The following is a 53,061-nucleotide window of genomic DNA, read 5'->3' as shown; positions in this document are numbered from 1 at the left end:
TCCGGCGATCATCGACCCGAACAGGGGGACGCCCGAGGTGAAATTCTTTGTGCCGTCGATAGGGTCGATCAGGAAGGCGATATCGGCGTGTCCGAGTTTCGCGATGGCATCGGGATCGTTCCCCGAGGTTTCTTCGCCGACCAGCAGCGCGCCGGGAAACATAGCGGCAAGCTCTTTGCAAATCAGGTGTTCCGCTGCCTGATCCGCGTCACTGACGACATCGAACGAGGAGGTTTTCTCGACGACCCGGTTCGGTATCTGCGACTGAAAGCGGGGCAACAATTCGATTTCGCCCGTGCGCCGCAGCAAGTTGCAGATTTGACCGATGCGGTCAGAATTGAAGATCACTGTAGCCTCCGGCCGCCGGTGTGGTTCTGTATGGTTTCGTCGTCACGATACCGTCTGGACGATGCGATTGAAAGCCGGCGCGGATGGCCGCCGTTTCCGTTTTGCGCAGCGACTGGCGGGCGTTGGGGGATGGGAACACCATCCGTTCCGACAGCAAAGAAGGTTGCGTCCGCCGCGCGCCGGGCGTTGAACTGTCCGGCGTGTTCTGCTTGAAATCGTGGCATACCGTGAGTGTTTTCGATTGTGCCGCCCTGGCCGGAGGAGTCCGTCATGACAGATATTCGCAACCTGCGCGGCGTGGTGCCTTATTTACCGACGCCGCTGACATCCGATGGCGCGGTGGACGAGGGCGCGTTGCGGCGGCTGGTGGATCATCTGATCGGCGAAGGCGTGCACGGGCTGACGCCGCTGGGATCGACGGGCGAGTTCGCCTATCTGGATTTCGCCGCGAAGGAGCGGGTGGTGAGCGTGACGGTCGAGGCGGCGGCGGGCCGGGTGCCTGTTATCGCCGGTGTCGCCGCGACGACGACATGGGATGCGATCCGGCAGGCGCGGCGTTGGGCTGAACTGGGGGCGGATGGCATTCTGGCGGTGATGGAGGCTTATTTCCCGGTGAATGAGGACGGCGTGGTGGCGTATTTCACCGCCGTCGCGGATGCCACCGACCTGCCGGTGACATTGTATACCAACCCGAATTTCCAGCGCTCGGACCTGTCGCTCGATGCCATCGACCGGCTGTCGCATCATCCCAATATCGTGTTCGTCAAGGATGCCTCTACCAATACGGGGCGCTTGTTGTCGATGCTGAACCGGACGGAGGGGCGGATCGGGGTGTTTGCCGCCTCGTCGCATATCACCGCCGCCGTGATGCTGATCGGCGGGCGGGGGTGGCTGGCCGGGCCGTCCTGCCTGATCCCGCGCCAGAGCGTGCGCCTGTTCGAGCTGTGCGAGGCCCGGCAATGGGATGCGGCGATGGAATTGCAGCGTGAATTATGGGCGGTCAATCAGGCCTTTGCGCGGTTCAACCTGGCCGGGGCGGTGAAGGCGGGGCTGAAACTGCAGGGGTTCGATTGCGGCGATCCCGCGCCACCGCAACGGGCGCTCGGCCCCGACGAGGTTGCCGCTGTGCGGCGCGTGCTGGAGCGGGTCGGGGCGCTGTAGGCGAGTTTCCTAGCCGCGCCCGTGGGCTGCGGTGAGGTCAAGAACCGGGCCGGTGGGGATGATCCGGTGCGGGTTGATCGTGTCGTGGCTGTAGTAATAGTGCCGCGTGATGTGATCGAAATTTACCGTATCGGCCACACCGGGCCATTGATAAAGCTCGCGCAGATAGCCCCAGAGGTCGGGATAATCCACGATCCGCGCCCGGTTGCATTTGAAATGCGTGTGATAGACCTCATCGAAGCGGATCAGCGTGGTGAACAGCCGCCAGTCGGCCTCGGTCAGGCGGTCGCCCATCAGGTAGCGGTTTTGCGACAGGCGTTCGTTCAGCCAGTCGAGCGTGTCGAAGAGCGGGCCGATGGCCGCGTCATAGGCGCTTTGGCTGGTGGCGAACCCGGCCTTGTAGACGCCGTTGTTGAGCGTGTCGTAGATGCGGGCGTTCACGGTTTCGATCTCGTCGCGCAGGGGGGCGGGCCAGTAATCGTCGCTATTGCCGGTGATCGAATCGAAGGCCGCGTTGAACATGCGGATGATTTCCGAGGATTCGTTTGACACGATGGTTTCGCGGGTTTTGTCCCACAGGATTGGAACCGTCACGCGGCCCGACACCGTGGGGTTGGCCTTGATATAGAGGTCTCGGGCGAAGGGCAGGCCATAGAGCGTGTCGCCCGTGGCGCCGGGGTAGTCGGTGCGCAATTCCCAGCCTTCGCTCAGCATGTCGGGATGCACGACGGACACCCCGATATGATCCGTCAGACCCTTGAGGGCGCGAAAGATTAGCGTGCGATGCGCCCAGGGGCAGGCCAGCGACACATAGAGGTGATAGCGCCCGGATTCGGCGCGGAACCCGCTTTCGCCCGAGGGGCCAGCGCTGCCGTCGGCGGTGATCCAGTTGCGGAACTTCGCCGTGTCGCGCACGAATTTGCCACCCGTCTTTGCGGTGTCGTACCATTCGTCGTGCCATTGGCCGTCAACCAGATGTCCCATGCGGTGTCCCCCTGTGTCCGGTCCAGACCTAATCCCGCGCGGGCCCGTCGGGTAGGGCCATCGCCGCGCATGTCCCGTGCACGCCCGCACATGTCGCACCCGCATCGCGCAGCGGCGTTTCTTTGTTTGCGCGGGGGGTGCGCGCGGCCTATACGGGAGGGGACGATGCCCGTGCCGGGCCGGAAAGGTGTGCAGACGGGGCCGACCCATTCCGGGGGCCTGCGGTCTTGCGATCGTCAGCCGCGCGGTGGCGCGGCCTTGCCCCTTTCCGGGTCGTTCGCACGCGGGCCGACCACGGATTGCAAACGGGGGAGTATACCCATGAGATATGCAGGTTTCATCGCCGCCCTTCTGGCCGCGGGCAGGGCGCAGGCCCATCCCGGCCATCTGTCCGAGGTGGCAGGGCATGGTCACTGGCTGGGCGCGGCGGCCCTAGGCGCGGCGATCGCCATCGGGTTGTGGGCCGGGCTGAAGGGCCGCAAGGAGGCCCAAGACGCCGAGCCCGAAGAGGCCGCCGACGAAGACACGCAGGAGGCTTGAGCATGGGCAAGACCGGTGTGTTGATCTGCGGGCATGGCTCGCGCAGCCAGTCGGCGGTGGACGAATTCGCCACCCTAGCCGAGAAACTGCCCGCCTATCTGCCCGACGAGTGGGAGATGGAATACGGCTATCTGGAATTCGCCAACCCGGTGATCCGCGACGGTCTGGACAGGCTGCGCGACAAGGGCTGCGAGCGGATTCTGGCGGTGCCGGGGATGCTGTTTGCGGCGATGCACACCAAGAACGACATTCCGACGGTGCTGAACACCTATGCCGCCAGACACGGGATCGACGTGCGCTATGGTCGCGAACTGGGTGTCGACCCGCGGATGATCGCCGCCGCCGGTGCGCGCGTGCAAGAGGCCGTGGATCGCGCCAATGACGATCTGGGCGAGGTCGCCTTGCACGATACCTGCCTTGTGGTGATCGGGCGCGGCGCGTCCGACCCGGACGCCAATGGCAACGTGTCCAAGATCGCGCGCATGCTGCAAGAGGGCATGGGGTTCGGCTGGTGCGAAGTGGGCTATTCCGGCGTGACCTTCCCGCTGGTCGAGCCTTGCCTGCAACATGTGGCACGGCTGGGCTACAAGCGCGTGATCGTGTTCCCGTATTTCCTGTTTTCGGGCATCCTGATCGACCGCATCTACGGGTTTACCGATCAGGTGGCGGGTGAATATCCGGGTATTCAGTTCGTCAAGGCGGGCTATCTGGGCGATCATCCGCAGGTGCTGGAAACCTTTGCCGAGCGCGTGCGCGAGCAGGCGGGCGCCAATCCGCCGCCCAATTGCGGCACCTGTCAGTACCGCACGCAGGAGCTGGCCCTTGACGACAGCGAGGCCCGCCGGATCACGCCTGAACAGCGGCGCGCGATGGCCGGGGATCACCCGGCGTTCAGCGACGTGCCGCCACCGACCTGCGTGCTGTGCAAATACCGCGCGGAGGTTCTGGGGTTCGAGGCCGAGGTGGGCGCGGTGCAGGAAAGCCATCACCACCATGTCGAAGGTCAGGGCGCCAGCGCGCCGGGCTCGAACGTGGCCGATTGCACCCTGTGCGACACGTTCTGCACCGGCTTGTGCCGCCTCGAAGGCGGCGGGCATCATCACCACCATGATCATGGTCACGACCATCATCATCACCACCACCACGATCACGGCCATGATCACCCCCATCATCACCACGCCGAATACCCGCATGCCGATCACCCCCTGGGGCCGGAAAGCGCGCGGAAAGGCAGGGCCTGAGCCGGGCTTTCTTCTTGCCCAAATATCCCCGCCGGAGGCATCCGACGGGGCCACCCAGCGAAAGAGTTGCAGTTGCGCCCCTACGAGAAAAACCCCTCGGCCATCTATGCCGAAAGTTTCGCCACCGTGCGCCGCGAGGCGCGGCTGGATCGCTTCGGCCCCGGCATGGAGGCGCTGGCGATCCGCCTGATCCATGCCTGCGGCATGGTCGAGGTGGCCGACAGGCTGGCCTTTTCCGAAAACGCATATGCGGCGGGTCATGCGGCCTTGCTGGCCGGTGCGCCGGTGTTGTGCGATTGCGAGATGGTGGGCGCGGGGATCATCCGCCGTTACCTGCCTGCGGGCAACGAGGTGATCGTCACGCTGAACGATCCGCGTGTGCCGGGGATCGCGGCGGGCATCGGCAACACCCGCTCGGCTGCGGCGGTCGATCTGTGGGCCGACCGGCTGGAGGGGGCCGTGGTGGCCATCGGCAATGCGCCGACGGCGCTGTTTCACCTGTTGGAACTGCTGGACGAAGGCGCGCCGAAACCTGCGGTGATCCTGGGCTTTCCGGTGGGCTTTGTCGGCGCGGCGGAAAGCAAGGCGGAACTGGCCGCGCACCCGCGCGGCTGCGAGTTCGTGGCGCTGCGCGGGCGGCGCGGCGGGTCGGCCATCGCAAGTGCCGCGGTCAATGCACTGGCGGCGGGGATCCCTGAGGAGGAGGCGCCACATGGCTGATCCGTGGTTGCATATCGTGGGCATTGGCGAGGACGGTCTGGCCGGGCTGTTGCCCGCCACCCGCGCCGTGGTGGAAGCCGCCGAGGTGATCGTCGGCGGTGAGCGTCATCACAAGCTGGCCGAAAGCGTGGGCGCCGAGCGGATCGCATGGCCCTCGCCGTTCGATGCGCTGATCGGCACGCTTAACGGATTGCGCGGGCGGCGTGTGGTGGTGTTGGCCACCGGCGATCCGCTGTGGTTTTCGGTGGGCGCGCGGATCGGGCGGGAGATCGACCCGGCGCAGATCACCTATCATCCGCAATTGTCGGCGTTCCAGTTGGCGGCGGCGCGCATGGGCTGGTCGCTGGCCGATGTGGAAACCCTGACGGTGCATGGCCGTCCGGTGGAGCAGATGATCGCCTTTATCCAGCCCGATGCGCGGCTTTTGATCCTGACCACGGGGGCCGAAACCCCGGCGCGGATCGCGGCGTTCCTGGCCGAGCGGGGATTCGGGCAGTCGAAGATGAGCGTGCTGGCCAATATGGGCGGTGCGGACGAGGCGCGCATCGATGGTGTGGCCGAAGCGTGGGATCACACGGTTCCGGAGTTCAACACGCTGGCGGTGGAGTGCATCGCCGCGCCCGATGCCGCGTTGCTGCCGCGCGTGCCGGGCCTGCCGGACGATCTGTTTCGTCATGACGGGACCATGACCAAGCAGGAGGTGCGCGCGGTGACGCTGGCCAAGCTGATGCCGATGCGCGGCGCGTTGCTGTGGGATATCGGCACCGGTTGCGGATCGGTCGCCGTGGAGTGGATGCGCGGCGCGCGTTATGCCCGCGCCATCGGGATCGAGCCGCGCGCGGACCGGCGCGAGATGGCCGCGGCGAATGCGCTTGCGCTCGGGGTGCCCCGGCTGGAACTGGTCGAGGGGCATGTGCCGCAGGCGCTGGAGGGGCTGGCCGCGCCGGATGCGGTGTTCATCGGCGGCGGGCTGAGCCGGGAAACGTTTGAGGCGGCATGGGTGGCGCTGCGCCCGTTGGGGCGGATGGTGTGCAACGCGGTGACGCTGGAAAGCGAGGCGCTGTTGGTGGCGTTGCACAAGGATTACGGCGGGCAGTTGGTGAAGCTGTCGGTCAACCGCGCCGCGCCGGTGGGGGGGTTGACCGGCTGGCGGCCCCTGATGCCCGTCACCCAGTGGAGCCTTGTGAAGCGATGAGCGGGCAGGGGCAGAGCGGCGTTCTCTACGGTGTCGGGCTGGGGCCGGGCGATCCGGAGTTGATGACGCTGCGGGCGCATCGGCTGATTGCGCAAGCGCAGGTGGTGGCCTATCCCAGCCTTGAGGGCGGGGCGAGTTTTGCACGCTCGATTGCCGCCGGGGCGATCCCGGCGGGCGCGCGCGAGATCGTGATGGACGTGCCGATGACGGTGGAGCGCGCCCCGGCGCAGGCGGCCTATGATACGGGGGCCGCGGCGATTGCCGCGGAGCTGGAGGCGGGCCGGGACGTGGTGTGCCTGTGCGAGGGCGATCCGTTTTTTTATGGCTCGTTCATGTATCTGTTCGCGCGCCTGTCGGGGCGGTTCCGGGTCGAGGTGGTGCCGGGAGTGACCTCGATCACCACATGCGCGGCGCGGGCCGGGATGCCGCTGGCGGCGCGAAACGAACGCCTGACGGTGTTGCCGGGGCCGCTGCCCGAGCCGGAGTTGCGTGCGCGCATAGACGGGGCGGAAAGCGTGGCGATCATGAAGGTGGGCCGCCATCTGGCCAAGATTCGGGGCGTGATCGAGGCGCTCGGGTTCACGGATAGGGCGGTTTACGTGGAGCGTGCGAGCCTGCCCGACGAGGTGGTCTGCCCGCTGGCCGAGGCGCCGGACAAGGCGCCGTATTTTTCGATGATCTTGCTGACGAAAGGGGCCGATCCATGGCTGTGAAACCTGTCGTTCTGGCGCTGAGCCGGTCGGGGGAGGATGTGGCGCATCGTGTGGCGGCGCTGTTGGGGGCGCAGGTGCATGGGCGCGAGGGGCGTGTCGGCAAAGCCGATGCGTTTTTTCCCAACGCGCTGGATCATGCGCGCGATCTGTTCGCCGCCGGGGTGCCGGTGATTGGCGTCTGCGCCAGCGGTATCCTGATCCGGGCGGTTGCGCCGCTGCTGGCCGACAAGCGGGCCGAGCCGCCTGTGGTTTCCGTCAGCGATGACGGGGCGGTGGTGGTGCCGCTGTTGGGCGGGCATCGCGGGGCGAACCGGCTGGCCAGCGAGATCGCCAAAGGGCTGGAGGCCGTGGCGGCGGTGACGACGGCGGGCGATGTGGCGATGGGCGTGGCACTGGATGAGCCGCCTGCAGGCTATCGGCTGGCCAATCCCGACCATGCCAAGGGGGCGATGGCGGCTTTGCTAGGCGGGCAGGGTGTGTCGATCCGGGGCGAGAACATCTTTGGCCTCGAGGACCGGGGCGGCACGGTGGAATTGCTGGTGAGTGAGGCACCGGCGCAGGGTAGTGCGGCGCGGCTGGTGTATCATCCGCAACGCTTTGCCCTTGGGCTGGGGTGTGCGCGCAATGCCGATCCCGAAGAGATGTGGGCATTGGTGTGCGACACGCTGGATCGGGCCGGGATCGCGCAAGGAGCGGTGGCCTGTGTGGCGTCGATCGACCTCAAGGCCGACGAGCCCGCGATGAACGAGGTCGCGCGCCGGTTGGGCGTGCCGCTGCGGCTGTTCACCGCCGGGGAGTTGGAGGCGCAGGCCGAACGGTTGGCCAACCCGTCGAAGGTGGTGTTCGCCGAGGTGGGCTGTCATGGCGTGAGCGAAGGCGCGGCGCTGGCCTGTGGCGGCGATCTGCTGGTGGAAAAGCGCAAGACGGCCAATGCCACCTGTGCCGTCAGCCGCAGCGAGAGCCCGATCACCGACATGCCGGGCCGCGCGCGTGGGCGGCTGAGCGTGGTGGGCATCGGACCCGGTCAGGCAGCGTGGCGCACGCCCGAGGTGAGCCGGCTGATCGCCGAGGCCGAGGAACTGGTGGGCTATGGGCTCTATATCGACCTTCTGGGGCCTCTGGCGGCGGGCAAGACGCGCAGCGATTTCCCGCTTGGCGGGGAAGAGGCGCGGTGCCGTTATGCGCTGGAACAGGCGGCGCAGGGCAGGAACGTAGCGCTGGTTTGCTCAGGGGATGCGGGCATTTACGCGATGGGTGCGCTGGTGTTCGAATTGCTGGACCGGGGTGCGGAGGAACACGGCGTCAGCGATGCGGCGCACCGGGTCGAGGTGGTGTGCAGCCCCGGCGTGTCGGCCCTGCAAGGGGCGGCGGCACGGGCGGGGGCGCCGCTTGGGCATGATTTCTGCACGATCTCGCTGTCCGACCTGCTGACCCCGCGCGAGGATATCCTTCGCCGTCTGCACGCCGCCGCCGAGGGGGATTTCGTGATCGCGTTCTACAACCCGGTATCGAAGACCCGCCGCACGTTGCTGGCCGAGGCGCGCGACATCCTGTTGCGGCACCGTCCGGCGGAGACGCCGGTGATGCTGGCCAGTTCACTGGGCCGCCCCGAGGAGCATGTGCGCTATCGCCGTCTGGAGGATTTGCAGGTGGACGAGGTGGATATGCTGACGGTGGTTCTGGTCGGCTCGAGCAATTCGCGGCTGGCGCAACTGGGTGAGGGGCCGCGCATGTTCACGCCGCGCGGCTATGCGCGCAAGATCGACGGTGATCTGGCGGCAGGGGGCGGGAAATGAGTATTTTTGGAAAGATGAAGTCGGGGGCTTTGGCATGACGGTGTATTTCATTGGCGCGGGGCCGGGCGACCCGGAGCTTCTGACCAAAAAGGCCGAGCGGGTGATCGGCGAATGCCCTGTGTGTCTCTATGCCGGGTCGCTGGTGCCTGCCGAGGTCGTGGCTTGTGCGCCCGAGGGGGCGCTGGTGATGGACACCGCGCCGATGACGCTGGACGAAACCCATGCCGTGATCCGCGAGGCGCATGGCAAGGGGCAGGACGTGGCGCGGGTGCATTCGGGCGATCCGTCACTGTATGGGGCGATTGCCGAGCAGATCCGGCGGCTGCGCGCCGACGGGATCGACTATCGGATCATTCCCGGCGTCCCGGCCTACGCGGCGGCGGCGGCGGCACTGGGGCAGGAGTTGACCGTGCCGGAGGTGGCGCAATCCATCGTGTTGACGCGGGTGTCGATGAAATCGACCTCGATGCCCGATGGCGAGACATTGGAGAATTTCGCCCGCACACGCAGCACGCTGGCGATTCATCTGGGCGTGCGCGCCCTGCGCGAGATCGAGCGCGTGCTGACCCCGCATTACGGGGCCGATTGCCCTGTGGTGGTGGCCTATCGCGTGGGCTGGCCGGACCAGATGTTCATTCGCGGGACGCTGGCCGATATCCGGCTGAAGGTGCGCGACGAAAAGATCACGCGCACGGCGCTGATCCTTGTGGGGCCGGTTCTGGGCGAGATCAGCGATTTCACCGAAAGCGCGCTTTACGATCCGGCGCAGCCGCATGTGCTGCGTCCGAAAGCAACAGTTTCGGGCTGATTTGCGTCAACACGCAAGATTTCACGTGATCGTAATAGTGCGGTGGCACAGACTGTTGGCATGATTCTGGGGATGTAGTGCCATGACCACCTATTTGCCGCCCGATGTGCAGGCGGGCCTTGACGAGGCCCGCAAGCGCGCCGTGAGACAAAGCCGCCGGTTGCGGGTTCATGCCGGGGAGGATGCCTATCCGGTGCTGCGCGCCTGGGAGGGCGGGTTTGCCGTGGAGGCCGACAAGGCGGGGCATTTGCGCGGGCTGGTCGATCTGTATGACGGGACGAAACACCTGTCGCATTGCCTGATCGTCGCCTCCGAGGAAGAGGGCGGCGAGATTCGCTTCGAGCTCAAGCGGGTGACCCCGGCCAGTGACGAAGCGCCCGTCGATTTCGAGCGCGACCCGCAAGCGCCGGTGGCGTTGATCGGGCGGGACTGACCGGCGCGGGGCGGGGTCGCGCCGGTGCCCTGTCGTGCGACTATTGCAGGTCGGCAAAGGCCGCGTGCAGGCGTTCGACGGCTTCGGCGATCTGCGCGCGGGGCATGCCGATATTGAAGCGCAGGAAGGATTCGCCGCCCGATCCGAAGGTCGAGCCGTAGTTGACCGCGATGCGGGCGTCCTTGTTGACGCGGCGCTTGTATTCCTCGCGGCTCATGCCGGTGCCCGAGAAATCGACCCATGACAGGTAGGTGGCTTCGAGGGGCATGGATTTGACGCCGGGAATGGCGTTGACGCCGTCGTCGAACAGTTTGCGGTTGCCGTCGAGATAGGCCACCAGTTCATCGACCCAGGCCGCGCCTTCGGGGCTGTAGGCGGCGGTCGTCATGGCGATGCCGAAATCGTGGGTGCCCAGTGACAGGGCCGACATCCGCGCCTTGAGCTGGCCGCGCAGCATGTCGTTGGACACGATCATCTGGCCGGTATGGGTGCCCGCGATGTTGAAGGTTTTCGACGGCGCGGTGAGCATGATCAGCCGGTCGACGATACCGGGATCGGCCAGCGGCATGGGGGTGTGGGTCTGGCCCGGATAAACGAGGTCGTGATGCACCTCGTCGGAGATGAGCAGCAGGTCGTGGCGGCGGGCGAAGTCGCCGACGGCGCGCAGTTCGTCCTTGCTCCAGACGCGGCCGCCGGGATTGTGGGGCGAGCAAAGGATCAGTATTTTCTCGTCGCCGGTCATCAGGGATTCGTAGGCGTCGAAATCCATCCGATAGCGGCCGTTTTCATTGACCAGTGGGCATTCGCGCACATTGCGCCCGGCGGTGCGGATGACGCGGGCGAAAGCATGATAGACGGGCGTGAGCAGCACGACGCTGTCACCGGGGTTGGTCAGCGTGTCGACGGCAAGGCCGACGGCATTGCACAGGCCGGTGGTGGTAAGAATCCAATCGGGATCGACCTGCCAGCCGTGGCGGTTTTCCATCCACCACGCGATGGCGGATGTGTAGGGGCCGTAATCGCCGAGATAGCCGTAGATGCCGTGTTCGAGCTTGGCGCGCACGGCGTCCTGCACACAATCGGGCGAGCGGAAATCCATGTCGGCCACCCACATGGCCAGCCCGTCATCGGCAGGGACGCCATAGTTCTTTTCCATCATGTCCCATTTGCTGGACAGGTGGCCGCGGCGGTCGATGATGTCGTCGAAATTCATGGCTGTCTCCCTTGAGTTGCGGGCAGGCTAGTGATTTGCACGTCAGGTGCAAGGGGCGTTGCGGATCGGGGAGCGATCACCTAAATGAAGCGGCATGAAACGTCCGATCCTGATCCATCCCGACCCGCGCCTGAAAAAGGTCTGCGCCCCTGTGCCCGACCTGTCGGACCAATTGCGCGCCTTGGCGGACGACATGCTGGAAACCATGTATGACGCGCCGGGGATCGGGCTGGCCGCGCCGCAGATCGGGGTGCTGGACCGGCTGATCGTGATGGATTGCGTCAAGGACGAGAACGAGGCCCCCCGCCCGCTGGTGATGTTCAACCCCGAGATCGTGGCGGCCTCGGACGAAATGAATGTCTATGAAGAGGGCTGCCTGTCGATCCCCGAGCAATATGCCGAGGTGAAGCGCCCCAAGGTGGTGGATGTGCGCTGGATCGACCGGGACGGGAACGAGCAGAGCGAAACCTTCGACGGGCTGTGGGCGACCTGTGTGCAACACGAGATCGACCACCTGAACGGCAAGTTGTTCATCGATTACCTGGGCCCGATGAAGCGCCAGATGATCACCCGCAAGATGCAGAAGCTGAAGCGCGAACAGGCCAAGGCGAGGGCCTGAGCGGATGGCCGTGCGGCGCTGTCTGCCCTGGCCCGACAAGCGGCTGAAAAGCGTGGCCGCGCCGGTTACAGCGGTGACGGACGATATTCGCGCCATCTGGGACGACATGATCGACACGATGGAAGCGATGCCGGGTGTTGGCCTTGCGGCGACGCAGATTGGGGTCATGCAGCGGCTGGCGGTGGTCGATGCCAGCGCCGGGCGCGGCGAGGCGGTGCGCATGGCCAACCCCGAAATCCTGCATTCCAGCATCGAGTTGCGCGAACACGAAGAGGCCAGCCCGAACCTGCTCGGCGTGTCGGCAAAGGTGAAACGCCCGCGTGCGGTGACGGTACGTTTCCTGAACGAAGCCGGAGAGATCGAAGAGCGCGATTTCGTCGGGCTGTGGGCGACGTCTGTGCAGCATCAGATCGACCATCTGAACGGACGGTTGTATTTCGACCGTCTGTCGAAGGTGAAGCGCGACATGCTGTTGCGTAAGGCGCGGAAGGTGGGCTGAGATGCGCGTGATCTTCATGGGAACGCCGGAGTTTTCGGTGCCGGTGCTGGATGCCCTGATAGGGGCCGGGCACGAGGTGGTGGCCGTGTATTGCCAGCCGCCGCGCCGGGCGGGCCGGGGCAAGAAGGAACGCCCGACGCCGGTGCAGGCCCGCGCCGAAGAATTGGGGCTGGAGGTGCGCCACCCCGTCAGCCTGAAGGACGGGGCCGAGCAGGCGGCCTTTGCCGAGCTGCAGGCCGATATCGCCGTGGTGGTGGCCTATGGGCTGATCCTGCCGCAGGCCATTCTGGATGCGCCGGGGCGCGGGTGCCTGAACATTCACGCCAGCCTGTTGCCGCGCTGGCGCGGGGCGGCACCGATTCACCGGGCGATCATGGCGGGTGACGCGGAAACCGGCGTTTGCATCATGCAGATGGAGGCCGGGCTGGATACCGGCCCGGTGCTGTTGCGCAAGGTCACGACGATCGGGGCGCGGGACACCACCGGGGACTTGCATGACCGGCTGTCCGAAATGGGCGCGCGGGCGATTGTCGAGGCGTTGGAGCGGCTGGACGATCTGACGCCTGAGAAGCAGCCCGATGCGGGCGTGACCTATGCCGAGAAGATCGATAAAGCCGAGGCGCGGGTGGACTGGACCCGGCCAGCGGCAGAGGTCGACGCGCATATTCGCGGGCTGTCGCCCTTTCCCGGCGCGTGGTGCGAGGTGAATGGCGAGCGGGTCAAGTTGCTGGCCTCGACCGTTGCCGAAGGCCACGGCGTACCCGGTGAGGTGCTGGACGATGCGCTGACAGTGGCCTGTGGCGAGGGGGCCGTGCGGCTTTTGCGCTTGCAACGGGCCGGGAAGGGCGCGCAGGATGCCGAAACCTTCCTGCGGGGGATGAGTATCCCTGCGGGTGCGCGTCTGTAACGAGGAGATCGCGATGTTTCTGACTCTGTTCGGAACGGTGGTCGTGGCCGGGATCGTCGGCTACCTGTCGGAAAAGACGGGGTTCACCCGCAACGGGTATCTGCAATCCATCATCATCTGCGTGGGCGGGGCGTTCCTGTTTTATTTCCTGCGGATCATGTTCGGGATTCGCTTTGGGGCGCCGGGGGTGGATGCGATCCTGTCCTCGATCGGGGCATTGGTGATTGTCCCGACACATTGGCGGCGGAGATAAGGCATGGGCGTTATTTACCTGATCATCATTGGCGCGGCAGCGGGGTTTCTGGCCACGCGGCTGATGAAGCTGGAAACTGATATCGTCACCACCATCGCCATCGGCATCGCCGGAGCGCTGATCGGCGGGTTCGTGTTGCGCATGGTGCTGACGGTCGCCGGATTGCTGGGCGGTTTGATCGGTGCGGTTCTGGGGGCGTTGCTGCTGATCTGGCTGTATCAGACCTATGTCGCGGGGCGTGGCGGGCCGAAAAAGTAGATCGCCCTGCGGGCGATGCCTGCGGCGCGAGTATTTCCGGAAAAGTGAAGGCGCGGTCAGCTTTTCGGCGGGCGGGCCCTGTAGACCGGCAGGCGCCAGCCGAAGGCGATGGACCCGGCGCGCAACACCCATGTGAGGGCGGCGCAGGTGCCGAGGATCAGGGTCATGTCATTGGTCAGCGCGGTCAGGGCGACGGCGGCGAGCGAGCCTGCAAAGGCGGCGGTCACGTAGAGTTCGCCCTGTTTGAGGACCAGCGGGACTTCGTTGCAGACCACGTCGCGCATCAGCCCGCCGAAACAGCCGGTGACGACGCCCATGATCACCACGATAGGCCCCGGTTGCAGCATTTGCAGCGCGGCGGCCACGCCTGCGGGAACGGCCACGGCCAGTGCGAAACTGTCGAGCCATGTCAGCCAGCGGTAGCGGCTTTCGGCCAGATGCGCGGTGAAGAAGATCAGCAGGGCGGCGGTGCAGGCGATCAGGATGTAATCGGGGTTGCCGATCCAGAAGACCGGGTTGCGATCCAGGAAAACGTCGCGCAGCGTGCCGCCGCCGACCGCCGTCAGGCTGGCGACGAAGGCGAAGCCGACGATATCGAGCTGCTGGCGCGAGGCGACCAGTGCGCCGGTCAGGGCGAAGACCAGGACCGAGGCGTAATCGAGCAGCGCGAGGGCTGTCATGCCTCGGCCTTGCCGGGTTTGAAGGGGGCCATGCCCGCGCGGGCCAGTTCGTCGGCGCGTTCGTTTTCGGGATGGCCCGCGTGGCCCTTGACCCATTCCCATGTCACGCTGTGGCGGTGTTGCGCGGCCTCAAGACGTTGCCAGAGTTCGACGTTCTTGACGGGCTTTTTGGCCGAGGTTTTCCAGCCGTTGCGCTTCCAGCCGTGAATCCAGCCCGTGACACCGTTTTTCACATAGGCGCTGTCGGTGACGATGGTCAGGGTGGAGGGCCGGGACAGGGTTTCCAGCGCGGCGATCGCGGCCAGAAGTTCCATGCGGTTGTTGGTGGTTTCGGCCTCGCCGCCACTGAGTTCGCGTTCCTTGACGACGGTGCCGTTTTCCACCGCCTGCAACAGCACGCCCCAGCCGCCGGGGCCGGGATTGCCGGAACAGGCGCCGTCGGTATAGGCGAACAGCTCAGCCATGATCGAACAGCCCCCGATAGCCGGGCAGGGCGGCGACGCGCCCGCACCATGCGGTGATATTGGGAAAGCGGGCCATGTCGAACCCGCCGCGCGACTCCGCCGTGTGGGTATAGGCATAAAGCGCGATGTCGGCGAGGGTGGGGGTGGTGCCGGCGAACCACTCGCGCCCCGTGAGGGCGTCTTCCATGATTTGCAGGAGCGCGTGGCCGTCCGCCAGCAGCTTCGCCATGAGCGCGGGTGTCGCCTGTTCGGCCAGGTGGGGGTAGGAGTTGAGCGAGGCGCGCACAGCGATCACCGGCTCGTGCCGGTTCTGTTCGAAGAACATCCAGGCGAGCATTTGCGACTGGGTCAGGAGATCGTCAGGAACCCAGCCGGTGCCGTGGGCCAGATACCACAGGATGGCGTTCGATTCCGACAGGATCGTGCCATCCGGCAGGTGCAGGGCGGGCAGCTTGCCGAGCGGCAGGTGGCCTGCCGCCTTGGCGCTGGCGGTTTCGGCGGACTGCATTTCACAGGCGACATGGGTGTAGTCGCGCCCCAGAAAGGACAGCAGCAGCCGTATCTTGTAGCTATTGCCCGAGGAGGGCATGGAATAAAGGGTCAGGTCGGTCATGGCGGTCCTGTTGCAGTCTGGGGCGGCGGGTGTCAATCCGCGCGAGAGGGCGATCAGAAGAAGACGCCGATGGTCAGGCAGGTCACGACCACGGCTGTGAGGGCGAGGCGGAGCGACATCCACCACTCGGGCGCGGCGCCGTGACGCCAGAACAGCCAGTCGAGCCCGAGGATGCCGATGAACCCGGCGATCAGGGAAATCGCCGATCCGGTCGGGCCGCCGCCGGTCATGAAGAAGGCCCAGAGGGCGGGGATGACCGACAGGACATAGCCGGTACTGGCCTGTGCGCCTTCGAGACGGGCGGCGAAGCCCCAGAGCACGCCGGACATGAAGGACAGGATCACCGCGCCGTAAAACAGCATCACGTAAGGGCCCGCAAAGCGCCCTCCGAGGGTGCGGGCGGTCCAGCTGGCCAGATCGGGGAGAAGGACGGTGATCGCGCCCCAGACGAAGGGGATCAGACCGGTGAGGCCAAGGATCAGGGGGGCGCGGGGGATCGCGCTCATGCCGTTTTTTCCAGTGCGAGGCGCGCGCCGAGCGTGGCGAAAATGGCCGCGAAGCTGCGGTTCAGCCAGCGCATTGCGCGTTCGGAGGCGAGCAGGCGATCGCGCATGGCGGCGGCGAAGCTGCCATAGAGCGTGAACACGATGAAAGTAAGCGCCATGAAGACGGCTCCGAGGCTGACCATCTCGGTGGTGGCGGTTGCGGGATCGCCCGACAGGAACGGGGGGAGCAGGGCGAGGAAAAAGATCGAGAGCTTGGGATTGAGAATGTTGATCAGCGCGCCGCGCCGGGCGATGGTGAGTCCCGGTTCCGACCGGCGATCGGGGCGCACGGCCAGTGCACCGTCCGATTTCACGGCCTGGAACGCCAGCCACAGCAGATACGCCACCCCGGCGAATTTCACGACCTGAAACAGCAGGGCCGAACTGTGCAGCAGCGCGGCGAGCCCGAGTGTGGCGGCGACAAGTGCGGGCACGATCCCGAGGGTACAGCCGAGAGCGGCCATGAACGCCGCGCGGCGGCCCTGCCCGAGGCCGATGGCCAGCGTGTAGATCACTCCGGTTCCGGGCGCGATGACGACCACGAGCGCGGTGACAAGGAAATGCAGGCTCATCATGCTTTGGTCTCCCTCGGTTCGCGGTCATGGGGCCTGAGCGTGACGGAACTGTCAAGCGATCCCGGCACCCGGCACGTCCGCGCTCAGGCCGGTTCCCTCATGACGCGCGGGACTTTGAATTCGACGTTTTCGGTGGCGGTTTCGATGGTTTCGACAGTCACGTCATAGCGGGACTTGAGGGCGTCGATCACCTCGTTCACCAGAATTTCGGGGGCGGAGGCCCCGGCGGTGATGCCGAGGGAGCGGATACCGTCGAGGGCGCGCCAGTCGATGTCGGTGGCGCGTTGCACCAGTTGCGAATAGGTGCAGCCCGCGCGGCGGCCCACCTCGACCAGGCGCTTGGAGTTCGACGAGTTGGGTGCGCCCACCACCAGCATCGCGTCGGCGTTCGGGGCCAGGGCCTTGACCGCCTCTTGCCGGTTGGTGGTGGCGTAACAGATGTCTTCCTTGTGCGGCCCCCTGATGGCGGGAAAGCGGGCCTGCAACGCGGCGACGATATCGGCGGTGTCATCGACCGACAGGGTGGTTTGGGTGACAAAGGCCAGCTTGCCGGGGTCGCGCACGTCGAGCGTTGCCACATCGGCGGGGGTTTCCACGAGCAGAACCTCGCCCTCGGGCAACTGGCCCATCGTGCCGATGGTTTCGGGGTGGCCTGCGTGGCCGATCATGACGATCTGAAGGCCCGCTTCGGCGTGGCGTTCGGCCTCGATATGCACCTTGGACACCAGGGGGCAGGTGGCGTCGACATAGAGCATCTGGCGTTCGGCCGCCGCGGCGGGCACGGATTTCGGCACGCCGTGGGCGGAAAAGATCACCGGGCGGTCATCGGGGCATTCGTCGAGCTCCTCGACGAAAACCGCCCCCTTGGCGCGCAGATCGTCCACGACGTATTTGTTATGCACGATCTCATGCCGCACATAGACAGGTGCGCCCCATTTCTGCAGGGCCATTTCAACGATCTTGATAGCGCGGTCCACGCCTGCGCAAAATCCCCGCGGCGCGGCCAGGTATAGGGTGAGGGGCGGTTTGGTCATGCTGGGCCTCCTGTTGCGCTCAGAGGTAAGACCATGGGCCGTCCGCGTCCAGAGGGAAGGCGGGAATGGGCGGAAGTAAGGTGCGGGGAGGGGGGAGCGGCCTGCATCGGAGGGGAGGCGCACGCAAAGAGGTGACGTGCGCGCCCGGAGTGAACGGGCGCGCGCATGGAAAGCCGTATCAGTCGCTGCTTTGATAGGCGTCGTCGCGGGACTGGCTGAAATCGCGCGGCGGGCGCCCGATCACGTCTTTGAGGTCTTCGAGCTCGATGAAATTGTCGGCCTGACGGCGCAGGTCGTCGGCGATCATCGGCGGCTGGCTGCGGATCGTGGATACGACCGAAACGCGCACGCCCTGGCGTTGCAGGCTTTCGGCCAGGGGCCGGAAATCGCCATCGCCCGAGAACAGCACGATATGATCGACATGCGGCGCCAGTTCCATCGCGTCCACGGCCAGTTCGATATCCATGTTGCCCTTGACCTTACGGCGGCCCTGACTGTCGGTGTATTCCTTGGCCGGTTTGGTGACCATGGTGAAGCCGTTATAGTTCAGCCAGTCAACCAGAGGGCGAATCGGCGAATATTCGTCGTTTTCCAGCAGAGCCGTGTAGTAGAACGCACGCAACAGTTTGCCGCGACGCATGAACTCGGCGCGCAACAGTTTGTAGTCGATGTCGAAGCCGAGAGATTTTGCGGCCGCGTACAGGTTCGACCCGTCAATGAACAGCGCAAGCCGTTCGTCTTTGTAAAACATACAGAATGTCCTTTCAAATTCACTTGTTCCGGCCGCAATGAGCGTTCAGTGAGTGGATGCCGGACGGAACAATCAGTAAAACTAGGATATCCGGGCGGGAACGCAATAGAAAACGCCTTGTCCTTAAGGATAGGAAACAATGGTTGAGAAACAGAGTCCGTTGATCGCCATCGGTGGAAATATGCCGTCGCGGGCGGGCGATCCGGCCCGGACGTTGCATGCTGCGTTGCAGCGTCTGAGCGCGTTGGGTGTGCCGGTCGATGCCGTGAGCCGGTTTTACAGAACGCCCTGTTTTCCACCCGGAGCGGGGCCGGATTACGTGAATGCCGCAGCGCGGCTTTCCTATGACGGCGAACCGGAAGATCTGTTGGCGGTGTTGCACGAGGTCGAGGCGTTTATGGGGCGCGAACGGGTGCGCAGATGGGGGCAGCGGACGCTGGATCTGGACCTGATCGCCGTGGGCGAGACGGTATTGCCGGACAGGCAGACATATGCCGAATGGCGCGATCTGCCGCTGGAGCGGCAAATGCAGGAGGCCCCCGACACCCTGATTCTGCCGCATCCACGGATGCAGGACCGGGCCTTTGTTCTGGTGCCGTTGGCGGATATCGCGCCGGGGTGGCGTCATCCTGTCTCGGGGCGGACGGTGGCGCAGATGCTGGCGGATTTGCCGGACGAGATGCGGAACGAGGTGCGGGCGCTGTAACGTCATGGCGAGGCCGGAAGGGGGGTTGCATTCCCCGGATCGACGAATGTAATAGTATAACATCACATTTACAGCGATGCGCGAAGGAGACCTGACCCATGCCACAGCCTGACCGACGCCTGCCGGTAACCGTTCTTTCGGGATTTCTGGGGGCAGGGAAGACCACGCTGCTCAACAACGTGCTGAACAATCGCGACGGGCGGCGGGTGGCCGTGATCGTCAACGATATGTCCGAGGTGAATATCGACGCTGATCTGGTGCGCGAAGGTGGCGCGAACCTGAGCCAGACCGAGGAAAAGCTGGTGGAGATGACCAATGGGTGCATCTGTTGCACCCTGCGCGACGACCTGTTGCAGGAGGTGCGGCGCCTGTCGGACGAGGGGCGGTTCGATTACCTGCTGATCGAATCCACCGGGATCGCCGAGCCCCTGCCCGTGGCGGCGACCTTCGAGTTTCGTGACGAGGCGGGCGACAGCCTGTCGGATGTGGCGCGGCTGGACACGATGGTGACGGTGGTGGATGCGGCGAATCTGCTGGCCGATTATTCGAGCCACGATTTCCTGAGCGATCGCGGAGAGGTGGCGGGCGATGGCGACGAGCGCACGCTGGTGGACCTTCTGGTCGATCAGATCGAGTTCGCCGATGTCGTCGTGTTGAACAAGGTCGGCGATGCAGGCCCTGAGCAGACCAGCGCGGCGCGCAAGATCGTACGCAGCCTGAATGCGGATGCGCGCCTGATCGAGACGGATTTCGCCGAAGTCCGGCCCGAGGCGATCTTTGATACGGGGCTGTTCGATTTCGACAAGGCGCATGAGCATCCGCTATGGGCAAAAGAGTTGTACGGGTTTGCCGATCATGTGCCGGAAACCGAGGAATACGGCGTGTCGTCTTTCGTGTACCGGGCTCGGCGGCCGTTCGATCCGCAAAAGGTGCATGCGGTTCTGAACGGCCCGCTGCCGGGGGTGATCCGGGCCAAGGGGCATTTCTGGCTGGCCAGCCGTCCAGACTGGGTGGCCGAGTTCAGCCTGGCCGGGGCGCTGTCGAAGGTGGCGCCGCTCGGGACATGGTGGGCCAGCGTCCCGCCCGAGAGTTGGCCGGATCATCCGCAGGCGCAGGAGTACATGGCGCGTCACTGGCAGGAGCCGTTCGGAGACAGGCGGCAGGAACTGGTGTTCATCGGCACGGGCATGGATCGTGCGGCGATCTGCGCGGCGCTGGACGGGGCATTGACGGGATCGGACACGGCGTTCGATCCGCAGGAGTTTACCTACCTGCCCGATCCGTTTCCGGTCTGGCGCAGGCAAATGGCCGCCTGACATGGTCACGAACTGCCGCAGCACGCTTGGCCGGCGCCGGATGGCGCGCAGCCCGATGGCCGATTTCGACCGGCTGCTGCCCGCCGCGCGCCGCTGGCTGGCGGCGGCGGTGCTGCCGTGGTCGGCGCGATCCGTGGCGCGTGTCTGGCACAAGGCGCTGCATGAGTCGGGCGGTGACGAAAACGCGGCGCTGGCGTATCTCGACCGTGTCGAACAGGCCCGTCTGGCCCGTGAAACGGTGCGGATATGGGGGCCGCTTCATCCTGTTTTCGCAGGTCGGGCGGGTGCCTGATTCTCTGCTTGTAAATCCGGGCGCGAGGCCTTAGATAAACCACTTCTGCAGAGATTTATCGGAGGTCCCATGGCCCGCGTTACCACTGAAGATTGCGTTGACAAGGTTCCCAACCGGTTCGAACTGGTCATGCTTGCCGCGCATCGGGCTCGTGAAATCTCGGCCGGTGCGCCGCTGACCGTGGACCGCGACAACGACAAGAACCCGGTCGTGGCCCTGCGCGAAATCGCCGATGAAACCCAATCGGCGGACGAATTGCGCGAACGCCTGATCGAATCGAACCAGACCCAGATCGAGGTGGACGAACCCGAAGAGGATTCGATGGCCTTGCTGATGGGCGGCGGTGAGCCCGACAAGCCCGAAGCCGACGACGACATGTCGGAGGAAAAGCTGTTGCGGGCTCTGATGGAAGCCCAGGGTCAGGGCTGAGCCTGACGACAATTCCGGAGCTGCGGGCGGCATGATTTCGGTTGATGACCTTGTCGCGCTGATCCGCACCTACAACCCCAAGAGTGACGAAGCGCTGATCCGCGCGGCCTATGATTATGGCCGCGACATGCATGAGGGTCAGTTTCGCCATTCGGGGGAACCCTACTTCAGCCATCCTGTCGCCGTGGCTGCGATCCTGGCCGAGCAGCGGCTGGACGATGCCTCGATCATCACGGCGCTTTTGCATGACACGATCGAGGATACCCGCGCCTCCTATGCCGAGGTGGCCAGCCGCTTTGGGGCCGAGGTGGCCGATCTGGTCGATGGCGTCACCAAGCTGACCAATCTGCAGCTGTCCAGTTCCGAGACCAAGCAGGCCGAGAACTTCCGCAAGCTGTTCATGGCCATGTCCAAGGATTTGCGGGTCATTCTGGTCAAGCTGGCCGACCGGCTGCACAACATGCGCACGATCAAGGCGATGCGCCCGGAAAAGCAGGCCCAGAAAGCGCGCGAGACGATGGATATCTTTGCGCCGCTGGCGGGCCGCATGGGCATGCAGTGGATGCGCGAGGAACTGGAGGATCTGGCATTTCGCGTGCTGAACCCGGATGCGCGCGCCTCGATCATCCGCCGCTTTATCACCTTGCAGAAGGAAACCGGCGATGTGGTCGAACACATCACCGGCGACATGCTGCACGAACTGGACAAGGCCGGCATTCAGGCCGACGTGTTCGGACGCGCCAAGAAGCCCTATTCGATCTGGCGCAAGATGCAGGAAAAGGAGATGGGGTTTTCCCGTCTGAGCGATATCTACGGGTTCCGCATCATCACCCGGAGCGAGGCGGATTGTTATGCCGCGCTTGGGGCGATTCACCAGCGTTGGCGCGCTGTGCCGGGGCGGTTCAAGGATTACATCAGCCAGCCCAAGTCGAACGGGTACCGTTCGATCCACACAACCGTCTCGGGGCGCGACGGCAAGCGGGTCGAGGTGCAGATTCGCACGCAGGCCATGCATGACGTGGCCGAATCGGGCGTGGCGGCGCATTGGTCCTATCGTGACGGTGTGCGTGTCGAGAACCCGTTTGCCGTTGATCCGGCCAAGTGGATTTCCGGCCTGACCGAGCAATTCGACGCCGAGGAAGATCACGAGGATTTTCTCGAAGCGGTCAAGCTGGAGATGTATGCCGACAAGGTGTTCTGCTTTACCCCCAAGGGGGATGTGGTGAAACTGCCGCGTGGCGCGACGCCGATCGACTTTGCCTATGCCATTCACACCCGGATCGGCAATGCCACCGTGGGCGCCAAGGTGGACACGATGCGCGTGCCGCTGTGGACCCGGATCAAGAACGGCCAATCGGTCGAGATCATCACCGCCGACGGTCAGACGCCACAGGCGACATGGCTGGACATCGCCACCACCGGCAAGGCGCGTTCGGCCATCCGGCGCGCCCTGCGCGAGCTGGATCGCGACCGTTACATCAAGCTGGGCCGCGAACTGGCGCGTTCGGCGTTCGAGCATGTCGGCAAGAAGGCCACCGACAAGGCGCTGGACTCGGCGGCGACGACCTTGCGGGTCAAGGGGCGGGACGAGGTGCTGGCCCGTCTGGGCAGCGCCGAGTTGACGGCGCGGCAGGTTTTGCATGCGGTCTATCCCGATCTCGCGCCGAAGGATGCCGAAGAGGTGGGCCGCGACCGGGCGGTGATCGGCCTGTCCGCCGATCAGAGTTTCGAGCGCGCCCGCTGTTGCCAGCCGCTGCCGGGCGAGCGTATTGTGGGTATCACGTATCGTGGGCGCGGCGTGGTGGTGCATGCGATCGACTGCGAGACACTGTCCGCTTATGACGACCAGCCCGAGCGCTGGCTGGATCTGCATTGGCACGCGGGCAAGCATCCGGCAGCCTATGACGTGACGCTCGATATCACCATCGGCAACGATGCAGGTGTGCTGGGGCGGATTTGCACATTGATCGGCGAGCAGAAGGCCAATATCTCGGACCTGACATTCGTGGATCGCAAACCGGATTTCTTCCGACTGCTTGTCGATGTCGAACTGCGTGACGCCGAGCATCTGCATGGCGTGATTTCGGTTCTGAACGCGGAAAGCGATGTTGCCGAAGTGGAACGCCGTCGCGATCCGCAAAGAGCCGGGGTGTCGAGCGCCCCAGAACGCTAGGAGCACACAGGTGGTCTTTAAACGCCGAGACAGACGTCCGATCTGGCAGATCGTGGCAGACTTCTTCTGGCCGCGCGGCGGCTGGGGGCGGGCGTTTCGGTATGTTCGCCACCGTCTGCACCGTCTGCCCGATCCGCCGCACCGGATCGCACGGGGTATTTTCGCGGGCATCTTCGTGACCTTTTCGCCCTTGTTCGGCTTTCATTTCCTGTATGCGGCGACGCTGGCCTGGGTCCTGCGCGGCAATATCGTCGCGGCCTTGCTGGCGACCTTCGTGGGCAATCCGCTGACCTTCGTGCCGATCGGGGCGATGTCGTTGCAAACCGGGTATTTCCTGCTGGGCATGCATCACGGGTCTGCGGATGAGGTGCATCGCTCCCTTGGCGGGAAATTCGTGGATGCGGGGCGCGACCTGAAAGACAATCTCTGGGCCGTTTTCACGGATGCGCCGGTGGATTGGAGCCATCTGCACCTGTTTTATGACGAGGTGTTCTTTCCCTATCTGATCGGTGGCATGATCCCTGGCCTGATCGCCGGGCTGGCGGGGTATTACCTGAGCCTGCCGGTCATCCAGGCCTATCAGAATCGCCGCAAGGGCGCGCTCAAGGCCAAATGGGCCGCGATCCGGGAAAAAGCCGCGCAAAAGGCTGACGCCAAGAACAATCAGGACTAGTCTGAGCGGCGACTCGGGACGCTCAAGGAAAGGCTGTGCGATGGCGACGACGGAAAAGCTGCGGTTGGGGGTGAATATTGACCATGTGGCCACCGTGCGCAACGCGCGCGGCGGGGCCTGCCCCGACCCGGTGCGCGCGGCCAAACTGGCCGAAGAGGCCGGGGCCGACGGGATCACCGCGCATCTGCGCGAAGATCGCCGCCATATCGTGGATGCCGATATCGACGGGCTGATCGCGGCGCTGGAATGTCCGTTGAATTTCGAAATGGCCGCCACGGCGGAAATGCAGGCAATTGCCCTGCGCCACAAGCCGCATGCCGCGTGCATCGTGCCCGAAAAGCGCGAGGAGCGCACGACCGAGGGTGGTTTGGACGTGGCGGGGGATGAAACCCGGCTGGCCGGTTTCATTGCGCCGCTGCGCGAGGCCGGGTGCCGCGTGTCGCTGTTCATCGGTCACGAACCGCGCCAGATCGAGGCTGCCGCGCGGATCGGTGCGGCGGTGGTCGAGCTGCATACGGGTGCCTATTGCGATTTCCACGCCGAGGGGGATTTTGCCCGCCGCGACGCCGAGTTGGAGGCGCTGCGCGAGGGGGCGGCGCTGGCCCATTCGCTGGGGCTGGAGGTGCATGCGGGGCATGGCCTGACCTATGACACCGTACAGCCCGTCGCGGCCATGCCCGAGGTGGTCGAGTTGAATATCGGGCATTTCCTGATCGGCGAGTCGATTTTTCGGGGTCTTGCGCCCGCGATTGCCGAAATGCGCCGCCTGATGGATGAGGCGCGGGCGTGAATTACCTGCGCTATGCCATCGTTTTTCTGGTCGTCGCGCTTGGCGTGGCTCTGGCCGTGGCCGGGCTGAATGCGCAGGTGGATACGCAGCTTGGATCGTCGGCGCAGTTGATGGTGCCGGCGATGATCGCGGCGGTGATCGAAGGGCAGCAGTTCGCGCGCAAAATGGGGCGCAAACCCGATCCGGGCGAGGCGTGGCGCTTTACCTGGGTGGCCGGTGTGATCGCGGTGGGGCTGAACGTGGCGCTTGCCTATGGCGCGGCGGGGATCGCGCCCGAGTTCGGCAAACTGGCCATCGCGCCCGCGTTGTCGAAACAATTCCTTATTCTGCTGGGGCTTTATGCCGGGGGCTATGTGATCTGTAACCGGCTGTTTCTTGGCCTTGGGGCGGGGAACCAGCTGACCCTGTTGCGTGATCGGGACGGAACGGAATGATCCTTGGTATCGGCACCGATCTGGCGAATATCGACAGGATCGCCGGAACGCTGGAGCGGTTCGGCGACCGGTTTCGCAACCGGGTTTTCACCGAGACAGAACAGCGCAAGGCCGAACGCCGCGCCGATGTGGCGGGCACTTATGCCAAGAGATGGGCCGCGAAAGAGGCCTGTTCCAAGGCGCTTGGCACCGGGTTGCGCATGGGGATCGCGTGGAAGGACATGGCGGTGAGCAATCTGGATACGGGGCAACCGCGGATGCATGTCACCGGCTGGGCGGCGGATCGGCTGGCGTCGATGACGCCTGCAGGGCACGAGGCGATTATCCATGTCACCCTGACCGACGATCACCCCTGGGCGCAGGCCTTTGTGGTGATCGAGGCGAGGCCGTTGGCCGGGGGCTGAGCGTCAGCCGGTCAACTCGTGCCGGGCGATCAGGTGAAAGCGTCCATCTGCGGCCTCGCCCATCAGGCACAGGGTCGCGATGCGAAACGGTTGCGGCAGAAGCGGGGCGAGATGCGGCTTTAGCACCTGTGCGGTCTGGCGGGCCAGCGCCTTGGGCAGTTTGCCGGTCAGGGTGATGTGAAAGCGGAAGGATTCCATCACATAGGGGTATCCCCATTGCAGCAACAGCGCGTCCTGTTCCGGGTTGAGATTCGCGGCGCGGCGATGGGTCAGTTCGGCCTCGGTCATTGAGGCGCGAAAGGCATCGAGGATGCGCACCGCGTTTGCGGCCAGGGCGTTGAGCGCGGTTTCGTCCCCTTCCGGGCGCAAGGCCAGAAAGCGGCCAAGCTGCGCCAGTTCCAGCCCGTCCAGCGTGACGGCGGGCTGATCCGCGCAAAAGGCCGCGAGCGCGTCGTTCAGGGCGTTTTCGGTCGTGCCGGGCGCCAGGCGGAAGGGCGGTTTGATCGTGGCGTGCAGCCCGTATTTGCGCGGGGTGTCGGTGATCTGTTCGGCAGGCAGGGGCAGGCCGTCGATACGGGGATGCGCCATGTCCTGCCCGCTGGCCGCATCCCAGCCCAACCATGCCGCGCCGAATTCGGCCAGCGGGCCGGGCTCGGGGAGGTAGTAGATTGCGTAGCGTTTGAAAATCATGGGCTGTCTTTTGCTGAGCGTGCGTAACGCCTTCATGGCACAGGATGCATGCCGCGCCAATCGGATGCGGGGATCGCTTTGACAGGGGGCGGGGTAGGGCGCATAACGGCAGCATGAATGATGACCTGCTGTTCGATCCGCCCGCCACGCCCCGTATTCCGGTTGCCGGGGACGACCGCGCCTTTCCGGTGCGGCGTATCTTTTGCGTCGGGCGCAATTACGCGGCCCATGCCGCCGAGATGGGCAATCAGGTGGATCGCGAAGCGCCGTTCTATTTCACCAAATCCGCCCATGCGCTGTGCCTGACCGGGGGGCGTATCCCTTACCCTCCGGGGACTGGGGATTGCCATTACGAGATGGAGTTCGTTGTCGCCATCGGTGCGCCTGCGTTCCGGGTCGGCAAGGCCGATGCGATGGAGGCGGTGATGGGCTATGCCTGCGGGATCGACCTGACCCGGCGTGATTTGCAGGCTGCGGCCAAGGACAAGCGCCGCCCTTGGGATCTGGGCAAGGATTTCGAGAATGCCGCGCTGATCGCGCCGATCACGCCTGCGGCGGAGTTTGGCCGGATCGGTGATCAGCGGATCATGCTGGAGCATGACGGGGCCGTGGTGCAGGACGCGCGGCTAAGCGATATGGTTTGGTCCGTCCCGGAACTGATCGCGCATCTTTCGGGATTCTATCATCTCGCGCCCGGCGATCTGATTTATACGGGTACGCCAGCGGGCGTCGGGCCGATCCGTCCCGGCAGCCTGCTGAAAGGTGCGGTCGAAGGGCTGACCCCTGTCGAGGTGGGCATCGCACCGGCCGAATGAGCGCCGCATAAGCGGATATCCGGGCATGTTCGCGTCATCGTTGTATCGCGATGGCCATTTTTCCCAAAAGGTTTGATCTGGATCAACGAGACTCGGTCTCGATATATGCTGAATGCGGAATGTATATTTACGGAGCCGCATGATGAGCGAGCAGACGCATTCCGCACTGGAGCATTTTCCGATCACCTTCTTCACCACGGTGATGGGCATGTCGGGGCTAACCTTGGCCCTGCATGCGGGTGAGCGAGCGCTTGGCCTGACGAATGTGACGTCAAGTGTCGCGCTTGCGGCCACGGTGGCGCTGTTCGTCGTCGTCGCGCTGACCTATGCGGCCAAGGCGCTGCGCTATCCTGCTGCGGTGGCGGCAGAGTGGAACCATCCGGTCAAGCTGGCGTTCTTTCCGGCGGTGTCGATTTCATTGCTGTTGATGGCCACGGCGATGCTGGGCCGGTTTCCCGGCGTGGCGCAGGGCATGTGGCTGGTGGGTATGCTGTTGCAAGGAGTGCTGACCGTTCTGGTCGTCACCGGCTGGATCAGCACGCGCTCTTTCGTGCATGGGCATCTGTCGCCTGCGTGGTTCATTCCGGCGGTGGGTAACGTGATCGTGCCGATTGCCGGAGCGCAGATGGGCTATGTCGAGATCAGTTGGTATTTCATGTCCATCGGCCTGATCTTCTGGGTCGTTCTGCTGACGCTGGTGATGAACCGGCTGATCTTTCACGATCCGTTGCCGGGGCGCTTGCAGCCGACCCTTGTCATCCTGATCGCGCCTCCGGCGGTGGGGTTCCTGGCGTGGCTGAGGCTGAACGGCGGGGTGATCGATCCGTTCGCTCATATCCTGCTGAACGCCGCATATTTCTTTGCCCTGCTCGTGGCCGTGCAATTGCCGCGCATCCTGAGGCTGCCCTTCGCGATGTCCTTTTGGGCACTCAGCTTTCCGGTGGCGGCGCTGACCATTGCCAGTTTCGTCCATGCCGGTGTGGCCAAATCCGGTTTCCACCAGATGCTTGGCATGGCGCTTTTGGCGGCGTTGATCGTGATCATTGCCGCCCTGATCATCCGCACCTCGCGCGCGGTGATCGCGGGGGCCGTTTTCCAACCCGAATAACCACCACTCACCCCAACCCTGAAAGAGGTTCACGATGAAAAAGACCCTGACTGCCCTGACGTTGGCCGCTACCACCGCATTTGCCGGTGCCGCGCAGGCCGAAGACGACAACAAGCTGGTGACGGTCGTCACATCGGGCGATGCACAGACACAACTGATGTCGATGGTGCTGACCATGCAATCGGTTCAGCAGGGCGCCAAGGCGCAGATCCTGTTGTGTGGCCCGGCGGGTGATCTGGCCCTCAAGGACGCCCCGGCCAGCGCCACCACTCCGCAAAAACCCAAGGACATGAGCCCGCAGGGCCTGATGAAGATGATCATGGAAAAGACCGATACCACGGTCGAAGTTTGCGCGATCTACCTTCCGAACAAGGGCGTGGATGCGTCGGCCCTGTTGGATGGTATCACCGCTGCCAAACCCCCGGCGATGGCTGCCGCGCTGATGGCGGACGATACCACTGTCCTGAGCTTCTGATTGGTTTTCCCCTCGTGCGTAACGAGTGATCTGTTTCGGTTTAAATAGTATCGTGGTTAAGGAAAGGGGCGCCCGGATCATCCAGGCGCCCCTTTTCAGTGTTCAGGATAAAATGGGTATCAGGCCAGAAGGCGGCGGGCGATGACCTGCGCCTGAATTTCCGCCGCCCCCTCGAATATGTTGAGGATACGGGCATCGCACAGGATGCGGCTGATCGCGTATTCCAGCGCAAAGCCGTTCCCGCCGTGGATCTGCAGGGCATTGTCCGCTGCCGACCATGCCACGCGCGCGCCGAGCAGTTTGGCCATCCCGGCCTCGAGATCGCAGCGGTGTCCGTGATCCTTTTCCCAGGCGCTGAAATAGGTCAGTTGGCGGGCGATCATGACCTCGACCGCCATCATGGCCAGCTTGCCGGACACGCGCGGAAACTCGATCAGGGATTTGCCGAACTGTTTGCGATCCTGGGCGTATTGCATACCCACGTCCAACGCCGATTGCGCCACGCCGATCGCGCGCGCTGCCGTTTGAATGCGGGCGGATTCGAAGGTTTCCATCAGCTGTTTGAAGCCCTTGCCCTCTTCCCCGCCAAGCAGGTTTTCGCCCTTCACATGGAAGTTGTCGAAGCCCAGTTCGTATTCCTTCATGCCGCGATAGCCCAGAACCTCGATCTCGCCGCCGGTCATGCCTTCGGTGGGGAAGGGGGCCTCGTCGGTGCCGGGGGTCTTTTCTGCCAGGAACATCGACAGGCCGCGATGGTCGGTCGTGTCGGGTTTGGTGCGGGCCAGCAGGGTCATCACATGGGTCCGGGCGGCGTGGGTGATCCACGTCTTGTTGCCGGTCACTTTCCAGTCGCCGTTTTCATCCTTGACCGCGCGGGTGCGCAGGCTGCCGAGATCGGAGCCGGTGTTGGGTTCGGTAAAGACCGCTGTCGGCAGGATTTCACCGCTGGCAATGCGCGGAAGCCATTGGCTTTTCTGGTCGTCCGTCCCGCCGGCGAGGATCAGCTCGGCGGCGATCTCAGACCGCGTGCCAAGCGAGCCGACACCGATATAGCCGCGCGACAGTTCCTCGGACACGACAACCATCGAGGCCTTGGACAGGCCGAACCCGCCGAGGTTTTCGGGGATCGTCAGGCCGAACACGCCCATGCCGGCGAGTTCGTCGATGATGTCCATCGGGATCAGTTCGTCCTTGAGGTGCCATTCATGTGCATGGGGTTCGACCTTGTCGAGCGAGAAACGGCGGAACTGTTCGCGGATCATGTCGAGTTCTTCGTCGAGGCCGGTATGGCCGACGGTGACATCGGCATTGCGTTCCTGCATCAGTTCGACGAGGCGGGTGCGCGCGGCCTGGGTGTTGCCGGAGTGCATGAGGGTGAGGGTTTGCGGCGTGTCCAGCGCGGCCATGTCATCCTGCGTCAGGCCCAGATCCGTCAGGCGCACCATTTCGCCCTGGTTCATCTGGATGCCGCCACGGATCTGGCTGAGGTATTCGCCAAAGGCGATCTGGTGGATCAACTGCTCTACCTCGCCGAATTTTCCCATATCGGTCAGGCGCTTGGCCCAGTTCTGCATCTGGCGGAGGGACTCGACATAGGTGGCCAGCCACGCCAGCCCATGAGCGGCGAACTGGTTGGCCTCGACCGCGGCGCCATCGACGCGGTCCTCGACCACGACCATGTCGCGCAGGTGGTCGCGGGCTTTTGCCAGAACGGTTTCCGCTGGGGAAACGGCGGCCTCGGTCAGGCCGAGAAGGTCATTCAGAATGATCGGGTTTGCCATTGCTGCGTCCTGTCCATCATGCGCCATGAATCAATCCTCTTTTTGTCGGCACTGTCCTATCCATTTTGCAGGTGCAGCGCAACTATTATGCCGTTATGGCAGCTATTTTGATTGAATATTGCTTGCCCATTTTTGCACTTGCAGCACAAAGGGCAAGGGGGAACGCGCCCCGTTTCGTACGAAACGTACGAAGTGTACGCGGGTTTTGTACGAAAATCGGCGGGTTGCCCGAAATTTGTGTCCATCGTGGACGCAACTGGCCCCGTTCGCCGCGCCCTTAACCCGTTTGCAACCTTTCCCCGTCAGGGTGGACCCACGCGCCGGATCGGCCCTCTGGCGCAAGGGATGATCACGAGCGGAGGTGAAGGGATGAAGATGTAACCGACGGCCCGACCGGGGAGCCGAAAATGAAAACGCCCCGACCGGCAGGTCAGAGCGTTTTCGGGAGCCTGGCGTAATCCGCAGGGTGCGGACTGCGAAGGCCTTAGCCGAGCGCCGCCGCTTTCACGTCGTCGTCGATATAGGGAACGTATTGTTCGAAATTGTCGGCGAACATCTGCACCAGCTTGGCGGCCTGACGGTCATAGGCTTCGGGATCGTCCCAGGTGCGGCGCGGGTCCAGCAGAACCTCGGCGACGCCGGGCACGGCCACGGGCACGTCAAAGCCGAAATTGTCGTCCTTGCGGAACTCGACCTCGTTCAGCGATCCGTTGAGCGCGGCGGTCAGCAGGGCGCGGGTGGCCTTGATGGGCATACGCGATCCGGTGCCATAGGCCCCGCCCGTCCAGCCGGTGTTGACCAGCCAGCAGGTTGCGCCGTGCTTGGCGATCTTGTCGCGCAGCAGGTTTCCGTAGACCTCGGGGCGGCGCGGCATGAAGGGCGCGCCGAAGCAGGTCGAGAAGGTCGGCTCGGGTTCGGTCACGCCGCGTTCGGTGCCGGCCACCTTGGAGGTGAAGCCCGACAGGAAGTGATACATGGCCTGCGCCGGGGTCAGCCGCGCGATCGGAGGCAGAACGCCGAAAGCGTCGCAGGTGAGCATGATGACGTTCTTGGGGTGCCCGCCAAGCGCCGTGTCGGATGCGTTGGAGATATATTCGAGCGGATAGGCGCAACGCATGTTCGCGGTAAGCGAATCATCCTCGAAATCCAGCTCCAGCGTTTCCTCGTCGAACACCATGTTCTCGATCACGGTGCCGAACTTGGTGGTGGTGGCGTAGATTTCCGGCTCGGCCTCGGGGTTGAGGTTGATGGTCTTGGCATAGCAGCCGCCTTCGAAGTTGAAGGTGCCGCGCTCGGACCAGCCGTGTTCGTCATCGCCGATCAGCGTGCGCGACGGATCGGCCGACAGGGTGGTCTTGCCGGTGCCCGACAGGCCGAAGAACACGGCGGTGTCCACCGGGTTGCCATCGGCATGGTTGGCCGAGCAGTGCATCGGCATCACGCCTTTTTCGGGCAGCAGGTAGTTGAGCAGGGTGAAAACCGATTTCTTGTTCTCACCGGCATATTCGGTGCCGCCGATCAGGATGATCTTGCGGTCGAAGTTCAGCGCGATCACGGTTTCGGAGCGGCAGCCGTGCTTTGCCGGGTCGGCCTGAAAGCTGGGGCAGTTGATGACGGTGAAATCGGCCACGAAACCGTCCAGAGCGTCACGGTCGGGACGGCGCAGCAGGTGGCGGATGAACAACCCGTGCCAGGCCAGTTCGGTGATCATGCGCACGTTGATCGCATGGGCCGGGTCGGCGCCGCCGGTCAGATCCTGCACGTAACAAGTGCCACCCTGCATGTGCGCGAGCATGTCGTTATACAGGGCATCGAAGCCTTCGGGCGACATTTCGGCGTTGTTGTCCCACCAGATGGTATCGGCGACGCTGTCGGTCTTGACGACGTGCTTGTCCTTGGGCGAGCGGCCGGTGAACTTGCCGGTGGTCACAAGGAACGCGCCGCCATTGCCAAGGGTGCCTTCGCCGTTCTTCAGCGCCTGTTCGATCAGCGCCGGTTCGATGAGGTTGTAATAGACATTGCCCAGCCCGGTGATGCCTTGATCTTCAAGCCGGAATTGCGGGTTGACCCGTCCAGATGTCATGTCTTTCACGCTCCTGTTCGCGGTGGCCGGCCAGCGGGGCGGCCTTGGTCCGTAGTGCCGGTGCGGCACCGGTATGGCAGTGCATGCCATCCCTTGGCGGCCTCATAACATGACGTTTCCGTAAAAGAACAGGACGCTTTCGCGCAGTTAGCGCAACCACGCCCAAGTTAGCGCAACCAGACATGCGTTAGCGCAAACATGCGGGCCGTGCAGTATGAGGGGGTGAGTCAATTTAGTCATTATCAAGATTTTTTTGGCTCAATATTGTGGCGCGAACGGGCCGATTCGCACTTTGGGATTGATTGTAAAGGACGAAAGCGCGCATATTGGCGAAAAAAAACAACAAACAAACAGAGCAGTACAAGGAACGGTGACATGTCGAAGATCGCCCTGGTGGACGATGACAGGAATATCCTGACGTCGGTTTCGATGACCCTCGAGGCAGAGGGGTTTGAAGTGGACACTTATAATGACGGTCAGCAGGCGTTCGATGCCTTCAGCAAGAAACTGCCCGACATGGCGGTGCTGGACATCAAGATGCCGCGCATGGATGGCATGGACCTGTTGCAGCGGCTTCGGCAGAAGACCTCGATGCCGGTCATTTTCCTGACTTCGAAGGACGACGAGATCGACGAGGTTCTCGGGCTGCGCATGGGCGCGGACGATTACGTGAAGAAGCCGTTCAGCCAGCGTTTGCTGGTGGAACGCATCCGCGCGTTGTTGCGGCGGCAGGATGCGGTGGCCGGTGAGGTGGTGGCCGACAGCGAAGACACCAAGGTGATCGAACGCGGCCAGTTGCGGATGGACCCGCTGCGCCACGCGGTCAGCTGGAAGGGCAGGGACGTGTCGCTGACGGTGACGGAATTCCTGCTGTTGCAGGCCCTGGCGCAGCGCCCCGGTTTCGTGAAGAGCCGCGATCAGCTGATGGACGTGGCCTATGACGATCAGGTCTATGTGGACGACCGCACGATCGACAGCCATATCAAGCGCCTTCGCAAGAAGCTGCGCATGGTGGATTCCGATTTCTCGGCGATCGAGACGCTGTACGGGATCGGCTATCGGTATAACGAAGAGTAATGGCGCTGGCCGAGGGCATCGACATGCGCGACACCGCGCATCGGCGGGATGACGATGTTGTCCTGGGCGACGATTTCGTGTCGCCCGACAATGTCACGGATTCCGAACTGCGTTCGCGCCGCGAGCGCAGGGGGTTTCGCACGGTCAAGAACTCGTCGCTGACCCGCAAGATCATCACCTTCAACCTTGTCGCGCTCAGCGTGCTGCTGACCGGAATCCTGTATCTGAATTCCTCGCGCGACAGTCTGGCGCTGCAGCGGGCCAGCAATCTCGTCAGCGAGGTCGAACTGGTTGCCGACGTGTTCGAGGCGCAACTGCCCGCCGGCGCGCCGGTGAACCTGATGACCGGCGACGGGATCGACGTGGCGGGCACGCTGGCCGGGCTGGATATCCGGCAGGGGGTCGAGGTGTTCGTATTCGACGCCGACGGTACGCTGGCGGGTCAGTCGGTGGGCCGCCGCCCCGGCACGGTTGTCCAGGGGCCGCAGCAGCGGACGATCATCACCGATGCGCTGAGCCGTGTCTGGGATTGGGTTTCGGCCCCGTTCGCCATGTTCGGCACGGAGGCGCCGACGACGGTCCTGGAACAGATGGAGGGGCTGGTTCAGGCGACGCTGAGCGACGGAACCCAGACCGTATCCAGCGAAGTGAACGAACGCACGGTGTTTTCCGCCGCCACCCCGGTGCTGCAAAACGGCAAGCCGGTGGCCGTGGTGGCCATGGCCAACGCGACCGGAGAGATCGACCAGCTGGTGCGGGCCGAACATGAATGGGTGCTGCGGGTTTTCCTGATCGCCACGGCGGTGTCGGTGGGGCTGAGCCTGATCCTGGCCTCGACCATCGCCAATCCGCTGGCCGACCTGGCCGCGGCGGCGGAGATCGGCGGCGACCGCAACCGTCACAAGGGCGGCGGGCGCATTCGCATCCCCGACCTGACCGCGCGTCCCGACGAGATCGGCCGCCTGAGCGGCGCGCTGCGCGGGATGGTGTCGGCGCTGTATCACCGGATCGACAGCAACGAACAATTCGCCGCCGACGTGGCGCACGAGATCAAGAACCCGCTGGCCAGCCTGCGCAGCGCCGTGGGCACGATGCGCGTGGCCAAGCGCGAGGACCAGCGCGAGAAGCTGCTGGAGGTGATCGAGCACGACGTGCGGCGGCTGGACCGGCTGGTCAGCGATATCTCGAACGCGTCGCGGCTGGACAGCGAGTTGGTCAAGGAAGAGCAGGAGCCGTTCGACCTGATCGGGATGCTGCGCAACCTGGGCCATTACCTGGGCGAAGAGGCCGAGAAGAAGGGGATCGACTTCATCACCGATTTCCCCGCCGACGCCATCGTGATCACCGGGCTGGAGGCGCGGCTGGCGCAGGTGTTCGTCAACCTGATCACCAACGCGACCAGTTTCTGCGAGGATGGCGATGCGATCCGGCTGTGGGTGCGCAAGCGCGAAAACCGCGTGCTGGTCGTGGTCGAGGATACCGGCCCCGGCATTCCCGACCAGGCGCTGACCAAGATCTTCAAGCGGTTCTATTCGCAGCGCGCGGAAAGCGATTTCGGCAACAATTCGGGCCTTGGCCTGTCGATCTCGAAACAGATCGTCGAGGCGCATGACGGCGTGATCTGGGCCGAGAACATCCGCCCGACCGATGCCGATGTCACCTCGGACCCGCTGGGCGCGCGTTTCGTCGTGGGCCTTCCGGTCTGATCCCGTGACCGGGCGTGACAGCGGAGCCTCCGGCGACGCCGCCGGGCCACTCATCCTGCATGCCACCACGGTCGAGGCCAATGGCCGCGCCGCACTGATCCGGGGGGCCTCGGGGAGCGGGAAATCGGGGCTGGCGCTGACGCTGATCGGGCTGGGCGCGGGGCTGGTGGCCGACGATTGCACCCGGCTGCGGCGCACAGGCGCGCAGGTGATCGCGGACGCCCCCGAGGCGATTCGGGGCCGGATCGAGGCGCGCGGCGTCGGCATCATGGGCTGCCCCGCAACCGGGCCTGTGCCGCTGGCGCTGATCGTGGACATGGACCGCCCCGAGCCCGAACGCCTGCCGCCGTGGCGAGAGGAAAAGGTGCTGGATATTTCGCTGCCGATCCTTGGAAATCCGGGGCACCCCCATTTTCCTTCGGCGATATTACTATATCTGAAGTATGGGCGCGTCGACTGACGGGCGACCCGATCGGGCGAAAGGGGGCCGTTGATGAGCAGCACAGCACAGCCAGATCCACCGGCCACGGGCAAGCCCCGGCTGGTTCTGGTCACCGGGCCGTCGGGCGCGGGCCGCAGCACCGCGATCCGGGCGCTGGAGGATATGGGCTATGAGGCCATCGACAACCTGCCGCTGTCTCTGTTGCCCCGGCTGCTGGAAGGCGACACACCGGAAAAGCCGCTGGCGCTGGGCGTGGATACGCGCAACCGGGATTTCTCGACCAATGCCCTGATCGAGGTGATCGACCGGATGGACGGGGTTTCGGGGACGCCGATGCAGGTTCTGTATCTCGATTGCAATGCCGAGGTGCTGCTGCGGCGGTTTTCGGAAACCCGGCGGCGTCATCCGCTGGCCCCGGCGGAAAGCCCCGGCATGGGGATCGCGCGAGAATTCGATCTGCTGGGGCCGGTCCGGGCGCGGGCGGATATGCTGATCGACACATCCGAGATGTCGCCGCATGACCTGCGCGCGGAGCTGGAACAATGGTTCGCCCCGGACGGCCAGAGCCGCCTGGCGGTGTCCGTGCATTCGTTTTCCTACAAGCGCGGGCTGCCGCGCGGGCTGGACATGGTTCTGGATTGCCGGTTCTTGCGCAATCCGTACTGGGAAGAGGCGCTGCGCGACCTGAACGGGCGCGATGCAAGGGTGGCCGCATATGTGGCGGGCGATCCGCGCTTTGCCGCGTTTCGCGACAAGGTGGTGGATCTGGCCGGTTTGCTGCTGCCGGCCTATGAGGCCGAGGGCAAGGCCTATCTGGCGATCGGGTTCGGCTGCACGGGTGGGCAACACCGCAGCGTCACGATGGCAGAAACTTTGGCCAAGGCCCTTGCGGATGGCGGCTGGGCGGTGTCAATAAGGCATCGCGAACTGGAACGGAGGGGGGCGGTGGCAGGCCCGCAGGCCCCGGTTCAGGACAGTTTCGGCAATGTAGGAGAGTGACGGCTTTGATCGGCATCGTGATCGTGGCGCATGGTGGTTTGGCTCGGGAATATCTGCGGGCGATCGAACATGTTGTCGGCCACCAGAAGGGCATTGTCGCGATCTCGATGGAAGACGCCGAGGATCGCGCAGGCAAGCAGGCCGAGATATGCGCCGCCGCCGACGCGGTGGATACCGGCCAGGGGGTGCTGATCGTGACCGACCTGTTCGGCGGATCGCCGTCGAACCTGTCGCTGAAGGCGTGTCAGCCCAGTGACCGGCGTATTCTCTACGGGGCCAACCTTCCGATGCTGATCAAGCTGGCCAAAAGCCGCCATCTGCCGGTGCAGGAGGCCGCCCGCAGTGCATTGGATGCCGGGCGCAAGTATATCGACAGTCATAACGTTTCGTGCAGTGAAGCAGACAGGTAGAAGAGTTCATGTCCGATACGATCACGCGTCAACTGGAAATCGTCAACGTCAAGGGGCTGCATGCCCGCGCCGCGGCCAAGCTGGTGGAGGTCGTCGAAGGGTTCGACGCCACCGCCGAAGTCAGCCATGACGGAATGTCTGCCGGAGGGGACAGCATTATGGGGCTTTTGATGTTGGCAGCGTCGCAAGGAACCACTATTGACGTGCAGACTTCGGGGGCGGACGCCGAGGCGTTGGCCGATGCGGTGCAGGCGCTGGTGGCGAACCGGTTCGGAGAGGACATGTAAGGCGAAGGCGCGACGATGCGCGACGACACGGGAACGGATCAGGTGGTTGACGGCGCAAAGGATCAGAGTGGCGGACAACCCGGCGAAACGGTGAACTTCACCAAGTATGACCGGCGTAGCCTGACCTATGCCAATTCCTTCGACTCACCGGCGACGGCGCTGACCATCCGGACCATCGAATGGTTTACCGGCAAGCTGTCGATCCTTCGTATGATCAAGCAGTTCGAGCGGCGCGGCGCCCCCACCGGGCAGCCGTTCTGGCGCGCGGCGCTGGACACGATGGGGATCGACCTGGAAACCCCCGACGCGCAGCTTGAGCACATCCCGCGCGAGGGGCCGGTGGTGGCGGTGGCCAATCATCCGCACGGGTTGGTGGACGGGATGATCCTGGCCGACCTGATCGGGCGGCGGCGCACCGATTACAAGATTCTGACGCGCGCCCTGTTGACGGGGATCGACGAGGTTGCGGCCTCGTACATGATCCCGGTGCCGTTCCCGCACGAACCGGATGCGCAGCGCAAATCGGTCGAGATGCGCGCCAAGGCGATGGCGCATCTGAAAGAGGGCGGGCTGATCAGCGTGTTTCCCTCGGGGGTGGTGGCCTCGTCGGATTCGATGTTCGGCCCGGTGATCGAACGCGAGTGGAACGTGTTCACCGCGCAGATGATCCGCCGGTCGGGGGCGACGGTGGTGCCGATCTATTTCCCCGGCGCGAATTCGCGCTGGTATCAGGTGGCCAACCGGCTGTCGCCGACGCTGCGCCAGTCGCTGTTGCTGCACGAGGTCGTGCACAGCTGCAACAAGCCGCAGAAACCGGTGGTGGGCCCGCCGGTGCCGGCGGACAAGATGGCGATGCTACAAAGCGATCCGCGCGGTTTCATGGCGTGGCTGCGCGACCATACGCTGTCGCTGGGCCGGGACGGGGGCTGAGCCCCGCCGGGATCAGCGGGTGGGCACCGGCGTTTCGCCCCGGTAATCGTAGAATCCGCGGCCCGTCTTGCGGCCCAGCCATCCGGCCTCGACATATTTCGTCAGCAGCGGGCAGGGGCGGTATTTGGTATCGGCCAGCCCGTCATGCAGCACGTTCATGATCGCAAGGCAGGTGTCCAGCCCGATGAAATCGGCCAGCTCCAGCGGCCCCATCGGGTGGTTCGCGCCCAGTTTCATGGACTGGTCGATGGAGTTCACGTTGCCGACGCCCTCGTAGAGGGTATAGACCGCCTCGTTGATCATCGGCATCAGGATGCGGTTGACGATGAAGGCGGGGAAATCCTCGGCCGAGGCGGCGGTCTTGCCCAGCTTTTCCACCACGGCAAGGCAGGCGTCATAGGTTTCGCGATCGGTGGCGATGCCGCGGATCAGTTCCACCAGCTGCATCACCGGCACCGGGTTCATGAAGTGGAAGCCCATGAATTTCTCGGGGCGGTCGGTGCGGCTGGCCAACCGGGTGATCGAGATCGACGAGGTGTTCGACGTCAGGATCGTGTGCGGCTGAAGATGGGGCAGCAATTCGTCGAAGATCGCCTGTTTGACGGTTTCACGTTCGGTGGCGGCCTCGATCACCAGATCGGTGGCGCCCAGATCGGTCAGCGTCATGGTGGTGGTGATCCGTGCGAGCGCGGCCTCCATCTCATCGGCGCTGATCCTATCGCGGCTGACCTGACGATCCAGGTTCTTGCGAATGGTGGCCAGCGCCGCCTCGAGCGCGTCGGCGCTGATGTCGTTGAGCAATACGTCATAGCCGGCCAGCGCCATCACATGGGCAATGCCGTTGCCCATCTGCCCCGCGCCGATGACGCCGATTTTACCGATCTCCATGTCGCCCGCCTTTCGCTGTGACCTGCGTCACAATAGGCGTGGCCGGGGGCGGGCCGCAAGGGCCGGTGACGCCTAAAATCCGATGCAAATTCTTCCATTAGAGAAATCTCAACATGCGTCGGCGACTCTGCTGTCGGGTGACAAAACATGGTGGGTGAAAATGAGTTACGAACCCTTGGGGGGGCGGGCGCCCCTTGACTACTGCCCGTGCCGGTATCCCGGCTCGAAACTGACGTTTCGCGGGCCGCGCCGCGCGCTGACGGGCGATTACACGGTCTTTCTGGGCGGGACGGAAACCTATGGCAAGTTCATACGCGAGCCGTTTCCGGCGATGATCGGGCGGCGCCTGGGGGAAACCTGCGTCAATCTCGGCTGGCCCAATGTCGGGCTGGACGTGTTGCTGAACGATCCGGGCATTGCACATGCGCGCGCCGGAGCGCGGGCCGTGGTGCTGCAAGTGCCGGGCGCGCAGAACATGACCAACCGTTTCTACGGCGTGCATGCGCGGCGCAACGACCGGTTCGTGAGGGCCACGGACGCCCTGATACGCCTGTTTCCCGAGATGGATTTTACCGAATTCCACTTTACACGCCATATGCTGCGGCGCTTGCAGGCGATCTCGCCCGAGCGGTTCGATCTGGTGCGCGAGGAACTGCGCACCGTCTGGGTGGAGCGCATGGTCGACCTGATCGGGCGCGACGGGCCACCGGTGATCCTGCTATGGTTCGCCGCCCGCCGTCCGGGGCGGGATTGTGACGGGGCGGATGTGGCGCAGGACCCGGCCTTCGTGACGCGGCGAATGCTGGAAACGGTGCGCGGCCAGGCGGCGCATCTGATCGAGGTGACGGCCAGCGCGACCGCGCTCAGGACCGGGACCAGCGGCATGGTGTTTTCACAGGTCGAGGCCCCGGCAGCCGGGGAGTTGCTGGGTCCGGCGGCCCATGCCGAAGCCGCGCTGGCGTTGATCCCGGCCTTGCGCGGGGTCATGGGCCGGGCATGAAAAAGGCCCGCCGGTCAGGCGGGCCTTTCACGATGTTCAGGGGAGCCGGTCTCAGAGTTTCTCGGTGAGTTCGGGGACGGCCTCGAAGAGGTCGGCGACGAGGCCGTAATCGGCGACCTGGAAGATGGGGGCCTCTTCGTCCTTGTTGATGGCGACGATGATCTTGGAGTCCTTCATCCCCGCGAGGTGCTGGATCGCGCCCGAGATGCCGATAGCGACATAGAGGTCGGGGGCGACCACCTTGCCGGTCTGGCCCACCTGCCAGTCGTTCGGGGCAAAGCCCGAATCGACCGCCGCGCGCGACGCACCGACGGCGGCGCCCAGCTTGTCGGCCAGCTTCTCGATCAGCGCGAAGTCCTCCTGCGAGCCCACGCCGCGCCCGCCCGACACCACGACACCCGCCGAGGTCAGCTCGGGGCGGTCGCTTTCGGCGACCTTGTCTGCCACCCATTCCGACAGCGCCGGATCGGCGGCGGCGGCGATGTTTTCGACAGACGCCGAATTGCCGGTGCCCGCCGCGTCGAACGTCGATGTCCGGAAGCTGATAACCTTCTTTTCATCTTTCGACTTTACCGTCTGAATCGCGTTGCCGGCATAGATCGGGCGCTCAAACGTGTCGGCATCCACAACGGCGGTCACATCGGTGATCACCATCGCATCCAGAAGCGCGGCCACCCGCGGCAGGATGTTCTTGGCGTCCGTCGTCGCGGGCGCCACGATATGGCTGTAGTCGCCCGCAAGGCCGACGATCAGCGCGGAGACCGGCTCGGCCAGGCGGTGACCGTAAAGCGCATCCTCGGCGCACAGCACCTTGGCCACGCCGTCGATCGTGGCGGCCTCGGACGCGGCCTCGGCACAGCTCGCGCCGGCGCACAGAACCGTCACGTCGCCCAGTTTCCCGGCGGCGGACACGGCCTTGGCGGTGGCATCCATCGCCAGCGCCCCATCGTTGATTTCGGCAATCAGGAGTACAGCCATCACACAGCCCCCGCTTCCTTGAGTTTCGACACCAGCTCGTCCACCGAGCCCACGATCTCGCCGGCCTTGCGCGCCTCGGGTTCCGAGGTGCCCACGATCTCGAGCCGCGGCGTCACGTCGACGCCGTAGTCAGCCGCAGTTTTCTCGTCCAGCGGCTTCTTCTTGGCCTTCATGATGTTGGGCAGCGACGCATAGCGCGGCTCGTTCAGGCGCAAATCGGTCGAGATGATCGTCGGCAGCTTGACCTTGATCGTCTGCAACCCGCCATCCACCTCGCGGGTGACGACGGCGGCATCGCCGTCGATGTCGATCTCGTTGGCATACATCGCTTGCGACCAGCCCAGCAGCGCCGACAGCATCTGCCCGGTGGCGTTCATGTCGTTGTCGATCGCCTGCTTGCCCGTCAGGACGAGGCCCGGCTGTTCCTCTTCGATGACCTTGGCCAGGATCTTGGCCACGGCCAGCGGCTCGATATCGGTGTGAACGTCATCCGCCGCCTCGACCAGGATCGCCCGGTCCGCGCCCATCGCCAGCGCCGTGCGCAGCGTCTCCTGCGCCTGCTTGACCCCGATCGAGACCGCCACGACCTCCTCGGCCTTGCCGGCCTCTTTCAGGCGGATCGCCTCTTCGACCGCGATCTCGTCGAACGGGTTCATCGACATCTTCACATTCGCAAGATCGACACCGCTCCCGTCCGCCTTCACGCGAACCTTCACGTTGTAGTCAATCACGCGCTTGACAGGCACGAGTACCTTCATTGGCATGGTCTCCTTCGAAATGATGGACAGCCGCGATGCGACTCTCCGGTATGCTTTCCCCGGCGTTGATAAAGGTTTGGCCCTCCGGGAAACAGGGCAAAATCGTCACGTTTGCGTCTGGCGACGTCGCGTTGTCGGTTTCATCGCAGGAATCTTGCAGGAATATTTCGATCCGTTCTCCAGCAGCGGCTCAGGGGGTGACGCCGTGGCGCGCGGCCAGTTCGGCCAGCACGGAGTCTTCGGGCGGGGTTCCGTTGAAGCGATTCCAGAGCCGTTCGCGCACCCGGCGACCGTAGAAATGGATCGAAACGGTATCGTCCTGCACCCGTTTCCAGGTCTTCCATGCCTCGCGGAAATAGAGGCGCCGATCCTCGAACGGGACGGGGTAGAGGACGTGCGGATCGAGCGCATGGCGGAATTCGTCGTGTTTGTGCAGGAAATGCGAGAAGGCCTTGGGCCCCCACGCCCCCCAGGGCATTTCCGAAACATGCATCGGGTCGCCCGCCTCGGCGCGTTCGGTCATGGCCTGGATGTGGCGCGGCATCATCCAGGGCGGAATGGCGTATTCGTCTTCGCAGAACTCGATCAGCGCCTTGAGCGTGGGCGAGGCGGCGGGCAGGGCCATCACGCCGTTGGCGACGACCTTGTCGTTTTCGCGGCCAAAGAAATAGCCGTCCTGGGGCAGGAAGGGTTTCAGGCAATAGGCGTCGGTATCGGACCAGATCAGACCGTCATTCCTGGCCAGCAGGTGATAGCGGAACTTGTCGGCATGCGGTGCGGGGCTGCCGGTGCGTTCGTGGCGGACGATGGATTTCGGATCGGGGAGGATATCGCTGGCCGGGGCCTGTTCGATGCCGTCGGGCAGATCCTGAACCCCGTTATAGGAAAACATCACCACGGGGTGGCCGGCATCGACGAAGGATTTGGTGCAAAGGCGCTCGATAAAGCCGAGCGGGGGGCCATCCCAGAACATGGCGATGGTGGGTAACGACATGACGTGTCCTCATACTGCCCGATAGTGCCGGGGCCGCCCGTCCGGTCGCAGGGCGGCGCTTTGCGGCAAACTGGCATATTTCAAACGCCTGCTCCAGTGGCTATCGGGAGGAAGGCAGGTGCGCCATAGGGCGTGGTTATGGCGCGTTGGCCGGGGTCAGCGGTTTGCGCCGGGCTGCCAGAGCACGTCCTTGCTGCCGCCGTCATTGGAGACGCGGGCGGCGACGAAGAACCAGTCGCTGAGCCGGTTGAGGTATTTGATCGCCGCCGGGTTCACCTCTTCGATGGTGGCGAGTTCCACCGCCAGCCGCTCGGCGCGGCGCGAGACGGTGCGGCACAGGTGCAGGAAGGCGGCCAGTTCCGTGCCGCCGGGCAGGATGAAGCTGCGCAGGGGCTCGAGCGCCTTGTTCATGGTGTCGATTTCGGATTCGAGGCGGGCGACCTGGTTGTCGGTGACGCGCAGCGGCGTGTATTCGGCCTGAGCGTCCTTCTCCATGTCGGGGCGGCAGAGGTCGGCGCCCAGATCGAACAGGTCGTTCTGGATGCGCGACAGGGCGTCGTCGGTTTCGCCGGTGGCGTGCAGGCGCGCCAGCCCGACGGTGGCGTTCACCTCGTCCACGGTGCCGTAGGCGGTGACGCGCATCGAGTGCTTGGCCACGCGTGCGCCGTTGCCGAGGGCGGTTTCGCCGCCGTCTCCGGTTTTGGTGTAGATCTTGTTGAGCACGACCATGGTCATTGTCCTCCTTGTCCGCGGATATACACGAAGAGCAGGATCAGCAGCACCGCGACGAACTGCGCGATGATGCGCCAGCGCATCAGCTTGTTGGAGCGCTTGGCATTGTCCCTGCCTTCCTTGCCGAAGGTGGAAATGCCCAGGATGAGGATCAGGGCCACGCCAAGGCAGGCGAGGGCCACGATGATGAAAAGCGGGTCGCTGAGCATTTGTCAGGGTCCTTCGAATCGTCTTTCGTCCCCATGTAGGGGGGCGTGGATGAAAAGCGAAAGGGATTTCTTGCCGCGCCTCAGCCTTTGGAAACGATCCAGTCGAGTGCGCGGGTGGGCAGGACGCGGCGCAGGGTGCCCATGATATAGGTCGGGGTCGTCACGTAATAGCGGGGCCGCGGGCGGCGGGCGGTAACGGCGTGGATCAGTTTGCGGGTGACGGCCGAGGGCGGCAGTTCGAAGGTGTCGGGGCCGTTTCTTTCATAAAGGCGGGCGCGCAGCTGGTCGCGGTACTGGTCGGCGCGGGCCGAGTTTTCCCAGTCGATCCATTGTTCGAAATGCGGGATCGAATTTTGCCGGATTTGCGACGTGACCGGGCCGGGCTCGATCAGGATCACGTCGATGCCGGTGTCGCGCATTTCGATGCGCAGCGTGTCGCTGAGCCCTTCGAGCGCGAATTTCGTGGCGTTGTAGGCCCCGCGCCAGCGCAGCGTGACCAGCCCCAGAACGGAGGAGCATTGCACGATGCGGCCCGATCCTTGTGTGCGCATCACCGGGATGACCTGACGGGTCAGTTCGTGCCAGCCGAAAAGATTGGCTTGAAAGATGCTGCGCAGGGCGCCCGAGGGCAGATCCTCGACCGCGCCGGGGCAGGCGAAGGCGCCGTTGTTGAACAGCGCGTCCAGCGTGCCGCCCGTGCCTTCGAGCACCTGTTCCAGCGCCGGGGCGAATGTGGTTTCGTCCTGATAGTCGATCCGGGGGCTGGTGAAGCCCTCGGCGCGCAGGCGGTCGCAATCGGCCTGTTTGCGGCAGGCCGCGAAGACCTGCCAGCCGAGATCGCGCATCCCGTGGGCGGCGTCATATCCGATGCCCGAGGAGCAGCCGGTGATGAGGATGGATTTCTGGCTCATGCCGCATGCTATGCCGTGCGGCGGGGGGCGATGCAATCAGTTTGCGGTGGTCACCAGCCAGTCGGCCATCCAGCCCTCGCGGCCGGTATCGACGACCCTGAGCTTGAGCCAGCCATTGCCGGGATCGCGCAGCACGGCCACCTCGGTGCCGCCGGACAGGCGGGTGATGGGGCTGTATTCGGTTCCCGGACCGCTGCGCATGTTGACGGTCGAGCCGGTGATCTGGCGAATGTCGCGTTCGGGTTGCGGTGTTGGCGCGGGTGCTTTGGCCACATCGCGGGCAACAGCCGCGGCGACCGTATCGGTGTCATCCGTGGCGATGGCCGGCTCGGGCACGGGAAATTGCGACCCGTCCGCCGAGGCGAGTTGCAGCCGGACCGTGCCGGTCCGGGCCTTGGCGGCAAGGCTGAGATCCGTCAGCGATGTCACGGCACGGCTGACGGTGTTGTCAGGTGCGGTCACGGTCATGGCGGTTTGCGTTTGCGGTGCGGTTTCCACAGGGTCGGGCCATGCAAAAAGCGTGTGCCCTTCGGCCCTTGCCTGAAGGGAATTTGGCGCCGGAGTATAATCGGCGCCCCCGCTGAGATAATAAAAGGCACTTCCCAGAAATGCGAATGTCACAAATATAAAGCGCCACATAGCGCGATCCCCCACACAACATTAACTTTGATTGTTTGGGCCGTTCCCCCGAACGACCGGCAGCTGATTGCACTATACCCGATTCGCGCGAAGGATTGCGGGGAATTTCCCGGAATTTGCGTATTTTTTGCGGAACGGTCGCAGGGGGCGGGCCCCGATGGCGCGCTTGCGCCCTTGACCTTTGCCCCCGTCACGCGGTTTATCTGCAAAGCGACCAAACAAGACAAACAAGCGGGTTGGCTCTGGTCCCGGAGCCTGCCCCGAGGGTATCAAGAGCAGCATGAGCGATCTGATCGACGATGGCGCGGACGCGCCCATGGAAACCGCCGAACCGCTGCGCCGTGCCATTGGCGAGCGGTATCTGACCTATGCGCTGAGCACGATCATGCACCGCGCGCTGCCAGATGCGCGTGACGGGCTGAAGCCGGTGCACCGGCGCATCCTCTACGCCATGCGCGAGCTGAAACTGTCGAGCACAGGGGGATTCCGCAAATCGGCCAAGATCAGCGGCGACGTGATGGGTAACTATCACCCGCATGGCGATGCGGCGATTTACGATGCCATGGCGCGTCTGGCGCAGGATTTCGCGGTGCGCTATCCGCTGGTGGACGGGCAGGGCAATTTCGGCAATATCGACGGCGACAACCCCGCCGCCAGCCGTTACACCGAGGCGCGCATGACCGCCGTGGCCGAGGCGCTGCTGGACGGGCTGAACGAAAATGCCGTCGATTTCCGGGACAATTACGATGGCACGCTGCGCGAACCCGTGGTGTTGCCCGCGTCGTTTCCGAACCTTCTGGCGAACGGGTCGAGCGGGATCGCGGTGGGCATGGCCACCAATATCCCGCCGCACAACATTGCCGAACTGGTGGATGCCTGCCTGCATCTGATCAAGGTGCCCGATGCGCGTGACGATACGCTGCTGAATTACGTGCCGGGCCCCGATTTCCCGACCGGCGGGGTGATCGTGGAGCCGCCCGAGAATATCGCACAGGCCTATCGCACGGGGCGGGGGGCGTTCCGGTTGCGCTGCAAGTGGGAGGTCGAGGATCTGGGACGTGGCCAGTGGCAGGTCGTGGTCACGGAAATTCCCTACCAGGTGCAGAAATCCAGGCTGGTGGAGAAGATCGCCGAGTTGATCCAGACCAAGAAAGTGCCGATCCTGGCCGATATCCGCGATGAATCGGCGGATGACGTGCGCATGGTGCTGGAGCCGCGGTCGAAAAACGTGGACCCGCAGGTATTGATGAACATGCTGTTCCGCAACTCGGACCTCGAGGTGCGGTTCTCGCTGAACATGAACGTGCTGATCGACGGGGTGACGCCCAAGGTGTGCTCGATGAAGGAGGTGCTGCGCGCCTTCCTCGATTTCCGGCGCGAGGTGCTGATCCGGCGCAGCCGCCACCGGATGAGCAAGATCGATCACCGGCTGGAGGTGTTGCAGGGGCTGATCACGGCGTTCCTGAATCTGGACCGGGTGATCGAGATCATCCGCTATGACGACGATCCCAAGGCCGCGCTGATGTACGAGGACTGGAGCACGCCGCACCAGTCCACGCTGAGCCGCGCGATGAGCGAGGCGGAGTACCGCTCGCCTCTGGCGGGGGTGGATGTGTCGGGGCTGGTTCTGGTGGCCGATCCGGGGCTGGAGCCCACCGGCATCCTGGCCGAAACCGCGCCCGAACGCACCGTGCCGCACAGCTATGCGGGCCGTGAAAACGGGCTGTCGGACGTGCAGGCCGAGGCGATCCTGAACATGCGCCTGCGGTCGTTGCGGCGGCTGGAGGAGGAGGCGCTGGTCAGGGAGCGCGACCATTTGATGGAAGAGCGCGCCGGGCTGGAGGATCTACTGGAGGATGACGGCCTGCAATGGGAGGCCATCGCCGATCAGTTGAAAGAGGCCAAGAAAACCTTTGGCAAGGGCTATGTGCTGGACGGGCAGAATGTCGGCGCGCGGCGCACCCAGTTCGCCGAGGCGGGCGAGGTCGAAGAGGTGCCCCTGGAGGCGATGATCGACCGTGAGCCGATCACGGTGGTGTGCTCGAAAATGGGATGGATCAGGGCGATGTCGGGCCATATCGACCTGACCCGCGAGCTGAAGTTCAAGGACGGGGACGAGGGGCGGTTCGTATTCCATGCCGAAACCACGGACCGTTTGCTGGTGTTCGGCAGCAACGGGCGATTCTATACCCTGTCGGCGGCCAACCTGCCCGGCGGGCGGGGCATGGGCGAGCCCGTGCGCCTGATGGTCGATCTGCCCAACGAGGCCGAGATCGTCGATCTGTTCATTCACAAGCCGGGCCGCAAGCTGCTGGTGGCGTCCAGTGCCGGGGACGGCTTTGTGGTGAGCGAGGACGAGGTTCTGGCGCAGACGCGCAGCGGCAAGCAGGTTCTGAACGTGCGCGGCGAGGTGCGGGCGCGGGTCTGCACGCCGGTGGCGGGCGATCATGTGGCCTGTGTGGGCGAAAACCGCAAGGTTCTGATTTTCCCGCTCGAGGAACTGCCCGAAATGGGCCGTGGCAAGGGCGTGCGGTTGCAGAAATACAAGGATGGCGGGCTGAGCGATGCCACGACCTTTACCCTTGCCGACGGGCTGAGCTGGCACGATCCGGCGGGGCGCACGCGCACCGAGACCGAACTGGTCGAATGGGTGGGCAAGCGCGCCGGCACGGGCCGCATGGCGCCGCGTGGGTTCCCGCGTGACAACAGCTTCACCTAGGGCCGCTTTTGCGCCATAAAATCAACGCAAAACACGAGTAATCCTGCGCGCCGCGGAACCGCCACGAGCGGTCGCGGCGCGCGGGTTTCGAGAGTGAGGATTCAGAGCATGGCCCAGGATGTCCACGGCGGGAACATGGTTGAAGGCACGTATGCCGGAGAACGGGGTCCTCTGTTCAGGCTGGCGGTCGTTACCGCGCTTTTGTCGGTGGTGACGCTGGGCATTTACCGGTTCTGGGCCAAGACGCGCATTCGGAGATATATCTGGTCGTCGGTCAGCGGCGGGCGCGATGCGTTCGAATATGCCGGCACGGGGATGGAAAAGCTGTTGGGGTTCCTCGTCGCGATCGTAGTGCTGGCGGTGTATCTGGGCATTGTCCAGATGATCCTGTTCTATTTCGGCCTGACGCTGTTTACCGAACCGCAAACGCCGGAGCAGATGCTGATGCAGATGGCGGCGATTTACATCACCGTGCTGGCGGTGGTGCCACTGATATTCTTCGCGCAGTATCGCGCACGGCGCTACAAGCTGGCTCGCACGCGCTGGCGCGGGGTGCGGTTTGGCATGGAAAAGGGCGGCTGGGGCTATGCCCTGCGGGCGATGGGGCATTGGGTGCTGACCTTGCTGACGCTCGGTATCCTGTTGCCCCGGCAGACCTTCTGGCTGGAAAAATACATGACCGACCGGAGCTGGTACGGCGATGCGCAGTTCCATCAGCAGGGCCGGTGGACCGGCCTCTATCCGGCGGCGCGGAATCTGTTCCTTGCCATCGCGATCCTGCTGGGCGGCGAACTGGTGGCGGTGATTGCCGACTCGGCCGTTCTGGCGGGGGCGGTGGCGCTGGTCGGATCGGTGTGGTTCATGATCGGGATCGTGTCTTACCGGGTGAACGCCTTTCGTTACCTGACGGCGAACAAGTTTCTCGATGGCGGCATCGGATTCGAGGCGCAGCCGGAAACCGTGAACGTCGTGTCCACGGTCCTTCTGGGCGGCCTGATGGTGGGCGTGTTGAGCGCGCTGATTTTCGGCGGGCTGGGTCTGGCGATGGTCGCGGTGATGGCCCCGGCCTCGATGATGGGGGAAGGGGCGGTGTTCCTGGGCGGCCTGGTGGTGGCGGGGCTGTATATTCTGGCGCTAGCGGTTTCGGGGTCTTTGGTTCTGGTGTGGATCATCCAGCCGGTGATCGACCATGTGGCAGGCACGTTCGTCGTGCATAATGCCCAGGGGTTGAACCATATACGTCAGCGCGCCCATGACAGCGGCGCGGATGCCGAAGGCTTTGCCGATGCGCTGGATGTCGGCGGCGCCATCTGATGGCAGGTGTCGCGGGGGTCTATTTCGACGGTGTGACAGCCGGTCGTCACGGTGTCCAAGTGGTGCTGGACGAGGCTGGCGGTGCACTGGTTTTCGATGGCCCGACGCTGGAGGAGGGGCCGCTGCGCTGGCCGCTCGCGCGGTTGCGCCGTCTGAGCGATCAGGCCCGTGACACCGGCCTGACATTGACCCTGCATGCCGACACCGAAGACGAAAGCCCGCGCGATCCTGCACGGCTGAGAGTGAACGAGCCGGGGATGATTGCCCGCCTGCGCGATATCTGCCCCGATCTGGACAGGCGCGATGTTCATAAGGGAACGTATCGCAAGCTTGCGTTGCGCGCGGGGCTGGCCGTGGTTGCGGTGGTGCTGATGCTGTTCGTGATCCTGCCGCGCATGGCCGATACGCTGGCCACGCTGATCCCGGTCGAGCGTGAGATCGCCTTTGGCAAGACGGTTGTCGCACAGATGGAACGCGCGCTGGGGGCGGCGGATATGGGGGCGTTGCGGTGCACAGCCCCCGAGGGGCGCGCGGCGCTGGACGCCATGCTGACCCGTCTGAGCGGGGGGCAGGCGCTGCTATACGATCTCGAGGTGCAGGTGTTCGACCACAAGATGGTCAACGCCTTCGCTGCGCCGGGCGGGCAGATCGTGGTGATGCGCGGCTTGTTGGACACCGCGACCGGCCCGGATGCCGTGGCGTCCGTTCTGGCGCATGAGATCGGCCATGTGGAAGAGCGCGACGCGACGCGCCACGCCCTGCGCGCCGCCGGATCGGCGGGGCTTTTGTCGATGGTGCTGGGCGATGTGACGGGTGGAACGCTGGCCGTGTTTCTGGGCGAGCGGCTGATTCAGTCGGGCTATACCCGCGAGGCCGAGATGCGCGCCGACCGCTTTGCGCTGGACATGCTGAACGCTGCGGAGGTGAACAGCGAGGGCATGGCGGCGTTCTTCGATCATCTGCACGAGATGGAGGGCGGCAGGGGGCATCTGGCCGAATATTTTTCGACCCATCCCGCCAGCGAAACCCGCGCCGAACAGGCCCGCGCCAACGCCGAGGCGCAGGACGGCACCCGCCCGGTGTTGAGCGAGGCGGAGTGGCAGGCGCTGAAGGGGATTTGCGGGTAATTTGCGGGTCAGGTCGCGGGTGACATGGCTCCGGAAGTTGCCGTTGTCATCGGCTCGGCCTCGAGCCAGACTCCGCCTTCGGGGCGCAGGGTCAGGATCATCACCGGGTCGGGATCGCGCCCGGCGACGGGGGTGAAGCGGAAGCGCGACAGAAGCGTTGCCAGCACGATCACCGCCTCCTGAATTGCGAAACTGGCGCCGATGCAGATACGCGGCCCGTCCCCGAACGGCAGGAACGCATAGCGCGGGATCGCCTTGCGGTCGGCAAAGCGCTCGGGGCGGAAGGCGTCGGGATCGTCCCAGAGCAGGTGATTGCGGTGCAGCGCGTAGATCGGGATCATCACCGTGTCGCCCTTGTGCACCTCGCGCCCGCATAGCGTATCCTCGGCCATTGCGGTGCGCGAAATGATCCCCGCCGGGGGATAGAGGCGCAGCGCTTCGTCGATGATCTGGCGGATCAGGGGCAGGTGTTCGATATCCCCGGCAGTGGCGGCGCGGCCCTGCAGCACCTCTTGCGCCTGGGTGCGGGCGTGGTCCTGAACACGTTGGTCGAACGCGCAGAGATAGAGCGCCCAGCCCAGCGAAAGCGCCGTGGTTTCATGGCCCGCGACGATGAAGGTCAGCAGGTTGTCGCGCAGCTCGGCGGTGTTCATCCGGCGTTCGGTTTCGGGGTCTTCGCCGTCGAGCAGAAGGTCCAGCAGGTCGGGCACGCCTTGGGGGCCGCGGGCGCGGCGGGCCTCGACCGCCTGATCGGCGATGCGTTTCATCTGGTTCACGGCGCCGCCGGACATGATCCGCCCCGGACGCGGCACCCAGTCGGGGAGACCCAGAATGTCGAAAAGCGATATCTTGCCCGCCTCGCCGATATAGTCGTTGATCGCGTTGTGCACGGCGCCCGCGTCGAAACTGCCATCGCCGGAAAAGGTGACATCCGAGATCACGTCGAAGGTGGTGCGCACCATGTCTTCGGCCATGTCGATGGCGCGCGGCCCGGCGGCGGCGATGCGTTCGCAGCTGCGTTCGGCGGCGGCGGTCATGACCGGGCCGAGATTCATCACGTTGCGATGGGAAAACACCGGGGCGGCGGCGCGGCGTTGCCAGCGCCAGTGCGCGCCTTCGGCGATAAAGAGCGAGTCGCCGATCGCGGGGCGCAACAGGTTCTTGGTGACCAGGGACTTGGGGTAGATATCGAGCTGTTCCAGCAGCATCCGGCGGATCGCCTCGGGGTCCATGACCATGTGCCAGCGTTTTCCGGTGCGTCCCGACACCATCGGCTGGCGCGTGGCAATTTCGGGAATGATGCTGAGCAGGTTGCGCCGCGATGCCTGAAGGCTGGCCCAGATGCCCATCGGGCGGGTCACCAGCGGAACGCGAACGGGGGATGTGGCGGATGTCATGGGGGCCTCATCGATTGCTCTGTTCGATATAGGCGGAGTGGAGCGTCAGGACAAATGATTGCGCGCAACCCTGCGCTGCGGTATCCGGGCGCAACGGATATCCTGAGGGGGAGCCCATGTTGCGTTACATTGCCTTGCTGGCCGCCGGCCTGATGCTGGCCGCCTGCACCAATCCCAACGATCTTGACGAAAAGCCCGCATACCTGGGTGATTTTCACCTGGGTCACAACGTGGTGGTCGCGCCGAACCTGACCAGGGGGCCGGTTTCGCGCGAAGCCAGCAAGGAAGAATGGGTCGAGGCGATGACCAGGGCGATCGACGAACGCTTTGGGCGCTACGAGGGCGACCGGCTGTATCATCTTGGAATCAGCGTGGAAGGCTATGTTCTGGCGATGCCGGGGATTCCGGTGGTGGCCTCGCCGAAATCGGCGCTGATCCTGAACGTGACCGTCTGGGACGATGCAAAACAGCAGAAGCTGAACGAAAAGCCCGAGCAGATCACCGTGGTCGAAACTCTGTCGGGCAGCACCTGGGTCGGGTCGGGGCTGACGCAATCCAAGCAGCAGCAGATGCGAAACCTCAGCCGCAATGCCGCCAAGCTGATCCAGAACTGGCTGGTGCGCGAGAATGCCGCCAATGACTGGTTCGAAAGCGGCGAGGCCGCGACCGGCCAAGCGCAGGCCGCAGCCCGAGCGCTGGACGAGAGCGCCAAAGCGGCGGTGGAGGCCGCAGAAGGTGGCGAGGCGGAAACACCCCCGGCCGAGTAAGCGGCCACCCTGCATGAATGGGTTGATTTTCCCTGCGCAAGACAATAAATGCCGCGCGGAGTATCTAACGGGCGATTTCCGCCCCCCAACTGAACAAGGCGCCCTGAGACATGGCAAAGGAAAAGTTTGACCGTTCGAAACCGCACGTGAACATCGGTACGATTGGTCACGTTGACCACGGCAAGACGACGCTGACGGCGGCGATCACGAAGTATTTCGGTGATTTCCGTGCGTATGACCAGATTGACGGTGCGCCGG

General features: G+C 64.5%; 61 protein-coding genes (1 of these 61 only partly in view). 39 read left to right on the top strand and 22 right to left on the bottom strand.

Annotation, left to right across the window (positions count from 1 at the left end):
• Positions 1–348, bottom strand: the beginning of a protein-coding gene (locus KPG71_RS16740) for an inositol monophosphatase (protein ID WP_216339425.1). Its footprint begins 501 nt before the window's first position; only the first 348 of its 849 coding nucleotides appear in the window; its start codon is at positions 346–348; its stop codon lies off the left edge, out of view.
• A 270-nt stretch (positions 349–618) separates the two neighbouring features.
• Here KPG71_RS16740 and KPG71_RS16735 point away from each other — a divergent pair, with 270 nt between their 5' ends.
• Positions 619–1,509: a dihydrodipicolinate synthase family protein gene (locus tag KPG71_RS16735; RefSeq protein ID WP_216339423.1), complete on the top strand. Its 891-nt coding sequence runs from the start codon at positions 619–621 to the stop codon at positions 1,507–1,509.
• A gap of 9 nt (positions 1,510–1,518) precedes the next feature.
• Here KPG71_RS16735 and KPG71_RS16730 read toward each other — a convergent pair whose 3' ends face one another.
• Positions 1,519–2,493 (bottom strand): glutathione S-transferase family protein, encoded by a 975-nt coding sequence (locus KPG71_RS16730; RefSeq protein WP_216339422.1) that lies wholly within the window; start codon positions 2,491–2,493, stop codon positions 1,519–1,521.
• 321 nt (positions 2,494–2,814) lie between these two features.
• On the opposite strand from KPG71_RS16730, the gene KPG71_RS16725 reads away from it, so the two are divergent.
• The 8 genes from KPG71_RS16725 to KPG71_RS16690 all read left to right on the top strand — a co-directional run bounded on the left by KPG71_RS16725 (position 2,815) and on the right by KPG71_RS16690 (position 9,939).
• Positions 2,815–3,033 carry a DUF6732 family protein gene (locus KPG71_RS16725; RefSeq protein ID WP_216339420.1) on the top strand — a complete coding sequence of 73 codons (219 nt, stop codon included), beginning with the start codon at positions 2,815–2,817 and terminating at the stop codon, positions 3,031–3,033.
• Between the two features lie 2 nt (positions 3,034–3,035).
• Positions 3,036–4,274, top strand: a complete 1,239-nt coding sequence (locus KPG71_RS16720; RefSeq protein WP_216339418.1) for a sirohydrochlorin chelatase — start codon at positions 3,036–3,038, stop codon at positions 4,272–4,274.
• Between the two features lie 72 nt (positions 4,275–4,346).
• Positions 4,347–4,994 (top strand): precorrin-8X methylmutase, encoded by a 648-nt coding sequence (locus KPG71_RS16715; protein ID WP_216339416.1) that lies wholly within the window; start codon positions 4,347–4,349, stop codon positions 4,992–4,994.
• Positions 4,987–6,189 carry a precorrin-6y C5,15-methyltransferase (decarboxylating) subunit CbiE gene (gene cbiE / locus KPG71_RS16710; protein WP_216339414.1) on the top strand — a complete coding sequence of 401 codons (1,203 nt, stop codon included), beginning with the start codon at positions 4,987–4,989 and terminating at the stop codon, positions 6,187–6,189. Before KPG71_RS16715 ends, cbiE begins: the two co-directional genes overlap by 8 nt.
• Positions 6,186–6,902: a precorrin-2 C(20)-methyltransferase gene (gene cobI, locus KPG71_RS16705; protein WP_216339412.1), complete on the top strand. Its 717-nt coding sequence runs from the start codon at positions 6,186–6,188 to the stop codon at positions 6,900–6,902. The genes cbiE and cobI overlap by 4 nt, the downstream gene beginning before the upstream one ends.
• A complete protein-coding gene (cobJ, locus tag KPG71_RS16700; protein ID WP_216339410.1) occupies positions 6,893–8,698 on the top strand; it encodes a precorrin-3B C(17)-methyltransferase in 1,806 nt (601 codons plus the stop codon). The genes cobI and cobJ overlap by 10 nt, the downstream gene beginning before the upstream one ends.
• 34 nt (positions 8,699–8,732) lie before the next feature.
• The gene (cobM, locus tag KPG71_RS16695) at positions 8,733–9,506 is read left to right on the top strand and encodes a precorrin-4 C(11)-methyltransferase (protein ID WP_216339407.1); all 774 of its coding nucleotides are present in this window, start codon (positions 8,733–8,735) and stop codon (positions 9,504–9,506) included.
• An 82-nt stretch (positions 9,507–9,588) separates the two neighbouring features.
• Complete coding sequence (locus KPG71_RS16690; protein WP_216339406.1) at positions 9,589–9,939, top strand: hypothetical protein; 351 nt, start codon at positions 9,589–9,591, stop codon at positions 9,937–9,939.
• A 40-nt stretch (positions 9,940–9,979) separates the two neighbouring features.
• Here the strand turns inward: KPG71_RS16690 and KPG71_RS16685 are convergent, their stop codons facing one another.
• Positions 9,980–11,152 (bottom strand): MalY/PatB family protein, encoded by a 1,173-nt coding sequence (locus tag KPG71_RS16685; RefSeq protein WP_216339405.1) that lies wholly within the window; start codon positions 11,150–11,152, stop codon positions 9,980–9,982.
• Positions 11,153–11,246: 94 nt separating this feature from the next.
• On the opposite strand from KPG71_RS16685, the gene def (KPG71_RS16680) reads away from it, so the two are divergent.
• Genes def (KPG71_RS16680) through KPG71_RS16660 form a run of 5 tightly spaced genes read left to right on the top strand, consistent with a single transcriptional unit; the run spans position 11,247 to position 13,688 of the window.
• Positions 11,247–11,771: a peptide deformylase gene (gene def / locus KPG71_RS16680; RefSeq protein WP_216339404.1), complete on the top strand. Its 525-nt coding sequence runs from the start codon at positions 11,247–11,249 to the stop codon at positions 11,769–11,771.
• Positions 11,772–11,775: 4 nt separating this feature from the next.
• On the top strand, positions 11,776–12,270 hold the full coding sequence (gene def / locus KPG71_RS16675) for a peptide deformylase (RefSeq protein ID WP_216339403.1): 495 nt from the start codon (positions 11,776–11,778) through the stop codon (positions 12,268–12,270).
• Between the two features lies 1 nt (position 12,271).
• The gene (gene fmt, locus KPG71_RS16670; protein ID WP_216339402.1) at positions 12,272–13,177 is read left to right on the top strand and encodes a methionyl-tRNA formyltransferase; all 906 of its coding nucleotides are present in this window, start codon (positions 12,272–12,274) and stop codon (positions 13,175–13,177) included.
• Positions 13,178–13,190: 13 nt separating this feature from the next.
• The gene (locus KPG71_RS16665; protein WP_216339401.1) at positions 13,191–13,430 is read left to right on the top strand and encodes a hypothetical protein; all 240 of its coding nucleotides are present in this window, start codon (positions 13,191–13,193) and stop codon (positions 13,428–13,430) included.
• Between the two features lie 3 nt (positions 13,431–13,433).
• Entirely contained in the window at positions 13,434–13,688 is a 255-nt protein-coding gene (locus KPG71_RS16660) for a GlsB/YeaQ/YmgE family stress response membrane protein (protein ID WP_216339400.1), read from the top strand.
• 56 nt (positions 13,689–13,744) lie between these two features.
• Here the strand turns inward: KPG71_RS16660 and KPG71_RS16655 are convergent, their stop codons facing one another.
• The 7 genes from KPG71_RS16655 to KPG71_RS16625 form a co-directional block, all read right to left on the bottom strand.
• Positions 13,745–14,368, bottom strand: coding sequence for a trimeric intracellular cation channel family protein (locus KPG71_RS16655; protein WP_216339399.1), 624 nt, complete (start codon positions 14,366–14,368; stop codon positions 13,745–13,747).
• On the bottom strand, positions 14,365–14,832 hold the full coding sequence (rnhA, locus tag KPG71_RS16650) for a ribonuclease HI (RefSeq protein WP_216339398.1): 468 nt from the start codon (positions 14,830–14,832) through the stop codon (positions 14,365–14,367). The genes KPG71_RS16655 and rnhA overlap by 4 nt, the downstream gene beginning before the upstream one ends.
• Positions 14,825–15,445 (bottom strand): glutathione S-transferase family protein, encoded by a 621-nt coding sequence (locus KPG71_RS16645; RefSeq protein WP_216339397.1) that lies wholly within the window; start codon positions 15,443–15,445, stop codon positions 14,825–14,827. Before KPG71_RS16645 ends, rnhA begins: the two co-directional genes overlap by 8 nt.
• A gap of 53 nt (positions 15,446–15,498) precedes the next feature.
• Positions 15,499–15,951, bottom strand: coding sequence for a DUF3429 domain-containing protein (locus tag KPG71_RS16640; protein WP_216339394.1), 453 nt, complete (start codon positions 15,949–15,951; stop codon positions 15,499–15,501).
• On the bottom strand, positions 15,948–16,565 hold the full coding sequence (locus tag KPG71_RS16635) for a LysE family translocator (protein WP_216339392.1): 618 nt from the start codon (positions 16,563–16,565) through the stop codon (positions 15,948–15,950). The genes KPG71_RS16640 and KPG71_RS16635 overlap by 4 nt, the downstream gene beginning before the upstream one ends.
• An 83-nt stretch (positions 16,566–16,648) precedes the next feature.
• Positions 16,649–17,599 carry a 4-hydroxy-3-methylbut-2-enyl diphosphate reductase gene (gene ispH / locus KPG71_RS16630; RefSeq protein ID WP_216339390.1) on the bottom strand — a complete coding sequence of 317 codons (951 nt, stop codon included), beginning with the start codon at positions 17,597–17,599 and terminating at the stop codon, positions 16,649–16,651.
• A gap of 178 nt (positions 17,600–17,777) precedes the next feature.
• Positions 17,778–18,350 carry an NYN domain-containing protein gene (locus KPG71_RS16625; protein ID WP_073035500.1) on the bottom strand — a complete coding sequence of 191 codons (573 nt, stop codon included), beginning with the start codon at positions 18,348–18,350 and terminating at the stop codon, positions 17,778–17,780.
• 139 nt (positions 18,351–18,489) lie between these two features.
• Between KPG71_RS16625 and folK the strand changes: the two genes are divergently transcribed.
• The 9 genes from folK to acpS all read left to right on the top strand — a co-directional run bounded on the left by folK (position 18,490) and on the right by acpS (position 25,567).
• Complete coding sequence (folK, locus tag KPG71_RS16620) at positions 18,490–19,056, top strand: 2-amino-4-hydroxy-6-hydroxymethyldihydropteridine diphosphokinase (protein WP_216339388.1); 567 nt, start codon at positions 18,490–18,492, stop codon at positions 19,054–19,056.
• A gap of 98 nt (positions 19,057–19,154) precedes the next feature.
• Positions 19,155–20,372: a GTP-binding protein gene (locus tag KPG71_RS16615; protein ID WP_216339386.1), complete on the top strand. Its 1,218-nt coding sequence runs from the start codon at positions 19,155–19,157 to the stop codon at positions 20,370–20,372.
• 1 nt (position 20,373) lies between these two features.
• The gene (locus KPG71_RS16610) at positions 20,374–20,664 is read left to right on the top strand and encodes a DUF6525 family protein (RefSeq protein ID WP_216339384.1); all 291 of its coding nucleotides are present in this window, start codon (positions 20,374–20,376) and stop codon (positions 20,662–20,664) included.
• 69 nt (positions 20,665–20,733) lie between these two features.
• Positions 20,734–21,093, top strand: coding sequence for a DNA-directed RNA polymerase subunit omega (gene rpoZ / locus KPG71_RS16605; protein WP_073035496.1), 360 nt, complete (start codon positions 20,734–20,736; stop codon positions 21,091–21,093).
• Between the two features lie 31 nt (positions 21,094–21,124).
• Positions 21,125–23,266, top strand: coding sequence for a bifunctional (p)ppGpp synthetase/guanosine-3',5'-bis(diphosphate) 3'-pyrophosphohydrolase (locus KPG71_RS16600; protein WP_216339381.1), 2,142 nt, complete (start codon positions 21,125–21,127; stop codon positions 23,264–23,266).
• A 10-nt stretch (positions 23,267–23,276) separates the two neighbouring features.
• A complete protein-coding gene (locus KPG71_RS16595) occupies positions 23,277–23,939 on the top strand; it encodes a DUF2062 domain-containing protein (protein ID WP_216339379.1) in 663 nt (220 codons plus the stop codon).
• Between the two features lie 40 nt (positions 23,940–23,979).
• A complete protein-coding gene (locus KPG71_RS16590) occupies positions 23,980–24,729 on the top strand; it encodes a pyridoxine 5'-phosphate synthase (RefSeq protein ID WP_216339377.1) in 750 nt (249 codons plus the stop codon).
• A complete protein-coding gene (locus KPG71_RS16585; RefSeq protein ID WP_216339375.1) occupies positions 24,726–25,163 on the top strand; it encodes an ABZJ_00895 family protein in 438 nt (145 codons plus the stop codon). The genes KPG71_RS16590 and KPG71_RS16585 overlap by 4 nt, the downstream gene beginning before the upstream one ends.
• A complete protein-coding gene (acpS, locus tag KPG71_RS16580; RefSeq protein ID WP_216339373.1) occupies positions 25,160–25,567 on the top strand; it encodes a holo-ACP synthase in 408 nt (135 codons plus the stop codon). The genes KPG71_RS16585 and acpS overlap by 4 nt, the downstream gene beginning before the upstream one ends.
• A 3-nt stretch (positions 25,568–25,570) precedes the next feature.
• On the opposite strand, the gene KPG71_RS16575 is transcribed toward acpS, so the two are convergent.
• The gene (locus KPG71_RS16575; RefSeq protein ID WP_216339371.1) at positions 25,571–26,257 is read right to left on the bottom strand and encodes a DUF1045 domain-containing protein; all 687 of its coding nucleotides are present in this window, start codon (positions 26,255–26,257) and stop codon (positions 25,571–25,573) included.
• Positions 26,258–26,370: 113 nt separating this feature from the next.
• Between KPG71_RS16575 and KPG71_RS16570 the strand changes: the two genes are divergently transcribed.
• The 3 genes from KPG71_RS16570 to KPG71_RS16560 all read left to right on the top strand — a co-directional run bounded on the left by KPG71_RS16570 (position 26,371) and on the right by KPG71_RS16560 (position 28,655).
• The gene (locus KPG71_RS16570) at positions 26,371–27,072 is read left to right on the top strand and encodes a fumarylacetoacetate hydrolase family protein (RefSeq protein WP_216339369.1); all 702 of its coding nucleotides are present in this window, start codon (positions 26,371–26,373) and stop codon (positions 27,070–27,072) included.
• A gap of 142 nt (positions 27,073–27,214) precedes the next feature.
• Entirely contained in the window at positions 27,215–28,180 is a 966-nt protein-coding gene (locus KPG71_RS16565) for an SLAC1 anion channel family protein (RefSeq protein ID WP_216339367.1), read from the top strand.
• A 34-nt stretch (positions 28,181–28,214) separates the two neighbouring features.
• On the top strand, positions 28,215–28,655 hold the full coding sequence (locus tag KPG71_RS16560) for a hypothetical protein (RefSeq protein ID WP_216339364.1): 441 nt from the start codon (positions 28,215–28,217) through the stop codon (positions 28,653–28,655).
• Between the two features lie 119 nt (positions 28,656–28,774).
• Here KPG71_RS16560 and KPG71_RS16555 read toward each other — a convergent pair whose 3' ends face one another.
• Positions 28,775–30,463 (bottom strand): acyl-CoA dehydrogenase family protein, encoded by a 1,689-nt coding sequence (locus KPG71_RS16555; protein ID WP_216339362.1) that lies wholly within the window; start codon positions 30,461–30,463, stop codon positions 28,775–28,777.
• A 457-nt stretch (positions 30,464–30,920) separates the two neighbouring features.
• Complete coding sequence (locus KPG71_RS16550; protein ID WP_216339360.1) at positions 30,921–32,519, bottom strand: phosphoenolpyruvate carboxykinase; 1,599 nt, start codon at positions 32,517–32,519, stop codon at positions 30,921–30,923.
• Positions 32,520–32,894: 375 nt separating this feature from the next.
• Here KPG71_RS16550 and KPG71_RS16545 point away from each other — a divergent pair, with 375 nt between their 5' ends.
• The 7 genes from KPG71_RS16545 to KPG71_RS16515 are packed head-to-tail and all read left to right on the top strand — an operon-like array spanning position 32,895 to position 38,370.
• The gene (locus KPG71_RS16545; protein ID WP_216339358.1) at positions 32,895–33,596 is read left to right on the top strand and encodes a response regulator transcription factor; all 702 of its coding nucleotides are present in this window, start codon (positions 32,895–32,897) and stop codon (positions 33,594–33,596) included.
• Positions 33,596–35,302: a sensor histidine kinase gene (locus tag KPG71_RS16540; protein WP_216339356.1), complete on the top strand. Its 1,707-nt coding sequence runs from the start codon at positions 33,596–33,598 to the stop codon at positions 35,300–35,302. The genes KPG71_RS16545 and KPG71_RS16540 overlap by 1 nt, the downstream gene beginning before the upstream one ends.
• 4 nt (positions 35,303–35,306) lie before the next feature.
• On the top strand, positions 35,307–35,762 hold the full coding sequence (locus KPG71_RS16535) for an HPr kinase/phosphorylase (RefSeq protein ID WP_367397374.1): 456 nt from the start codon (positions 35,307–35,309) through the stop codon (positions 35,760–35,762).
• A 33-nt stretch (positions 35,763–35,795) separates the two neighbouring features.
• Positions 35,796–36,743: an RNase adapter RapZ gene (gene rapZ / locus KPG71_RS16530; protein WP_216339352.1), complete on the top strand. Its 948-nt coding sequence runs from the start codon at positions 35,796–35,798 to the stop codon at positions 36,741–36,743.
• Between the two features lie 5 nt (positions 36,744–36,748).
• Positions 36,749–37,153: a PTS sugar transporter subunit IIA gene (locus KPG71_RS16525; protein WP_216339578.1), complete on the top strand. Its 405-nt coding sequence runs from the start codon at positions 36,749–36,751 to the stop codon at positions 37,151–37,153.
• 8 nt (positions 37,154–37,161) lie between these two features.
• On the top strand, positions 37,162–37,440 hold the full coding sequence (locus tag KPG71_RS16520) for an HPr family phosphocarrier protein (protein ID WP_216339350.1): 279 nt from the start codon (positions 37,162–37,164) through the stop codon (positions 37,438–37,440).
• A 15-nt stretch (positions 37,441–37,455) separates the two neighbouring features.
• Positions 37,456–38,370, top strand: a complete 915-nt coding sequence (locus tag KPG71_RS16515) for a lysophospholipid acyltransferase family protein (protein ID WP_216339348.1) — start codon at positions 37,456–37,458, stop codon at positions 38,368–38,370.
• Positions 38,371–38,382: 12 nt separating this feature from the next.
• Here KPG71_RS16515 and KPG71_RS16510 read toward each other — a convergent pair whose 3' ends face one another.
• Positions 38,383–39,258 (bottom strand): 3-hydroxybutyryl-CoA dehydrogenase, encoded by an 876-nt coding sequence (locus KPG71_RS16510; protein WP_216339347.1) that lies wholly within the window; start codon positions 39,256–39,258, stop codon positions 38,383–38,385.
• A gap of 160 nt (positions 39,259–39,418) precedes the next feature.
• On the opposite strand from KPG71_RS16510, the gene KPG71_RS16505 reads away from it, so the two are divergent.
• Positions 39,419–40,258, top strand: a complete 840-nt coding sequence (locus KPG71_RS16505) for a DUF6473 family protein (RefSeq protein ID WP_216339345.1) — start codon at positions 39,419–39,421, stop codon at positions 40,256–40,258.
• 51 nt (positions 40,259–40,309) lie between these two features.
• On the opposite strand, the gene KPG71_RS16500 is transcribed toward KPG71_RS16505, so the two are convergent.
• From KPG71_RS16500 to KPG71_RS16470, 7 genes are all read right to left on the bottom strand, one after another.
• Positions 40,310–41,236 carry an electron transfer flavoprotein subunit alpha/FixB family protein gene (locus KPG71_RS16500; RefSeq protein WP_216339343.1) on the bottom strand — a complete coding sequence of 309 codons (927 nt, stop codon included), beginning with the start codon at positions 41,234–41,236 and terminating at the stop codon, positions 40,310–40,312.
• Positions 41,236–41,994, bottom strand: a complete 759-nt coding sequence (locus tag KPG71_RS16495) for an electron transfer flavoprotein subunit beta/FixA family protein (RefSeq protein WP_216339341.1) — start codon at positions 41,992–41,994, stop codon at positions 41,236–41,238. Before KPG71_RS16495 ends, KPG71_RS16500 begins: the two co-directional genes overlap by 1 nt.
• Before the next feature lie 190 nt (positions 41,995–42,184).
• A complete protein-coding gene (locus KPG71_RS16490; protein ID WP_216339339.1) occupies positions 42,185–42,988 on the bottom strand; it encodes a hypothetical protein in 804 nt (267 codons plus the stop codon).
• Between the two features lie 156 nt (positions 42,989–43,144).
• On the bottom strand, positions 43,145–43,717 hold the full coding sequence (locus KPG71_RS16485) for a cob(I)yrinic acid a,c-diamide adenosyltransferase (RefSeq protein WP_216339577.1): 573 nt from the start codon (positions 43,715–43,717) through the stop codon (positions 43,145–43,147).
• A gap of 2 nt (positions 43,718–43,719) precedes the next feature.
• Positions 43,720–43,929 (bottom strand): twin transmembrane helix small protein, encoded by a 210-nt coding sequence (locus KPG71_RS16480; protein WP_216339337.1) that lies wholly within the window; start codon positions 43,927–43,929, stop codon positions 43,720–43,722.
• 80 nt (positions 43,930–44,009) lie between these two features.
• Entirely contained in the window at positions 44,010–44,840 is an 831-nt protein-coding gene (locus KPG71_RS16475) for an SDR family NAD(P)-dependent oxidoreductase (protein ID WP_216339335.1), read from the bottom strand.
• Between the two features lie 36 nt (positions 44,841–44,876).
• Complete coding sequence (locus KPG71_RS16470; RefSeq protein WP_216339333.1) at positions 44,877–45,308, bottom strand: SH3 domain-containing protein; 432 nt, start codon at positions 45,306–45,308, stop codon at positions 44,877–44,879.
• Positions 45,309–45,759: 451 nt separating this feature from the next.
• On the opposite strand from KPG71_RS16470, the gene KPG71_RS16465 reads away from it, so the two are divergent.
• The 3 genes from KPG71_RS16465 (at position 45,760) to KPG71_RS16455 (ending at position 50,639) form a co-directional block, all read left to right on the top strand.
• A complete protein-coding gene (locus KPG71_RS16465) occupies positions 45,760–48,198 on the top strand; it encodes a DNA topoisomerase IV subunit A (protein WP_216339331.1) in 2,439 nt (812 codons plus the stop codon).
• 108 nt (positions 48,199–48,306) lie between these two features.
• Positions 48,307–49,512, top strand: a complete 1,206-nt coding sequence (locus KPG71_RS16460; RefSeq protein ID WP_253196324.1) for a DUF898 family protein — start codon at positions 48,307–48,309, stop codon at positions 49,510–49,512.
• The gene (locus KPG71_RS16455) at positions 49,512–50,639 is read left to right on the top strand and encodes a M48 family metallopeptidase (RefSeq protein WP_216339329.1); all 1,128 of its coding nucleotides are present in this window, start codon (positions 49,512–49,514) and stop codon (positions 50,637–50,639) included. The genes KPG71_RS16460 and KPG71_RS16455 overlap by 1 nt, the downstream gene beginning before the upstream one ends.
• Before the next feature lie 8 nt (positions 50,640–50,647).
• Here KPG71_RS16455 and KPG71_RS16450 read toward each other — a convergent pair whose 3' ends face one another.
• On the bottom strand, positions 50,648–52,036 hold the full coding sequence (locus tag KPG71_RS16450; protein WP_253196323.1) for a cytochrome P450: 1,389 nt from the start codon (positions 52,034–52,036) through the stop codon (positions 50,648–50,650).
• Between the two features lie 116 nt (positions 52,037–52,152).
• Here KPG71_RS16450 and KPG71_RS16445 point away from each other — a divergent pair, with 116 nt between their 5' ends.
• Together KPG71_RS16445 and KPG71_RS16440 are read left to right on the top strand one after the other, a co-directional pair.
• Entirely contained in the window at positions 52,153–52,803 is a 651-nt protein-coding gene (locus KPG71_RS16445) for a hypothetical protein (protein ID WP_216339327.1), read from the top strand.
• A 110-nt stretch (positions 52,804–52,913) separates the two neighbouring features.
• Positions 52,914–53,061, top strand: a 148-nt coding sequence (locus KPG71_RS16440) for a GTP-binding protein (protein WP_253196198.1), incomplete at its 3' end; no start/stop codon positions are given.

Source organism: Roseovarius sp. PS-C2 (assembly GCF_018862045.1).
Lineage (GTDB): Bacteria > Pseudomonadota > Alphaproteobacteria > Rhodobacterales > Rhodobacteraceae > Roseovarius.
The sequence above is the reverse complement of the archived record's forward strand: the minus strand, read 5'-3'. Positions and strand labels throughout refer to the sequence as shown.

What these genes read in the sequence shown, in the direction of transcription:
- KPG71_RS16735 (WP_216339423.1), top strand. Translation starts at nt 619, where the DNA reads ATGACAGATATTCGCAACCTGCGCGGCGTGGTGCCTTATTTACCGACG.
- KPG71_RS16730 (WP_216339422.1), bottom strand. Translation starts at nt 2,493, where the DNA reads ATGGGACATCTGGTTGACGGCCAATGGCACGACGAATGGTACGACACC.
- KPG71_RS16725 (WP_216339420.1), top strand. Translation starts at nt 2,815, where the DNA reads ATGAGATATGCAGGTTTCATCGCCGCCCTTCTGGCCGCGGGCAGGGCG.
- KPG71_RS16720 (WP_216339418.1), top strand. Translation starts at nt 3,036, where the DNA reads ATGGGCAAGACCGGTGTGTTGATCTGCGGGCATGGCTCGCGCAGCCAG.
- cbiE (WP_216339414.1), top strand. Translation starts at nt 4,987, where the DNA reads ATGGCTGATCCGTGGTTGCATATCGTGGGCATTGGCGAGGACGGTCTG.
- cobI (WP_216339412.1), top strand. Translation starts at nt 6,186, where the DNA reads ATGAGCGGGCAGGGGCAGAGCGGCGTTCTCTACGGTGTCGGGCTGGGG.
- cobJ (WP_216339410.1), top strand. Translation starts at nt 6,893, where the DNA reads ATGGCTGTGAAACCTGTCGTTCTGGCGCTGAGCCGGTCGGGGGAGGAT.
- cobM (WP_216339407.1), top strand. Translation starts at nt 8,733, where the DNA reads ATGACGGTGTATTTCATTGGCGCGGGGCCGGGCGACCCGGAGCTTCTG.
- KPG71_RS16690 (WP_216339406.1), top strand. Translation starts at nt 9,589, where the DNA reads ATGACCACCTATTTGCCGCCCGATGTGCAGGCGGGCCTTGACGAGGCC.
- KPG71_RS16685 (WP_216339405.1), bottom strand. Translation starts at nt 11,152, where the DNA reads ATGAATTTCGACGACATCATCGACCGCCGCGGCCACCTGTCCAGCAAA.
- def (WP_216339404.1), top strand. Translation starts at nt 11,247, where the DNA reads ATGAAACGTCCGATCCTGATCCATCCCGACCCGCGCCTGAAAAAGGTC.
- def (WP_216339403.1), top strand. Translation starts at nt 11,776, where the DNA reads ATGGCCGTGCGGCGCTGTCTGCCCTGGCCCGACAAGCGGCTGAAAAGC.
- fmt (WP_216339402.1), top strand. Translation starts at nt 12,272, where the DNA reads ATGCGCGTGATCTTCATGGGAACGCCGGAGTTTTCGGTGCCGGTGCTG.
- KPG71_RS16665 (WP_216339401.1), top strand. Translation starts at nt 13,191, where the DNA reads ATGTTTCTGACTCTGTTCGGAACGGTGGTCGTGGCCGGGATCGTCGGC.
- KPG71_RS16660 (WP_216339400.1), top strand. Translation starts at nt 13,434, where the DNA reads ATGGGCGTTATTTACCTGATCATCATTGGCGCGGCAGCGGGGTTTCTG.
- KPG71_RS16655 (WP_216339399.1), bottom strand. Translation starts at nt 14,368, where the DNA reads ATGACAGCCCTCGCGCTGCTCGATTACGCCTCGGTCCTGGTCTTCGCC.
- rnhA (WP_216339398.1), bottom strand. Translation starts at nt 14,832, where the DNA reads ATGGCTGAGCTGTTCGCCTATACCGACGGCGCCTGTTCCGGCAATCCC.
- KPG71_RS16645 (WP_216339397.1), bottom strand. Translation starts at nt 15,445, where the DNA reads ATGACCGACCTGACCCTTTATTCCATGCCCTCCTCGGGCAATAGCTAC.
- KPG71_RS16640 (WP_216339394.1), bottom strand. Translation starts at nt 15,951, where the DNA reads ATGAGCGCGATCCCCCGCGCCCCCCTGATCCTTGGCCTCACCGGTCTG.
- KPG71_RS16635 (WP_216339392.1), bottom strand. Translation starts at nt 16,565, where the DNA reads ATGATGAGCCTGCATTTCCTTGTCACCGCGCTCGTGGTCGTCATCGCG.
- ispH (WP_216339390.1), bottom strand. Translation starts at nt 17,599, where the DNA reads ATGACCAAACCGCCCCTCACCCTATACCTGGCCGCGCCGCGGGGATTT.
- KPG71_RS16625 (WP_073035500.1), bottom strand. Translation starts at nt 18,350, where the DNA reads ATGTTTTACAAAGACGAACGGCTTGCGCTGTTCATTGACGGGTCGAAC.
- folK (WP_216339388.1), top strand. Translation starts at nt 18,490, where the DNA reads ATGGTTGAGAAACAGAGTCCGTTGATCGCCATCGGTGGAAATATGCCG.
- KPG71_RS16615 (WP_216339386.1), top strand. Translation starts at nt 19,155, where the DNA reads ATGCCACAGCCTGACCGACGCCTGCCGGTAACCGTTCTTTCGGGATTT.
- KPG71_RS16610 (WP_216339384.1), top strand. Translation starts at nt 20,374, where the DNA reads ATGGTCACGAACTGCCGCAGCACGCTTGGCCGGCGCCGGATGGCGCGC.
- rpoZ (WP_073035496.1), top strand. Translation starts at nt 20,734, where the DNA reads ATGGCCCGCGTTACCACTGAAGATTGCGTTGACAAGGTTCCCAACCGG.
- KPG71_RS16600 (WP_216339381.1), top strand. Translation starts at nt 21,125, where the DNA reads ATGATTTCGGTTGATGACCTTGTCGCGCTGATCCGCACCTACAACCCC.
- KPG71_RS16590 (WP_216339377.1), top strand. Translation starts at nt 23,980, where the DNA reads ATGGCGACGACGGAAAAGCTGCGGTTGGGGGTGAATATTGACCATGTG.
- acpS (WP_216339373.1), top strand. Translation starts at nt 25,160, where the DNA reads ATGATCCTTGGTATCGGCACCGATCTGGCGAATATCGACAGGATCGCC.
- KPG71_RS16575 (WP_216339371.1), bottom strand. Translation starts at nt 26,257, where the DNA reads ATGATTTTCAAACGCTACGCAATCTACTACCTCCCCGAGCCCGGCCCG.
- KPG71_RS16570 (WP_216339369.1), top strand. Translation starts at nt 26,371, where the DNA reads ATGAATGATGACCTGCTGTTCGATCCGCCCGCCACGCCCCGTATTCCG.
- KPG71_RS16565 (WP_216339367.1), top strand. Translation starts at nt 27,215, where the DNA reads ATGAGCGAGCAGACGCATTCCGCACTGGAGCATTTTCCGATCACCTTC.
- KPG71_RS16560 (WP_216339364.1), top strand. Translation starts at nt 28,215, where the DNA reads ATGAAAAAGACCCTGACTGCCCTGACGTTGGCCGCTACCACCGCATTT.
- KPG71_RS16555 (WP_216339362.1), bottom strand. Translation starts at nt 30,463, where the DNA reads ATGGCGCATGATGGACAGGACGCAGCAATGGCAAACCCGATCATTCTG.
- KPG71_RS16550 (WP_216339360.1), bottom strand. Translation starts at nt 32,519, where the DNA reads ATGACATCTGGACGGGTCAACCCGCAATTCCGGCTTGAAGATCAAGGC.
- KPG71_RS16545 (WP_216339358.1), top strand. Translation starts at nt 32,895, where the DNA reads ATGTCGAAGATCGCCCTGGTGGACGATGACAGGAATATCCTGACGTCG.
- KPG71_RS16540 (WP_216339356.1), top strand. Translation starts at nt 33,596, where the DNA reads ATGGCGCTGGCCGAGGGCATCGACATGCGCGACACCGCGCATCGGCGG.
- rapZ (WP_216339352.1), top strand. Translation starts at nt 35,796, where the DNA reads ATGAGCAGCACAGCACAGCCAGATCCACCGGCCACGGGCAAGCCCCGG.
- KPG71_RS16520 (WP_216339350.1), top strand. Translation starts at nt 37,162, where the DNA reads ATGTCCGATACGATCACGCGTCAACTGGAAATCGTCAACGTCAAGGGG.
- KPG71_RS16515 (WP_216339348.1), top strand. Translation starts at nt 37,456, where the DNA reads ATGCGCGACGACACGGGAACGGATCAGGTGGTTGACGGCGCAAAGGAT.
- KPG71_RS16510 (WP_216339347.1), bottom strand. Translation starts at nt 39,258, where the DNA reads ATGGAGATCGGTAAAATCGGCGTCATCGGCGCGGGGCAGATGGGCAAC.
- KPG71_RS16505 (WP_216339345.1), top strand. Translation starts at nt 39,419, where the DNA reads ATGAGTTACGAACCCTTGGGGGGGCGGGCGCCCCTTGACTACTGCCCG.
- KPG71_RS16500 (WP_216339343.1), bottom strand. Translation starts at nt 41,236, where the DNA reads ATGGCTGTACTCCTGATTGCCGAAATCAACGATGGGGCGCTGGCGATG.
- KPG71_RS16495 (WP_216339341.1), bottom strand. Translation starts at nt 41,994, where the DNA reads ATGAAGGTACTCGTGCCTGTCAAGCGCGTGATTGACTACAACGTGAAG.
- KPG71_RS16490 (WP_216339339.1), bottom strand. Translation starts at nt 42,988, where the DNA reads ATGTCGTTACCCACCATCGCCATGTTCTGGGATGGCCCCCCGCTCGGC.
- KPG71_RS16485 (WP_216339577.1), bottom strand. Translation starts at nt 43,717, where the DNA reads ATGGTCGTGCTCAACAAGATCTACACCAAAACCGGAGACGGCGGCGAA.
- KPG71_RS16480 (WP_216339337.1), bottom strand. Translation starts at nt 43,929, where the DNA reads ATGCTCAGCGACCCGCTTTTCATCATCGTGGCCCTCGCCTGCCTTGGC.
- KPG71_RS16475 (WP_216339335.1), bottom strand. Translation starts at nt 44,840, where the DNA reads ATGAGCCAGAAATCCATCCTCATCACCGGCTGCTCCTCGGGCATCGGA.
- KPG71_RS16470 (WP_216339333.1), bottom strand. Translation starts at nt 45,308, where the DNA reads ATGACCGTGACCGCACCTGACAACACCGTCAGCCGTGCCGTGACATCG.
- KPG71_RS16465 (WP_216339331.1), top strand. Translation starts at nt 45,760, where the DNA reads ATGAGCGATCTGATCGACGATGGCGCGGACGCGCCCATGGAAACCGCC.
- KPG71_RS16460 (WP_253196324.1), top strand. Translation starts at nt 48,307, where the DNA reads ATGGCCCAGGATGTCCACGGCGGGAACATGGTTGAAGGCACGTATGCC.
- KPG71_RS16455 (WP_216339329.1), top strand. Translation starts at nt 49,512, where the DNA reads ATGGCAGGTGTCGCGGGGGTCTATTTCGACGGTGTGACAGCCGGTCGT.
- KPG71_RS16450 (WP_253196323.1), bottom strand. Translation starts at nt 52,036, where the DNA reads ATGACATCCGCCACATCCCCCGTTCGCGTTCCGCTGGTGACCCGCCCG.
- KPG71_RS16445 (WP_216339327.1), top strand. Translation starts at nt 52,153, where the DNA reads ATGTTGCGTTACATTGCCTTGCTGGCCGCCGGCCTGATGCTGGCCGCC.